42 protein-coding genes and 1 other annotated feature (1 of these 43 running past the window's edge) are annotated in these 57671 nt (G+C 47.9%); of the genes, 21 read left to right on the top strand and 21 right to left on the bottom strand.

The features are described 5' to 3' along the window. Window positions 1-1156 (bottom strand): chorismate-binding protein (locus tag ACK5NH_RS15770; protein ID WP_416921594.1); only part of this gene is annotated, 1156 nt, incomplete at its 3' end. Between the two features lie 51 nt (window positions 1157-1207). After that, window positions 1208-1312 (bottom strand) — a sequence feature (Trp leader region). A gap of 213 nt (window positions 1313-1525) precedes the next feature. Here ACK5NH_RS15770 and rnm point away from each other — a divergent pair. The 5 genes from rnm (at window position 1526) to rluB (ending at window position 5437) form a co-directional block, all read left to right on the top strand. Beyond that, the gene (gene rnm / locus ACK5NH_RS15775) at window positions 1526-2386 is read left to right on the top strand and encodes an RNase RNM (RefSeq protein ID WP_416921596.1); all 861 of its coding nucleotides are present in this window, start codon (window positions 1526-1528) and stop codon (window positions 2384-2386) included. Beyond that, a complete protein-coding gene (locus tag ACK5NH_RS15780; RefSeq protein ID WP_416921598.1) occupies window positions 2383-3003 on the top strand; it encodes an L-threonylcarbamoyladenylate synthase in 621 nt (206 codons plus the stop codon). The genes rnm and ACK5NH_RS15780 overlap by 4 nt, the downstream gene beginning before the upstream one ends. A gap of 177 nt (window positions 3004-3180) precedes the next feature. Continuing rightward, on the top strand, window positions 3181-3969 hold the full coding sequence (locus ACK5NH_RS15785; protein ID WP_416921600.1) for a segregation and condensation protein A: 789 nt from the start codon (window positions 3181-3183) through the stop codon (window positions 3967-3969). 3 nt (window positions 3970-3972) lie between these two features. Continuing rightward, on the top strand, window positions 3973-4569 hold the full coding sequence (gene scpB, locus ACK5NH_RS15790) for an SMC-Scp complex subunit ScpB (protein ID WP_011622248.1): 597 nt from the start codon (window positions 3973-3975) through the stop codon (window positions 4567-4569). Next, a complete protein-coding gene (gene rluB, locus ACK5NH_RS15795; protein ID WP_416921603.1) occupies window positions 4562-5437 on the top strand; it encodes a 23S rRNA pseudouridine(2605) synthase RluB in 876 nt (291 codons plus the stop codon). The genes scpB and rluB overlap by 8 nt, the downstream gene beginning before the upstream one ends. A gap of 132 nt (window positions 5438-5569) precedes the next feature. On the opposite strand, the gene ACK5NH_RS15800 is transcribed toward rluB, so the two are convergent. After that, window positions 5570-6307 carry a YciK family oxidoreductase gene (locus ACK5NH_RS15800; RefSeq protein WP_416921605.1) on the bottom strand — a complete coding sequence of 246 codons (738 nt, stop codon included), beginning with the start codon at window positions 6305-6307 and terminating at the stop codon, window positions 5570-5572. Between the two features lie 261 nt (window positions 6308-6568). Here ACK5NH_RS15800 and ACK5NH_RS15805 point away from each other — a divergent pair, with 261 nt between their 5' ends. The 3 genes from ACK5NH_RS15805 to ACK5NH_RS15815 all read left to right on the top strand — a co-directional run bounded on the left by ACK5NH_RS15805 (window position 6569) and on the right by ACK5NH_RS15815 (window position 11394). Further along, the gene (locus ACK5NH_RS15805) at window positions 6569-9052 is read left to right on the top strand and encodes a VolA/Pla-1 family phospholipase (RefSeq protein WP_416921607.1); all 2484 of its coding nucleotides are present in this window, start codon (window positions 6569-6571) and stop codon (window positions 9050-9052) included. A gap of 112 nt (window positions 9053-9164) precedes the next feature. Next, window positions 9165-10181, top strand: coding sequence for a protease SohB (gene sohB / locus ACK5NH_RS15810; protein WP_416921609.1), 1017 nt, complete (start codon window positions 9165-9167; stop codon window positions 10179-10181). 193 nt (window positions 10182-10374) lie between these two features. Continuing rightward, window positions 10375-11394 (top strand): helix-turn-helix domain-containing protein, encoded by a 1020-nt coding sequence (locus ACK5NH_RS15815; RefSeq protein WP_416921611.1) that lies wholly within the window; start codon window positions 10375-10377, stop codon window positions 11392-11394. Window positions 11395-11528: 134 nt separating this feature from the next. Here ACK5NH_RS15815 and ACK5NH_RS15820 read toward each other — a convergent pair whose 3' ends face one another. From ACK5NH_RS15820 to ACK5NH_RS15835, 4 genes are all read right to left on the bottom strand, one after another. Continuing rightward, window positions 11529-12710, bottom strand: a complete 1182-nt coding sequence (locus ACK5NH_RS15820; RefSeq protein ID WP_416921613.1) for an SO2930 family diheme c-type cytochrome — start codon at window positions 12708-12710, stop codon at window positions 11529-11531. 154 nt (window positions 12711-12864) lie between these two features. After that, window positions 12865-15600, bottom strand: a complete 2736-nt coding sequence (locus tag ACK5NH_RS15825; RefSeq protein WP_416921615.1) for an SO2930 family diheme c-type cytochrome — start codon at window positions 15598-15600, stop codon at window positions 12865-12867. A 293-nt stretch (window positions 15601-15893) separates the two neighbouring features. Beyond that, complete coding sequence (locus tag ACK5NH_RS15830) at window positions 15894-16961, bottom strand: DUF3083 family protein (RefSeq protein ID WP_416921617.1); 1068 nt, start codon at window positions 16959-16961, stop codon at window positions 15894-15896. Between the two features lie 144 nt (window positions 16962-17105). Continuing rightward, the gene (locus tag ACK5NH_RS15835; protein WP_416921619.1) at window positions 17106-17705 is read right to left on the bottom strand and encodes an arylesterase; all 600 of its coding nucleotides are present in this window, start codon (window positions 17703-17705) and stop codon (window positions 17106-17108) included. Between the two features lie 52 nt (window positions 17706-17757). On the opposite strand from ACK5NH_RS15835, the gene ACK5NH_RS15840 reads away from it, so the two are divergent. From ACK5NH_RS15840 to lepB, 3 genes are all read left to right on the top strand, one after another. Next, on the top strand, window positions 17758-18507 hold the full coding sequence (locus ACK5NH_RS15840) for an ABC transporter ATP-binding protein (protein ID WP_416921621.1): 750 nt from the start codon (window positions 17758-17760) through the stop codon (window positions 18505-18507). A gap of 3 nt (window positions 18508-18510) precedes the next feature. Next, the gene (locus tag ACK5NH_RS15845; protein WP_416921623.1) at window positions 18511-21012 is read left to right on the top strand and encodes an ABC transporter permease; all 2502 of its coding nucleotides are present in this window, start codon (window positions 18511-18513) and stop codon (window positions 21010-21012) included. A gap of 323 nt (window positions 21013-21335) precedes the next feature. After that, window positions 21336-21998 (top strand): signal peptidase I, encoded by a 663-nt coding sequence (lepB, locus tag ACK5NH_RS15850; RefSeq protein ID WP_416921625.1) that lies wholly within the window; start codon window positions 21336-21338, stop codon window positions 21996-21998. Window positions 21999-22085: 87 nt separating this feature from the next. Here the strand turns inward: lepB and gltS are convergent, their stop codons facing one another. From gltS to folX, 3 genes are all read right to left on the bottom strand, one after another. Then, a complete protein-coding gene (gene gltS, locus ACK5NH_RS15855; protein ID WP_416921627.1) occupies window positions 22086-23309 on the bottom strand; it encodes a sodium/glutamate symporter in 1224 nt (407 codons plus the stop codon). Between the two features lie 550 nt (window positions 23310-23859). Then, window positions 23860-24750: a TIGR01777 family oxidoreductase gene (locus ACK5NH_RS15860; protein WP_416921629.1), complete on the bottom strand. Its 891-nt coding sequence runs from the start codon at window positions 24748-24750 to the stop codon at window positions 23860-23862. A 70-nt stretch (window positions 24751-24820) separates the two neighbouring features. Then, window positions 24821-25189, bottom strand: a complete 369-nt coding sequence (folX, locus tag ACK5NH_RS15865) for a dihydroneopterin triphosphate 2'-epimerase (protein WP_218678721.1) — start codon at window positions 25187-25189, stop codon at window positions 24821-24823. 98 nt (window positions 25190-25287) lie between these two features. Here folX and ACK5NH_RS15870 point away from each other — a divergent pair, with 98 nt between their 5' ends. Next, window positions 25288-26394 (top strand): AI-2E family transporter, encoded by a 1107-nt coding sequence (locus ACK5NH_RS15870; RefSeq protein ID WP_416921631.1) that lies wholly within the window; start codon window positions 25288-25290, stop codon window positions 26392-26394. Window positions 26395-26400: 6 nt separating this feature from the next. Continuing rightward, entirely contained in the window at window positions 26401-27312 is a 912-nt protein-coding gene (locus tag ACK5NH_RS15875; protein WP_416921633.1) for a class I SAM-dependent methyltransferase, read from the top strand. 141 nt (window positions 27313-27453) lie between these two features. Here the strand turns inward: ACK5NH_RS15875 and ACK5NH_RS15880 are convergent, their stop codons facing one another. The 4 genes from ACK5NH_RS15880 to ackA form a co-directional block, all read right to left on the bottom strand. Further along, complete coding sequence (locus tag ACK5NH_RS15880; protein WP_416921635.1) at window positions 27454-27678, bottom strand: hypothetical protein; 225 nt, start codon at window positions 27676-27678, stop codon at window positions 27454-27456. Between the two features lie 546 nt (window positions 27679-28224). Further along, the gene (locus ACK5NH_RS15885) at window positions 28225-28656 is read right to left on the bottom strand and encodes a hypothetical protein (RefSeq protein ID WP_416921637.1); all 432 of its coding nucleotides are present in this window, start codon (window positions 28654-28656) and stop codon (window positions 28225-28227) included. A gap of 459 nt (window positions 28657-29115) precedes the next feature. Further along, the gene (gene pta / locus ACK5NH_RS15890; RefSeq protein WP_109287424.1) at window positions 29116-31269 is read right to left on the bottom strand and encodes a phosphate acetyltransferase; all 2154 of its coding nucleotides are present in this window, start codon (window positions 31267-31269) and stop codon (window positions 29116-29118) included. Between the two features lie 125 nt (window positions 31270-31394). Beyond that, a complete protein-coding gene (ackA, locus tag ACK5NH_RS15895; RefSeq protein WP_416921639.1) occupies window positions 31395-32594 on the bottom strand; it encodes an acetate kinase in 1200 nt (399 codons plus the stop codon). Between the two features lie 141 nt (window positions 32595-32735). Between ackA and yfbV the strand changes: the two genes are divergently transcribed. Continuing rightward, window positions 32736-33179 (top strand): terminus macrodomain insulation protein YfbV, encoded by a 444-nt coding sequence (yfbV, locus tag ACK5NH_RS15900; RefSeq protein ID WP_083757889.1) that lies wholly within the window; start codon window positions 32736-32738, stop codon window positions 33177-33179. A 15-nt stretch (window positions 33180-33194) separates the two neighbouring features. Here yfbV and pflA read toward each other — a convergent pair whose 3' ends face one another. Further along, window positions 33195-33935: a pyruvate formate lyase 1-activating protein gene (pflA, locus tag ACK5NH_RS15905; protein ID WP_023266326.1), complete on the bottom strand. Its 741-nt coding sequence runs from the start codon at window positions 33933-33935 to the stop codon at window positions 33195-33197. A gap of 63 nt (window positions 33936-33998) precedes the next feature. Next, window positions 33999-36281, bottom strand: coding sequence for a formate C-acetyltransferase (gene pflB, locus ACK5NH_RS15910; protein WP_416921641.1), 2283 nt, complete (start codon window positions 36279-36281; stop codon window positions 33999-34001). 1018 nt (window positions 36282-37299) lie between these two features. Between pflB and focA the strand changes: the two genes are divergently transcribed. Together focA and yfcC are read left to right on the top strand one after the other, a co-directional pair. Continuing rightward, window positions 37300-38274: a formate transporter FocA gene (gene focA / locus ACK5NH_RS15915; RefSeq protein WP_011716602.1), complete on the top strand. Its 975-nt coding sequence runs from the start codon at window positions 37300-37302 to the stop codon at window positions 38272-38274. Between the two features lie 270 nt (window positions 38275-38544). Then, window positions 38545-40113 (top strand): putative basic amino acid antiporter YfcC, encoded by a 1569-nt coding sequence (gene yfcC / locus ACK5NH_RS15920; protein ID WP_416921644.1) that lies wholly within the window; start codon window positions 38545-38547, stop codon window positions 40111-40113. Window positions 40114-40198: 85 nt separating this feature from the next. Here yfcC and ACK5NH_RS15925 read toward each other — a convergent pair whose 3' ends face one another. The 4 genes from ACK5NH_RS15925 to cysK all read right to left on the bottom strand — a co-directional run bounded on the left by ACK5NH_RS15925 (window position 40199) and on the right by cysK (window position 46825). After that, window positions 40199-42817 (bottom strand): TonB-dependent receptor plug domain-containing protein, encoded by a 2619-nt coding sequence (locus ACK5NH_RS15925; RefSeq protein WP_416921646.1) that lies wholly within the window; start codon window positions 42815-42817, stop codon window positions 40199-40201. 633 nt (window positions 42818-43450) lie between these two features. Continuing rightward, the gene (locus ACK5NH_RS15930) at window positions 43451-44449 is read right to left on the bottom strand and encodes a TDT family transporter (protein WP_416921648.1); all 999 of its coding nucleotides are present in this window, start codon (window positions 44447-44449) and stop codon (window positions 43451-43453) included. A 121-nt stretch (window positions 44450-44570) separates the two neighbouring features. Beyond that, a complete protein-coding gene (locus ACK5NH_RS15935; RefSeq protein ID WP_416921650.1) occupies window positions 44571-45644 on the bottom strand; it encodes a methyltransferase in 1074 nt (357 codons plus the stop codon). Window positions 45645-45856: 212 nt separating this feature from the next. Then, entirely contained in the window at window positions 45857-46825 is a 969-nt protein-coding gene (gene cysK / locus ACK5NH_RS15940) for a cysteine synthase A (protein WP_416921652.1), read from the bottom strand. 246 nt (window positions 46826-47071) lie between these two features. Between cysK and ACK5NH_RS15945 the strand changes: the two genes are divergently transcribed. The 3 genes from ACK5NH_RS15945 (at window position 47072) to ACK5NH_RS15955 (ending at window position 50092) form a co-directional block, all read left to right on the top strand. Further along, entirely contained in the window at window positions 47072-48352 is a 1281-nt protein-coding gene (locus ACK5NH_RS15945; protein WP_416921654.1) for an RDD family protein, read from the top strand. After that, entirely contained in the window at window positions 48349-49470 is a 1122-nt protein-coding gene (locus tag ACK5NH_RS15950; protein WP_416921656.1) for a beta-ketoacyl-ACP synthase III, read from the top strand. The genes ACK5NH_RS15945 and ACK5NH_RS15950 overlap by 4 nt, the downstream gene beginning before the upstream one ends. A gap of 172 nt (window positions 49471-49642) precedes the next feature. Beyond that, window positions 49643-50092, top strand: coding sequence for a hypothetical protein (locus ACK5NH_RS15955; RefSeq protein ID WP_416921658.1), 450 nt, complete (start codon window positions 49643-49645; stop codon window positions 50090-50092). Between the two features lie 95 nt (window positions 50093-50187). Here the strand turns inward: ACK5NH_RS15955 and ACK5NH_RS15960 are convergent, their stop codons facing one another. Together ACK5NH_RS15960 and cysZ are read right to left on the bottom strand one after the other, a co-directional pair. Beyond that, window positions 50188-52587, bottom strand: a complete 2400-nt coding sequence (locus ACK5NH_RS15960; RefSeq protein WP_416921660.1) for a DUF5916 domain-containing protein — start codon at window positions 52585-52587, stop codon at window positions 50188-50190. 128 nt (window positions 52588-52715) lie between these two features. Further along, on the bottom strand, window positions 52716-53495 hold the full coding sequence (gene cysZ / locus ACK5NH_RS15965; RefSeq protein WP_416921662.1) for a sulfate transporter CysZ: 780 nt from the start codon (window positions 53493-53495) through the stop codon (window positions 52716-52718). A 227-nt stretch (window positions 53496-53722) separates the two neighbouring features. On the opposite strand from cysZ, the gene smc reads away from it, so the two are divergent. Continuing rightward, on the top strand, window positions 53723-57157 hold the full coding sequence (gene smc / locus ACK5NH_RS15970) for a chromosome segregation protein SMC (protein WP_416921664.1): 3435 nt from the start codon (window positions 53723-53725) through the stop codon (window positions 57155-57157). Between the two features lie 26 nt (window positions 57158-57183). Continuing rightward, window positions 57184-57671, top strand: the start of a protein-coding gene (gene zipA, locus ACK5NH_RS15975; RefSeq protein ID WP_416921666.1) for a cell division protein ZipA. 553 nt of this gene lie beyond the right edge of the window; 488 of the gene's 1041 nt are visible here — the first part of the coding sequence; it begins with the start codon at window positions 57184-57186; its stop codon lies off the right edge, out of view.

Consider the following 57671-nt stretch of genomic DNA (forward strand, 5'->3'; position numbering starts at 1 on the left):
CCAAACGCAATTCGAGTTCGATACGGCTATCGAGGTCGAAATCAATCTCGCCGCTGGCTGTTTTGCCGCGCTTACGGGTGCCTGCAATCGGGTAGACTTCGACTTGATTATTGCTGGCTTCATATTTCAGCGCGCTCTCGGGCGAGGCACCAAACAGGGTGAAGTCATGGCCCCTGAAATAAAACATATAGGGGCTGGGGTTGGTTAATCGCAGCGCGCGGTAAGCGCCTAAGGTATTGGGGCAGGGCAGGCTAAAGCTGCGTGAAGGCACCACTTGGAATATGTCACCGGCAATAATGTGCTCTTTTAAATCGACAACGGTTTGCTTAAAGGCTTCATCACTGACATTCACTTGCTCTGTGGCCGTTATGCCAACGAGTGCGGGCGCAGGTGTTGCATTCTTGGCTAAGGCTTCACATTGGGCGCGGATGTTTTCTGCTCGTTTGGTTAAGGCTTGGGTCACCCCTGAATGTTTTTCTGTGCCTTCACTGAAGTTGTGGGTGATGATCTCGGCTTGCTTTTGCTTGTGATCGATAAGAATTAAGGTTTCGGCGAGATAAAATAAATAATCAGGACAATCGTTTGCACCATTTGGTGCTTCTGGCAGTGGCTCGACGGTATCAATCAAATCGTAGGAGAGCACGCCACCTAAAAATAAGTCTTCGAATGCCGGCGTCTGACCACAGTCGATATGCTTTACAAACAAGCGCAAACCATCGAGGGGCGAGGTGGATTTTAAGCGGGCATCTTCATCCTTAAGCTCAGTGTCCTTTTGCAGCGTGACCACTAAGTTGTGGCCATCGCGTTGGCATTGAGTTTGGTTTGAACGAGCACTAAAAAATTGCTCGATGGGGGCGAGTAAACTGACGCCATTGTCACTCAGTGCGCTAAAGCGTAAACGATAGCCATCGCAGCGGATCATCAGCGCCGCATGGGTCATCACCATGCTCTTAAGATTTTCCTTGCTGTCGATTTCTGCCGATTCCAACAACATGGTATGGGGCGCATCTTGAGTGATATGCTGGTACAGACGCAGTGGGTCGCTATGGTATGCCAGCGACGCCTTGAGCGTATGTGAACGTGCGAATGTCTGTTGAGACGAGGTAAAATGCGCGCCATCAACTTGGTTAACCTGATTAAATGTCTTTAGGGTCATGCTTATCTCGCTTTTTATCCGTTTACCGCGTTGCAGACATTTTTCGCACCAACAAAAAAGCCCGCATTTCTGCGGGCATATTTGATGATTCTGTTACTTTCAAATGAGCACAGAGCTTCACACCACCCGCTAAGTTGGGAAGTGCCACCAACAAATGATGTTGAAAGAAGCGTTAATCTTAGTCATTCAAAAGGGTCTCAATAATTCGTTAGTTGAGCTATAGAAAACATGAGCCTGAGGTGAAAGTCAATTGAATATTTTTCAAAATGATGGATTAACGCCGCTAAATCACTGTACCGAATACCGTTCCTGCCGGATAAAGTGTGAGATAAATGCACATTTCATCTTAAATTCACGTACAATAACGGCATGAATACTCAAAGCATATTGGCTGACTTGCACAGCCACACGACCGCATCCGACGGTCATCTCACGCCGTCCGAGCTGGTCGCCAGAGCCCTTGAAAAGGGTGTGCAGTTATTTGCGATTACGGATCACGATACGGTTGCAGGCTTAAGTGAAGCCCGCGCCTTTAATCAAGAGCAGGCCGAACCGTTAAAACTGATTTCTGGGGTTGAGATTTCAACCCGTTGGAATAGCTACGATATTCACATTGTGGCGCTCAACTTTGATGAGACCCATACCGAGTTATTAGGCTTTTTAGCACATCAGCGTGAGTTGCGTGAGCAGCGCGCCGAAGAAATCGGCCATCGCTTGGCTAAAGCCGGGATTGAAGGCGCCTATGAGGGCGCTAAAAAACTCGCTGCAGGAGCCGCCATAAGCCGTGGTCACTATGCACGTTGGCTTGCCGATAATGGCCACGCGGTGGATATGCCAAGTGTGTTCAAACGCTATTTAGCTCGCGGTAAAACCGGTTATGTGCCCAACAATTGGGGCGATATGGCCAGTGCGATTGAGGTGATCCACAACGCGGGCGGCCTCGCGGTATTGGCCCATCCAAGCGGTTATAAGCTGTCGGCCAAATGGTTAAAGCGTTTAGTGCGAGAATTTAAAGAAGCAGGCGGGGATGCCATGGAAGTGGTGCTCGGCCAACAAACGGTGGACGATAGGGCCAATTTAGTGGCGCTGAGTGTCCAAAATCAGTTGCTTGCATCGATAGGGAGTGATTTTCACTTTCCAAGCAATTGGATTGAACTAGGTAAAAATCTCTACCAGCCCCAAGGTATTGATTGGGTCTGGCAGTCGGGATCTTGGGTGGAACGACCATGAGTCAGTTTTTTTATGTACACGAAGTAAATCCACAGACACGTCTGATTAGTCAAGCCGTGGCTGTGCTGAAGTCCGGCGGCGTAATTGTGTATCCAACCGATTCGGGCTATGCCCTAGGTTGTATGATTGGCGAGAAAGACGCGATGACGCGCATTACCCGCATTCGCCAAATCGAGCACGATCATAATTTTTCCTTAATGTGCCGCGACTTATCTGAGCTTGCGACCTATGCCAAGGTGGATAATCAGGCCTATCGCATCTTAAAAAGCTGCACGCCAGGACCTTACACTTTCATCTTTAAGGCGAGTAAGGAAGTGCCACGTCGTCTGCAAAATGACAAGAAGAAAACCATTGGTATCCGCGTGCCAGACAATGTGATTGCCTTAGCGCTGCTCGAAGCGTTAGATGCGCCGCTGATGTCGACCAGTTTGGTGATGCCAAATAGTGATTTTGCTGAATCGGATCCTGAGCACATTCGCGACCTGTTAGAACATCAAGTGGATGTGATCCTGCATGGCGGTTACTTAGGTGAGAAACCGACCACGGTCATCGATATGTCGGAAGATGGTTTCGAAGTGCTGCGTGAAGGCGCTGGTGACGTTACCCCCTTTCTCTAACCGCTATTTATCCTAAGAGATTAAGGCGATAAAACCATCATTTGACAGTATTATCGCCGCTCAATTGCGGGTATAATCGCGCGTTTGGCGTGGGCACAGTTCAGACTGTGCTCAGTTCGGGTATGAGTCAGTCATCTACAACCGTTTAAAAACGATTGTTTTACATGGGGATAGCGGATGCAGGGCACGCAACAAAGTTTACCCTTAGCCGTTGTTCGCGGTCAGGCGATGACCGAAATGCCACAGGATTTGTTTATTCCACCTGAGGCGTTAGAAGTGTTCTTGGAGTCCTTCGAAGGGCCGCTCGACTTACTTTTATATCTGATCCGTAAGCAAAAATTAGATGTTGTCGATTTACCCATTTCGCAGATCACCGCGCAATATTTAGAATATATCGCGATGCTTACTCAGGCGCGTATCGAACTGGCCTCGGATTATTTGGTCATGGCGGCAACACTGGCTGAGATAAAATCCCGTCTGCTGCTGCCGCGTATGGTGGCGGAAGATGAAGTGGAGGAAGATCCACGGGCTCAGTTGATCCGTCAATTGAAGGCCTATGAGGTAATCAAAGAAGCCTCGCAAAAAATTGATGATTTACCTCGGCTTGAACGCGATGTGTTTCAAGCAACCGCGGCACCTTCACCGAATATTAAACCTTTGGTGATCCCGCCTGATGTATCGTTATTTGAAATCGCTCGCGCCTTTGGCGAAGTGCTTAAACGTATCGATGCCAACGAAGATCATCATGTTAAGCGTGAACAGTTATCGACCCGCGAGCGCATGAGCCAAATTTTAGCCATGCTTAATAGCGAGACGTTTATGCCCTTTGAGCGTTTATTCAGTGTCGAAGAAGGCCGAGCTGGTGTGGTGGTGACCTTTTTAGCGCTGATGGAATTGGTCAAAGAACTATTAGTGGAATTGTACCAAACAGAGCCGTTTTCAATTATTTACGTAAAGGCCTATTAATTGATGCAGATAAATCCAATTCAATTAAAACAGCTTATAGAAGCGAGTCTGTTTGTATTGGGGAAACCCTTGTCGGTGAAAATGTTGAAAGAAACCGTGTTGGCGGATTTCAGTGTTTCCAGAGACAAAATCAAAGCCGCATTGGAAGAGTTGCAGCAGGATTATCAGGAACGGGGTGTTCAACTTGTGAAAGTGGCTGGAGGTTATCGCTTCCAGACCTTGGAAGTCCTGAGTCCTTTTTTGCAGCCCCTGTGGCAGGAAAAAGCACCCAAGTATTCGCGGGCAACATTAGAAACCTTGGCGGTGATCGCCTATCGTCAACCCGTGACCCGTGGCGATATTGAGCAGGTGCGTGGTGTGGCCATTAGTAGCCATATCATTAAAAGTTTGTCAGATAGACATTGGATTAAAGTCGTTGGCCACAAAGAAGTCCCGGGGCGACCCGCACTCTACGCCACGACCTTAGAATTTTTAGCCTATTTTGGCTTAGATACCCTAGCGGATTTACCTGCGCTTACGGATACTGAGTCATTGCAGGCGGTATTTTCAGGTTTGAAAGTAACGCCTGAACAGTCAGAAGAGCAAGATACTAATGAGTGAAAAATTGCAGAAAGTCTTGGCCCGTGCAGGCCATGGCTCCCGTCGTGAGATGGAGGCATGGATTGCTGCAGGCCGAGTTAGTATTGATGGCGTGATTGCCAATCTTGGCGATCGTATCGAAGCCGATGCGAAGGTTCGCATCGATGGTAGAGCCGTCTCGCTTAAGTCCGCCGACGATGTGATTTGCCGCGTGCTGGCCTATCACAAACCCGAAGGTGAGATTTGTAGCCGTAAAGACCCTGAAGGTCGTCCAACCGTGTTTGACCGTTTGCCGAAAGTGCGTGACTCCCGTTGGGTTGCGGTAGGCCGTCTGGATATCAACACTTCAGGCCTATTGCTGTTTACCTCTGATGGTGAATTGGCAAACCGTTTGATGCACCCGTCTAACGAAGTTGAACGCGAATACGCAGTTCGTACCTTTGGTGAAGTACCAGAGGCTGCGGTACAACGTCTGCGTACCGGCGTGATGTTGGAAGATGGTATGGCGCAGTTTGATGCCATTAAAGCCGCGGGTGGTGAGGGCATGAACCAATGGTGGCACGTATGTTTACGCGAAGGTCGTAACCGTGAAGTGCGCCGTTTGTGGGAATCTCAAGAGGTACAAGTAAGCCGTCTTATCCGTGTGCGTTACGGTATGGTGGAATTGCCTAAATCTCTGCCTCGTGGTGGCTGGGTTGAATTGCCTATTGAGCAAGTTAACTACCTGCGCCAATTAGCGGGTCTTGAACCTGAAACTCGCACTATGCTGGCCGCCGATAAACACAGTGTGGCCCGTGCTCAGGTGAAGAGTGCTAAAATTCGCCGCGCCGTACGCAAGCATAAAGTGACAGCGACGCCTAAGGTTAAGCCAACACGTCAGCGCAGTTAATATCATTCGAGTGATGTTAAGTCTCTCTGTAAAAAGGCCGCTTGCGGCCTTTTTTGCTTTCTGCGGCCGATAAAAAATAAAGGGAGCGTAGGGCTCCCTTTATTTTTACTTAGTGCGTTAGATCTGCGTTGCTTATTGAGCGTTAAACTGCTGACCGTTAATGTCACTAGAGTCCTGTCCCATTAAATACAGGTACGTCGGCATGATTTCTTCGGCTGTTTTTAAATCTAATGGATTTTCGGCAGGGTATGCTTTAGCACGCATTTCGGTGCGAGTCGCGCCTGGATTAATGCTATTAACCCGCACTGAAGTGCCATCACATTCGTGGGCGAGCACTTGCATCATGCCTTCGGTAGCAAATTTAGAGAAGGCATAGGGGCCCCAGTAGGCGCGGCCCTGACGGCCAACACTGCTTGAGGTAAAGATAATCGAGGCACTGGGTGCTTGACGCATAATAGGCAACAGAGCCTTGGTCAGCATGACCTGTGAGGTGACGTTGACTTTAAGTACATCTTCTAGTGATGGAATATCGATATGTTCAAACGGGCCTAAGGCGCCGAGTAAACTGGCATTGTGCAGTAATCCATCTAAATGACCAAACTGCTCGCCAATGGTTTCTGCCATATCGCGGTAGTTTTGTTCGGTCGCGCCTTTTAAATCCAACGGTACAATGGCTGGCGTTGGGTAACCCGCCTGTTCGATAACATCGTATACGGCTTCAAGTTTTTTGACGGTTTTACCGAGTAAAATTACGGTTGCGCCGTGTTTGGCAAATTCGATAGCCGCTGCGCGACCAATGCCAGCACCTGCGCCTGTTACCAGAATGGTTTTATCTTTGAGTAAATCTTTTGCTGCTTGATATTCCAACATGAGCCTTTTATTCCTCTTGGCGAAAATGCCCGCCACTTCTAGAGTCGCCGAATTGCTAAACGCATGTTTCAAACAAATGAATGAAACTTTGTTATAAATAGCTAAAATGTTTGTGACAAACTTGTGGCTAACTCAATGTTTTTACGTTAACTTGAAACGAGTTAGGGGCTAACATAAGCCCTATTAGTCATAGCTTTTGCGCTATTGTGACTAATTTCTTGGGGAAAACAAAACTATTACAACAAGATTTGGGGAAAAAAAATGAAAAGACTCATTTTGTGTGTTGCGATTGCATCAGCACTGGGCCTCACAGGATGTGGCGAGGACAGTTATAATGAACTCAAGGATAAGACAGAGCCACTCATCCCTGAATCCCATATGGTGTTCGACCCCGCGAATGCTAAAGTGCCTTTGCCTAATGATTTGCTGTTCAGCGGCACCACCGATGGCACCTTATCAATCCCGGGTGAAAGTTCGGGGAACTATGTCGATCCGCAAATTGCCCTTGGTGCCTTAGATGGATGGTCAACCACATCACCCATTTCAATCGATATCGATTTAGCAAAAGACCATGATGGCACTCAACTCACTTTGATGGCAGCATCGGTTGCCCAACCTGGCGCTGTGAGAATGTTCGAGGCCACTGTGGGTGGTCCATTGTCATCGGATCCTGAATGTACAACTAAACCTTCAGTATCCGCTTGTAAAGTCGGCGCAGAATTACAATTTGGAGTGGATTTCGTCTCAACGGCATCGGGCAATAAAGTCGTTATCGTTCCACTCAAACCGCTTAAAGCGGGTAAGTCTTATATCTATGCAACAACCAAGTTAATCCAAGATTCAGAGGGACGAGGCATTGCTCCTTCAACTACCTATAGTACGTTGAAGATGGATATTGATACTTTACCCTTAGAAACCCCCGATCAATTGATGCTACAGACCTTAATTAATAGCTATGAGAAAGGGATTGCTGCGGCGCACAATGTTGATACTTCAACCATTACCTATTCAGGCCTGTTTACCACTCAGTCTGTTGCCAATGTTTATGAAACCACAAAACTCTTGATGGCACAGGGCGCTCCTTACGCCCCAAGTTTTGCGCAAATGCCAACCCCAGCGGGTTACACTGTGGCGCAAGCTGCTGGTTTAACTCCAGCAGATGGCACGGCCTATGTGGTGTCGAATCTAGCCGACGTCTTTACTGCTAAAATTAAGCTGCCTATTTACGGCGACTGTTCTTCGGTGAGCTGCTTATCATCCGCAGGTCAACCACTTATCAATGGCCGCTGGAAAGCCCAAGGCGATAGCCCTGTATCTGTATTATTAGCGCTGCAAGCGGGTACTTTAAGTCAAACCAATTTTGGTATGCAGGCGGTAGCTAATGGTATTGCTAACCCTGCTGATGCCTTAGCTAATCCTTCTTTGATGGCGGGTAAAACCTGGTTGTTAGACGATGGAACTGCAGCGGACAAAACCAAGCATTTAACCAAATTTAACCCAATCCCTGCGATTAAAGGCTATGAAATAGTTCCCGTACTGATTTCTATGCCAAATGCGACCAAACTCGCGGCCTTCTATCAGCAGCAGGGGTTAACCTTTACGCCACCGACTTCTGGCTGGCCAACGACGAGTGCGCTGCATGGTTTAGGTGGCGGTAAGGAAATGTCATTAGCCTATGCGGGTAGCTATGCGGCCATGGGGGTGGCAACTGTGGCTATCGATATGCCTTTGCACGGCGCCCGTTCATTTGATGCTAATGCTGATGGTATCTATGAAGTATCTGCAACCGATCCTTCCTTTGGGAATGTGATTGGTACGCCAGATGCCTTTAAAAATGGTAATCCGTTAGTCTTCGTTAATATCTCAAGTACGCTATCGGTGCGGGATAACTTCCGTCAGGCAACCATGGATCATCTTGGCGTACGTTTAGCTCTAACGGGCTTAGCGCAGGGGCTCGCGCAGGCTAATCAACCACAAGTATTTGATGTCTCTAAGATCAGCGCACAGGGCTTAAGTTTAGGTGCGATTGTCGGTACTGACTTTGCCACATACGCTAGCACGGGTATGAAACACCCAACTACGGGTGAAACACTGCCTAACCCTTATGCCATCAATGCGGTCTCTCTGGCGGCTCCTGCGGGTGGTTTAGCGGGCGCATTTGCCGGTTCTGCGACCTTTGGACCAGTGTTGTTTAGCAACGTCACAGCCTCATCGACGTTCCAAGCATTAGTGGATAAGGCCAATACTGCGGGATACGAGCCAGGCAGCCCTGAATATGCGGCATTAGTACAAGGGGTGTACGCGCAGTTTATTCCAACCTTTGCCTTTGCGGTGCAAACGGCGGTGGATTCGGCGGATCCGGTTAACCATGCAGGCATGTTGAAAGCAACAGGATTACCCGTACATTTAATCGAAATTGCGGGTGATGGTAACGGCAACTTACCTGACCAGGTGTTACCAAATCGTGTCGATAACTTCCCACTCTCAGGCACTGAGCCATTGATTTCGGCAATCGGTCTGCCTTGTGTGGATGCAACCACCAAAGGTTCTGGTGCGGTGCGTTTTGCTAAGGGTCACCATAGCTCAATTGTTGACCCAAGCGAGAAGAGTTCAACGGATGGTATGGCTGCTGCGGCAACGGTTGAGATGCAAACTCAAGTGGCGACCTATGCTTCTACCGCAGGTAAAGGTGAAGCGACAATTTTTGTCACCGATCCAAGCGTGATTGCGACCTGTTCTAACTAGTCGCGTGTAAAATCCTAAAAACCCAGCCTTTGCTGGGTTTTTTTATGGCGCTGTAGGCTGTTAGAATAGCGCGCACTAAACCGGATCACCTTAGGCCCCAACGGAGAGTACTTTGGAATTTCTATACGAATATGGCATGTTTTTAGCGAAAGCCGTGACAATTGTGGTTGCGCTTGTTGCTGTGATTATTGTGGTGCTCGCGTCCACGGTGAAGCACAAATCGGATAAAGGTGAACTGAGGATCACCAATCTTTCAGAAGAGCTCGAAGAACTCAAACACAGTTTGAAGGAAGAACTGCTGACGAAGAAGCAGTTTAAAGCCTACGAAAAACAGCTGAAAGCGGACGAAAAGGCGAAGGAAAAAGCGGCCGAAGAAGACAGCAAAGGCAAAGTTTTTGTTATTGATTTTAAAGGTAGTATTGATGCTGCCGAAGTAGCTTCTCTACGGGAAGAAATCAGTGCGATTTTAACCATAGCCGAAAAGGGCGACGAAGTGGTGGTGAATGTCGAAAGTGGCGGTGGCATGGTGCATGGCTACGGTCTGGCCTCTAGCCAGCTTGACCGTCTGCGTCAGGCCGAAATCCCATTAACGATTTGCGTGGATAAGGTCGCCGCCAGTGGTGGTTATATGATGGCCTGTGTGGCAAACAAAGTGTATGCCGCGCCATTCGCAATTGTGGGCTCAATCGGCGTGGTTGCCCAATTGCCTAACTTCAACCGTTTGCTCAAAAAGCATGAAATCGACTACGAGCAACACACCGCCGGTGATTTTAAGCGCACCTTAACCGTCTTTGGCGAAAACACTGACGAAGGTAGACAGAAGTTCCAACAGGAACTGGAAGAAACTCATGTGCTGTTCAAAGCCTTTGTGAGCAAGTATCGCCCTCAGCTTGATTTAGCCAAGGTGGCCACGGGCGAACATTGGTATGGTCAACAGGCGATTGAATTAGGCCTAATCGACGCGGTTTCAACCAGTGATGATGTGTTAATGCAGTTAGCTGGCGAACGTACTGTCTACAAGTTGCGCTATCAAGTCCGTAAGAAACTGGCAGATAAAATCGCCCATGGTGCGTCTTTATCGGTTAATGCGATTTTTAATCGATTAGTTGAGAAAAATCGTCCCATGTAAGCCGACGAGCTAACTCACTCCTGATGAAACGCCTGCGAATATGCAGGCGTTTTTGTTTTGTCCGGACGCGAAATAAAATAATACATTTTTTTAACATTAAGTTTGGTTTAAGACTATTCAAAATAAGCGAGATCTTATACAACTAATCACCTAGGGAATTAAAAGCTGAACAAATCATATTAAGGATTTTTCCATGTTACAGCGCGTCGACTACAAGACGAACCTGATGGTGGGCGATCAAACCTATCCCGCATTTGAGCTGCGTAATATTCTCGATTTTATTGCCTCGCAGTTAGGCGAAAAAGCCTTGCAGCAAGTTTGCGGCCATATTGGTGTTGGTCGGGCTGAGCTTAATCATTGCACGTTTGTCTTTGTCTGGCAGGTGGAATATGCGATGGAGTTTTTGCGTTTGCAGTGCGACGACCCGGATATTGGTACTAAGTTGGGTCTCAGTTATCGAGTGAGCAGTTTGGATGTGCTCTTACCACATCTTGCACCGCTGGCCTCTTTACAGGCCTGCCTGCAGTTTGTTGTTAATCATCCCCAATTAGTTGGCAGTTTTACCGATTCTTTAGTTCGCCTCGAAGAGAATTGTATCTGTATTCGCTGGCTCAATACCGGCCGTATCGATAAGGCACAATATGGATTTCAGTTTCTGCACAGCATTGGGTCGCTGCTGGGACTTGCCAGAGAGTTGACAGGGGCGACGATAAGGCTCAGCCAAGTCAATTTGGCCGAACCTGCCCGTGATGACCGTTTTTTAACTGAGGCTACGGGTGCAAAAGTGCAGTTTAATTGCGAATATTACGAATGGAGTATTTCTCTTAATTATCTAGCGCTTGCCATCAATTATCCTTTCCCTGCCTATACCGAGACTACATCCTCTGTTGCGACCATATCCTTTATTGAAACCGTGCTGAGTGTAATCCACGAACATTTTCCCCAAGTACTGCATTTAGATGAAATAGCAACGCAACTGCATATGAGCGATCGTAGTTTGCGGCGTAAGCTGGCACAGCTTGGCTCGAGTTATCAACGTTTAGTCGATCAGGTGCGTTGTCAAAGGGCGGTCGAGTTGATTTTAGCTAGCGAGCTGGATATCTCGGCGATTGCCGAGACCTTAGGCTACAGCGATGTTAGCCATTTCCGTCAATCCTTTAAGCATTGGATTGGCCATCCGCCTGGGTATTTTAGTAGGCTTAATGGTGGGTGAACGGGCTAACTAAATGAGGCTATTTACTGAACGTTGCTGTTAAAACCGCGGTTAAGTCATTTGGCGGTTGAGTGGAGATACAGCCATATTGCCTGTATCTCTTTCTGAAGTGTTGATAACCGCTAGTCATCCATCTATGTACAAGTCCCTAAACTCGGTGCCAGTGAATCTATCCATTGACGAATTAATTCCACGCCTTCTTGGTGCTCAAGGTTGCGGCCGATGGGCGGCATGCGGTCCTTAGGTTCTGACAGCGTTTGGCGATAGAGCAAAATCGAGTGGTCGGCATTGCCGGGGACGATATCGTAATCGAGTCCTTTAGCACCGCCATCCCAGCCGGGTGGTTGTTTGCAGATCCCATATTGATAATTTGTATGGTCGATATAAAACCCAAGCCGTAAGCCGGAGATGCTGGCATAGCCTTTGGCGCTGTGGCAATGGGCGCAGTTAACATCTAAATAGCCCTTAGCGCGGCTGGTTAAATCGGCTTGGAGGTTGTCTATGGCATAGGTTTTAGCCACTTGGCTTAACTCGGGTAACTGCTCAAGCGTGCCTTGTTTGGCCCAGAGACTGAGTTGATTGACGCTTTGCCCTTGGTCGATGATATCGCGATTCAAGAGGTGGGCTTTAAGGCCAATCGGAATGATTTGACTACTGTTATCTTGATTGATTTGGTGGCAAATTTTGCACTCGGCGCGGCTTGGTATGCTGTAATCGAAGCTTTGGCTTTGGCCCTGATTAATCAGGGTATGGTACACGCTTGCGCCCGCGGTTAGCAGCTTTGCTTCACCTTGTTGCCATTGATAAACTAGACTCGTCCAGCCTTGGGAGCGTTTTATCAATAGCCGTGTTTCGATAAGGGTTTCGTTGGCTATGCCTGTGATAGCTGTATCTTGGGGCAGAGCAAAGGTTTTGACCAGCACGGCGCCAGTTGGAAACTCGAATGCCTCCTGCGCTTGGTATTGCATGCTGCTGCCTGCGGGTAAATAGATAAAACGGTATTTACTGGCGTAATTAGAAAACAGCTGTGTAGCGAGTTGATAACTAAATCCCGGCGCTTGCGGCTGCTCGGTGGGGTTTGCGTGGTCGATAAAGATACCATATTGACTTAATTCCGGGCAGTCCTCTGTCATTAAGGCGGGCCAGTTAACTTGCCCAGTCGTATTCACGCACAAACCGGCGGGCGTTGTCGGTACAGTCGGTGTCGTCGGCGGAGTAGGCGTTTGGCCATTGTCGCTGCTTTGGCTGTCACCGCCACAGGCTGTTACTAGAATCGTTAAACTGAAGATCGCGATAAGTGTTAGGCGGTTTTTCATCGGATTATCCGCTCTTTAAGCTGTTGCTTGAAATAAGAAGGCCTAAGTCGGCCTTCTCTGTCAGGGTGTTGCTCTGTCAGGGTGTTGCTCTGCCTTGGAGTGGTAAGCAAGTGGGTGATTGCAAGCCTGCTTTCACCCATTGTTACCGTTAACGCTAGTGCGAGCAGCTTGCCGCGGGCAGGCGTTTTATCCATTCACTGATCAGCGCCACGCCTTCATCATGGGATAAGCTGCGACCAATTTCAGGCATACGATCGCCTGGGGTCGTGCTTTGCATTCTAAAGTGCATGATGGACTCTGCGGCATTGCCGGGCACTACGTCAAAACCTAAGTTTCCACCGCCATAGGCGACTGGCGATTTACAGGTACCGTGGGAGAAACCCGCATCATCGCTGTAGCCACGCCAGTACTCGAGTTTAAGGCCAGTGTTAGAGGCGTTGCCCTCGGGTCTATGGCAATGGGCGCAGTTGATGTCGAGATAACCCTTAGCCGTTTGCATTAATGCGCTATCGCTTAAACTTGCGACTGTTGCTTCGTCACCATCGTGGTAGGCGGGCACTTGTGGTACTTGGCTCAGATTTGGTAATCCCTGCAAAATACCTAGGCTTTCCCATTTCAGCAGTTGGTTCATGGTGCCATCTTGATAGCTATAATTGCGGTTTAAATGGCGCGCCTTAGGACCAATTGGCACAAACACGGCGTTGCTGTTGTCATCGGCTTTAAACTGGTGACACTGCTTACATTGGTTCATGCTCGGGACCATATAGTTAAAGGTGAGGCTTTCTCCTTTATGGCTTAAGGTTTGGCTGCTAATTGCACCGGCTTTGGCCAATGTGGCATCTGTCTTATCGGCATTCCACACATAGGGTAGGGCGCTCCAGCCGGTTGGGCGATGGATCAGCAAACGGGTCTCAATCAAACTCTCGTTATTGATACCGCGTTTACTGGTGTCGCTTGGCAAGGCAAAGGTTTTAACGATGACGCTACCCACAGGGAAATCAAAGGCTTCGTTTTCGGAGTAACTGGCTTTTTGTCCCGAAGGCAAATACACAAAGCGGTATTTACTGGCGTAGTCGGTAAAGAGTTGAGTGTTAAGATCGTAAGGGACACCGCCCGAATTGGGCCCTGCCGTGGGGTTTTTGGCATCGCTAAACAGATTGTAATCCGACAGTTTAGGACAGTTTGCTTTTAGCAGCGCATCCCAACTGACGTTTGACCCCGTCGCCTGACAAAGACTTTGGTCACCATCACCCACTAAACCACCTTCGCCTTCACCGATAGTGCCACCGCCGCCAACGAGCACGCCGCCATCACAGCCTGCGGTATTATCGTCAACCCCGCAACCAAACACTTGGCCCGCGAAGGTGACTGTGTGTACGGGTAGGCTCACTTGGGTACATTTCAGCAGATTGTTCTGGGTCTTCTCGTATTGCACATCGGCGATACTGATATCGGTGTTGCTGTTGGCATAGAGTCTGCCGTAGGACACATCACCGTTATCACTGGCGCAGACGTTATCACTGCCATCTGCGGCAAAGGGCGCCTCTTTTAAACCTAGGTAAGCGGCGGTGCCGTTATTGGCAAGCATTTCCCCTAAGCCGTCGTAGAGTACGCCGGGCAGGGTGCCGTGACTGATGACATACGCACGGATAATATCTTGAATTAAATAACCTTTAGGCTTACTTCCATAGTCGGTGATCAGGTTATCGTGCATGTAAATATTACGTGGTACTGGGCGCCAACCGTCTTCAATGGCTTGACCTGGTTGACCATAGTTGCCGACAAAGGAGGTCATGTCGGGTTCCGCAATAAAGAAACTACTGATAGTCACCCCTAAGGTATCGTGGTGGGTAATTTCGTTATTGAAGATTTCCACATCCGCGGTAGACAGTACAATCACCCCAGTCCCCGGCGGCACTATATGCACCCCAGCGGGGTTGGCCGAAGCATTGGCGAAGTTAGGCGTGTTGTTGTCATACACTTTGTTGTTGAAAATTCGCACACTAGAGCCGTATCTATGGTTGTTGATCGGCAAGTCGAACACTAAAATCCCGCCGGTGTTGCCCATGGCTTCGTTGTCATACACATCGGCATATTTAGAGTTTTCGACTTCAATCCCAGCAACGTTTTCCTTGGCGATATTGCGGCGCACCACAATATATTGAGACTGACCCACATAGATACCCGCATCGGCACTACCACGGACATAGCTGTCTTCAATCAGAATGTTTTCACATTCAACAGGATATAGACCATAGGCGCCATTATCTTTGTCGAGTTCGCCCTCCCACACCGCCCCCACGCGGCGCAGTATGATGCCATTGGTGTTTTTAAGCTTGATACCGTTGTTTTTGGCCTCATTGACCGACAGATCTTGGATGGTAATGTTCAGCGCATTCTGCACGAAAATCCCATCCCCAGAGTTGGCTTGGGCAAAATTGAGGATAGTGTCCTTCATCCCATAGCCCATGATAGTGACGTTTTTGGCATAACTGCCATCCCCATCCACGTCGCCATCGAACAGTAATGTCGAGTCGATATTAAAGGTGCCCTTTGGTAGTACAATCACAGCGCCACTTTGGGCGTTGATTAAGGCTTCTTGAATTCGGGTAGTGAGATTATCCCCCGGTAGGATTTTGATGGCGCCTTCGGGGAAGGTGGGGCCCGTTTCAGGGGGCTGAACCACGGGGGGCGTGACTACCTCTGGTGCTGGATCATCGTCAGAAAAACAACCCGTGAGATTAAACGCCATCAGTAGGGCGACCCCTGTTGGCATCAGCCAATTCGCCTTACCTTGGTTTTTATTCCTGTGTGAGTTGATCGGCAAAAGGTGGCGTGGTGTCGCCTTAACGCCCTTCTTCGCCAGTGGGTGTGTCGTTTTGTTGAACATAGGTGCTCCTGCTTTTTGTTATTATTTCGTTAACAGAATGCGCTAGGGGCAGCAAAAGGCAATGTGAAATGTGGCCAAAATGGTGCAACGTGCGAAGATGGATAGTGATCACTGCAATTGATTATTGATCATTGTTATTGGCGATTGGAGCAGGATATTGTGTAGAAGGAATGAGGTCTTGATTTGTTGGTGAGAATCTTAGGTGGCAGTTATTGTGATCACGTTACCCTATTCACCATAACAAAGGGCGCATTTTGCGCCCTTTGTTTTAGATGGCGTTACAGCGAATGAGCTTAGAGCTGGTAGCTAATGTGCTGGTGGAAGCGCACCACCAGATCTTCACGCTCTGGATCGAGCCCAATCTCGGCGGCAAAGGTTTTAAGTGCGGCTTCGACGTTATTCATAAAACGACCATAGCCTGAGTCATCACAGTCCTTGGCGCCCGCGACGATAGTAAAATGCGCGGCTTCGACTAAGTTGTCGGCATCCCAGCGGCGGATCACTTGCTGCTCAGTCGCATTCGGGTCAAAACCAATCATTTGTACTTCGGCCTTGCTGTCGAGTTTCTCAAACTTGCTGTTGCGCACTAAGGGCGTTAGGCCGTTGGCCACCATGGCTAAACGGGTCAGTTGCCTATTGGCAGCGGCCTTGAGGAAGTTATCTTCAAGATGTTGATATAACGGGCTAAAGTCCGTTGCCGACTCTGGTAGTAAACCTTGTTTGAGTTTGCGACTCAGCGGCAGGCTGACGGTGACATAGGTGAGTGAGCTGACATTTTCGGGCAGTTCACATTTTCTTGCCTTGTATCTTGGTGCTATGGCTCTGAGCTTATAGCCATAGGTTTCTTTATTGCCTTTTGATTTGGCGAATAAATCATAGGATAAGTGCTGGTGGTCGCGGATCTTTACCTTGAGATCTTTAATCGGCAGCTTAGGCATTAATTCGTTTAGGAGTCCCCGCACACGGTTGTGGAAATTGGCCGAGTTGCTGCGGATCTCATCGCCAGTCGCTAAGAACACAATACGCAGTTTGCGGGCGCGGTAGTTGTCCTCGGTGAACAGGTTTTGTGCCTCGTGGTAGGCGGGATTGTAAAAAAACAGAATTTGTTCAGCGGTTTGGAAACAATAGGCCTCGGTATGGTAACGCACGACTGGCAGTTTATCGTTAGTGATCACATGAACGTTACGGAGATCGTGTTGTTCTGCCAAGTTAAAAATGACGCGGCTTAAGGTTTGATAACAGCTGTGGTAATCGGGGTATTGCGCCAGCAATTCATCCGTGACTTTAATTTCGGCGGTGATGTACTGGTTGGTACGAGCTTCCTTGGGTATGTACACTTTTTGCTGATGGCTAAGGGACATATTGACTCCTTGTTGGGTTAACCATTTGCTAACACGAATTTTACTGTTTCTCTAAGGCGTTAATGTTGCGTTGGAGCATGTTTTTATCGCTTAAATGCAACTTTACATCAGCAAGCTGTTTATTAGCTTAAAATTGCAGCGATTTTATCGAGTTAATGCTTTTTCAATCCAAGGTTGCATCCAAGTCGCTATCTTTTCTTGGGCCTTTTCATTGGGATGAATTCCGTCCCTTTGCATCAACTCAGGATGGGGAGCAATGTCCTGCATAAAGAAGGGAATTAATGCAATCTCCTCGTCTTTAGCAATCTCTTGATACACTTGGGTGAACTTTTGGGTATAGCGAGGGCCATAGTTAGGCGGTACCATGATTTCGGTCAGTAGCACTTTAGCGCCGCTATTTTTAGCTAGGGTAATGATTTGGATTAGGTTATTTTTGAGTTGCGTCGGGGGGAATCCACGTAAACCATCGTTACCACCGAGTTCGACCACCACTAAATCGGGGGCTACGGAATCGAGCAGTGCAGGCAAACGACGCAATCCACCCGCCGTGGTTTCACCGCTCACCGAACCATTGGTAAATTCATGCTCGGGTAAATTTTTTTGCAGCAGCGCCACCCAGCCTACTTGTTCCGACATGCCATAGCTGGCACCTAAGCTATCGCCGAGGATCAACACTTTCGCCGCCTGAACTGGCGTGGTTATAAACAGACTTAACAGGATGCAGGCGCTCACGGCCTTTGCCATCGGCTTGCATCTTAGCGATTGACGCAAGAACGATTTGTATAAGAAGGATCCTATGTCAAACGTCGTTTCAAAAAACAGTGCCATCAATGTTGTTAACCTCGAAAAATCGGTGACTACTCAGGAAGGTTCGCTCACTATCCTCAAGGGCATTAACTTAGATGTCAAGCAGGGGGAAAGTGTTGCGATATTAGGGCCCTCGGGCTCGGGTAAATCGACGCTACTTGGCTTACTCGCCGCGCTCGATACCCCGACGGCAGGGGAGATTTGGCTCGATGGGCAGGCTCTATCACCGCTTAATGAAGAACAGAAAGCCGCGCTGCGTAAGCAAAAAGTGAGCTTTATTTTTCAATCTTTTATGTTAGTTGATACCTTAACTGCCCTCGAAAATGTGATGCTGCCGGCCGAGCTTGCTGGGGTTAAAAATGCCAAGGAGAAGGCCGAGACCATGCTGGGACGCGTGGGGTTATCCCACCGTTTGACCCATTTACCTAAACAGCTATCCGGCGGCGAGCAGCAAAGGGTAGCCATTGCTCGCGCCTTTATCTGTGAACCTAAAGTACTTTTTGCCGATGAGCCAACCGGCAATTTGGACAGTGTTAACGGCCATAAAATTGCCGATATGTTGTTTGAGCTGAACCAAGAGAGCCACACCACGCTCATCCTCGTCACCCACGACTTGCAACTGGCGAAACGCTGCCAGCGGCAACTGGTTATGGATAACGGGCACTTGCAGGAAGAGTTCGATTCGGCCTTATCGCACAATGTGAATAGCAACCTTGAATTAAGCGCCAAGGAGGCCTAACCCATGGAGCTTAATTTGGCATGGCGCCTGTTTAAGCGCGAGCTGCAACAGGGGCAGTTGTTATTGATTATCCTCGCCATTACCTTGGCGGTGCTGTCGGTTAGCGGTCTTGCGCGGGTCAGTGAGCGCTTGCAAGTCGCGATCAACGGGCAAGCGACCCAGTTTATCGCCGCCGATCGCATTATCGACTCTCCCGTTCAAATTGACGCCAGCATTCTGGCCAAGGCCGATGAGCTTGGTCTTAAGCATGTGACCAATATGCAATTTAACTCCATGGTGTATGCGGGGGATAAGTTTCAGTTAGTCACAGTACGGGCGGTTGAGTCTGGTTATCCACTTAAGGGAGATATCGAACTTAAAGCGGACAATGGCCAAGATGTCAAAGCTCAAGGCTTGCCCCTGGCCGATGAAGTGTGGTTCGAGAGTCGCTTAGGGGGACTCTTGGGATACCCGCAAACATTGGAATTAGGCAACAGTGAGTTTAGTTTAAGTCAAGAAATCAGTCGCTTACCCGATGCGGGTTTTAATCCGTTCGCTTCTTCCCCCGTGGTATTAATGCGGATTGAAGATGTCGCCAAGACAGGGGTAATCCAACCCGGCAGCCGAGTGACGTATCTGTATCAGTTTGCGGGTGACGAAAGCGCCTTAAGCGCCTTTGAAAATAGCGTTAAACCGCTGCTGAATAATTCCCAGCGCTGGGTCGATGTGCAGTCTGGCGACTCACCGATTGCGGGCGCGGTGAAGCGGGCGGAGCGTTTTTTACTGCTGGCAAGCTTGCTCGGTATTGCGCTGGCCTGCGCCGCGATTGGGATTGCTGCCCAGCGTTACTGCCAACGTCATTATGATGTGGTCGCCATGCTCAAAACCTTTGGCGCCTCATCAACTCAAATCCGTCGACTATTCGGTATCCATTTACTGCTGGTGACACTGTTTGGCATTGTGCTGGGGTTAATCGGCGGGGCACTGCTGGATTTAGGCATTAATCAACTGTTACCCCCTGAAATCGCTGCCTATTCGCCGCCGTTGACGCGGCCGCTATTGCTTGGGATCAGCACAGGGCTTATCAGCGCCTTTATGTTTTCGGCCTATCCTTTAATGCGTTTGCTGGCGATTCCGCCGCTGCGGGTATTACAAAGGCAACTCGAAGGTTTGCAGCTCGGCATGTGGCTGCATTTACTCTTAAGTTTAGGGGCGATGGCGCTGTTGGGATATTTGTATTCCCAAAGCTGGGCGTTGACACTGACGGTGGTCGCGGCTGTGATGCTACTCGGCGTATTGCTGAGTATTTTAGGCTTTGTGATGATCCGCCTTGGTCACAGTGTCGGTATGAAAACCACCAATCCCTTGCAACTGGCACTCGCGGGTTTACGCCGCCGCGCGCGGCAAAATGCGGTGCAATTAGTGGGCTTTAGTGCGGCCTTGGTATTGCTACTGACCATTTTGGCCCTGAGGCAGGATTTACTGAACGAGTGGCAAAAACAGCTGCCCGAGAATGCGCCCAACTATTTCTTGGTCAATATCGCTCCCGATGATGCTAAGCCATTAAATGACTTTATGGCGCAAAAGGGCATAGCTGCAACGGATATCTATCCCGTGATTCGCGGCCGCTTGACTCAAATCAATGGTGAAACCTTGATTTCCGACGAGCAGGCCGAAGCGGGAGAGAAGGGGCGAGTAGGAATTTCCCGCGAGCTTAATCTCACCTGGCGCAATACCTTGCCCGCCAACAACGAGTTGGTCGAAGGGCATTTTAATCAGGCGGCGGATGAGGTTTCTGTCGAGTCAGGTGTTGCCGAGCGTTTAGGGCTAAAGTTGGGCGATACGCTGACTTATACAATTGATAACCAAGAGCTTAAGGTCAAGGTCGCTAGTGTCCGTGCCGTGCACTGGGAAACCATGCAGCCAAACTTCTTTATGATCTTCACTCAAGAAGCGCTGGCGCCCTTTGCCTATACCTCGATGGCAAGCTTCTACCTCGACGACAAAAAACCGGATGTGCAAGGGAGTGATGCTCCGAAGAACACAGTGATCCTCGAACTTATCCAGCAGTTCCCAACTGTGTCGATTATCGATGTCGGCGCTATGGTAGGGCAATTGCGGCAGATTATTGAGCAGGTGTCCCTGTCGCTGACGTTGGTCTTGGTTCTCGTCTTACTGGCCAGTTCTTTAGTGCTTATCGCGCAAACCGAGGCGGGAATGGCGACACGCCAGCGTGAACTCGCAGTGCTGCGCACCTTTGGCGCTTCTGGCTGGTTACTGCGTAGCGCCACTGGGCTTGAATTTGCGTTACTGGGGGGCATAGCTGGGGTGCTTGCAGTGATAGTGGCCGAATTTGCGCTGTATCTGTTAAAGACCCAAGTATTTGAACTTAATGTGTATATGCACTGGCCCTGGTGGGGGATTGCCCCTGTCTGCGGCGCCTTGTTAGTCGCGCTGCTGGGTGTTTGGCGCTGCCGCCAATTACTCAATCAATCCTGCGCCGAATTATTAAAAGCGGGCGCTTAAGATGATGCGAGTTTGGGGTTAAGGCAAATGCCGTAACACCATTATTTGTAAAGTGAAAATGTAAAAAATAAGCACTGGCTTAAACCAGTGCTTATTTATTGGCGGTTATTTGGATTGTTTTAGCTTGAGGCTAAGTTTGAGCATTTGTCACATTGGCTTACAAATGGATAAAAGCAAAGTGTTATCCGCTACGAACTTAGCCAATATTTATGAGTCTATTAAACGAGAAAGAGTTGCTTGCGCAAGTCAGACAATTGATACCGAGAGCACTGGATAACCAGATAACTTGAGTGCAGGATTTTAGCCATTGGGAGACAAACAGAATGTTTAAAGGAATAAGAACATTACTTAAAGATAACCGCTCCATTTTATTGTTTATCAGCCTAATGCTGGTGTTCAGGAGCGCGGTGGCCGATTGGAATACAGTACCGACAGGTTCTATGTTGCCGACGATTGTTGAGGGCGACCGCATTCTAGTGAATAAGATTGCTTACGATATCAGAGTGCCATTTACCCATATCCCACTCGTTAAACTTGCAGACCCAACACGTGGGGATATTATCGTGTTCGACTCTAAAAAAGCCGATAAAAAGCTGATTAAGCGGGTGATTGCCGTACCCGGTGATACTGTGATGATGCGGGATAATCGCTTGTATTTAAATGGCAAACCACTCGCATATACACAGCAAACATTAAGTGCCTATGCGCCGGAGAATGTCACCGAATGGCAGGAGGATCTACTCGGCATAGCGCACAGTATTCGTCTCAATCCGCAGCCCTCGCAGCTGGCTAATTTTGGCCCAGTTACGGTTCCTGATAACCAGTATTTGGCGCTAGGGGACAATCGAGATAACAGTGCCGATTCAAGAGTTATAGGTTTTGTACCCAGGGGGGAGATTGTTGGCCGCTCAAGCTCAGTGGTCTTCTCATTGGATTACAACGATTATTACTTGCCGCGGCCAGAACGCATGATGCGCGCGTTCTAATTTGTTCTTAGATTTCACTCTTCACGTGATATAAAAAATGGCGCCCTTATCGGCGCCATTTTTGTTTGATGATAAAATGTTGTGTACTTACATCAAAAAGCTGAGGTAGCCCTGCAATACAATTAAATTGACTATATCGATAAAGAAGGCGCCGACAATCGGTACCACCATAAAGGCCTGCGGAGAAGGGCCTGTGCGTGATACTAGTGCGCCCATATTCATCACCGCAGTAGGAGTAGCGCCCATACCAAAGCCACAGTGACCGCCGGTGATCACCGCCGCATCATAGTTGCTGCCCATGATTTTAAAGGTCACAAAATAGGCGAATACCGCCAGCACTGCGGTTTGCACCAGCAGGATAATCAGCAATGGAATAGCCAGATCCAAAATTTCCCACAACTTGAGGTTCATTAAGGCCATAGAAAGAAATAACGACAGCGCCACAGTACCTATCACATCGATACTCTCGGTATGGGGGTTATAACCTCGGGTTACTTCGGTGATGTTGGCTATGATCACCCCAAGAAACAGGGCATAGACAAAGTCCGGCATCTTGAGCCAATTCAGCTGATATTCACTGACAAACACAGTAAACCATTTGGCTCCAGCAACGCAGATCAGCAGTACAAACAGGGTTTCGATGATTGTCTTAGCGGTGACTTGGTCTTCTTCGAGCTGATCGTAGGTTACCAGTTGAGGATGCGTGGCGTGGTGTTTACGGCCCATGCCGTAGCTTGAGACCAGATTGTGTTTGCCAATTAATCGCTGCGCGACGGGGCCGCCGATAATGCCGCCCATGACTAAGCCAAAGGTGGCCGCCGCCATGGCAAGCTCTAAGGTGTTGATGCCGTAGTTTTCGGCAAAGGTTTGTGACCAAGCAACACCTGTCCCATGGCCGCCTGACAACGTAATCGAGCCAGCGATAAGGCCTAAGATGGGGTCTAAACCGAGGAGGCTTGCAAGACTTACCCCGACAGCATTTTGAATGACGATATAGACCGAAGCGGCGCCGAGGAAGATAAACACTTTTTTGCCGCCACTGAGCAGCAGCTTGTAGTTTGCCGATAAACCTATCGTACTGAAAAACATCAGCATTAAGGTATTTTGCATGGGTAAACTAAAGGCGAGGGTGATGTCTTGGAAATGTAAAAAGGCCACGACGGCGGCGACGACCAGTCCGCCAACGATAGGTTCGGGAATATTGTATTGTCTAAAAACACGCACATGGCGATTGATGGAATGGCCAATAAACAGCACGAAGATAGCAATTAAGAACGACTCGAGTTCGCCAATTGTATAAGTGGTGTGCATGATAGTTCCTTACAAATGGTTTGTGTGGGAATACCGCTGTACTCAAGCTGAGTGAGGGCGACCCATCTCGTTATTTAGCATTATCTAATGCTAAGTGTTAAACGCGCGATCTAAGGACAGATTCTTATCAATCCCCAAGGCTGGAGAAGGAGTATTTAGCGCGAATATGAACCGTATTGGTGTAGTTGATCAGCATCGCGACAGAGGGTGCGGATACTGAAGATAATGAACTTGCTCGGAGTGTTAACTGTGCTTCAGTGCGGGTGCTAACACGTCAATAGCGATAAGCAAGAGGTGGGGAGTGTAACAGAAAAATGCGCCAGTGTCGTTAAATTGTCTTTAAAATCATTGTGTTGCATTTATGTTTTTCGGCTGTTGCCAGATGCGAGCGCTGCACTTCAAAAAATCACGTCGATAAATAAATCGCCACAGGGGATTTTTATCTCTGATTTTCAAGTCATTATTCAGCATGACGTTAACCCTCGACTCTGCGCTTGGTAACATTTTATTCTCAAGCCAGTTACCGATAATGGCGGAGTCGAAAAAACTGTTAACTCGCGAGTACGTCCCTTAGCGCAGGTTCGAGTCGCTCAAAACGGAAGCTAAACCCCGCATCTAGCGCATGTTTTGGGAGCACAAATTGCCCTTCGATAAGTAACTCCGCCATTTCGCCCATCGCGAGTCGCAGCATAGAGGCTGGGGTCGTGATAAAGGTCGGGCGATTTAATACTCGACCTAGGGTGGTGGCAAACTCGGCGTTACTGACAGGATTAGGCGCGGTGGCATTGAAAATGCCCTCGCATTCGTCATGGTTGAGTAAAAAGTCTATCAGCGTCACCATATCCTGAATGTGTATCCAACTCATGCCTTGGCAGCCGTGGCCTATTGGTCCACCTAGCCCCAATTTAAACGGTGGCAACATCTTCGCGAGTGCGCCGCCATGGCCAAGCACTATACCCGTGCGTAGGATGCAGACGCGGGTTTTGGTGGCGGCTTGCTGCGCGAGTCGCTCCCATTCCTGGCAAATATCATGGCTAAATTCGGGGTGTGGGGCTGCGGTTTCATCGATGGGGATGGCGCCTTGGCGGCCATAAAAACCGATGGCAGAACCACTTATCATTACCTTGGGCGGGGTGCAGTTGTGTAAAATCAGTTGGCTCAGTCGCGCTGTGGTATTCCAGCGACTATCGCAGATGCGCTGCTTTTGCTGCGCACTCCAACGTTTAGCAACAATCGGCTCGCCGGCAAGATTTATCACCGCATCGATATGATTTAAATCATCAATTTCGTCTAAGGTACTGAGATATTGGTGCTGCGGGCCTAATAGTTGCCGACTGCTGCCTGGGTGGCGGGTGAGCAAGACCAATTCATGCTGATTAGCTAAATGGGCGACTAACTGCCGACCAATAAACCCACTTGCGCCCGTTATCAGTATCTTCATCGTCGAGTCCTTGGTTGATGGTTTTCTATGATTATAAGCAATATACGATAACGGGAGTGCGGGGATCACTTTATTGATTTTTTTGGTAACACAACTCCATCGACACCGAATCGGCAAAGCGCAGGGCGTGGGGCTTGTCGATTTCGACACTGGCAAACTCGACCCAAGGATGCTCGCTGGCAATGGCTAAGGTCTGGCTGGTGAGGTTTTCGAGCAGCGAGAAGCGGTTGTTTTCAATCAACTCAATGATTTTTTTTGTGATAGTTCGATAGTTAAGTGCATCGTCGACATTATCACTGTTGCGCGCCTTATCGGCACAGTAGTGGATGACGACATTGACTATCACATCCTGCCGATTTTGGATTTCATCTTCTTTTATACCGATAAAAGTGCGCAGTCTTAAGTTTTTAATGCGTATAATCGCGGTTTCTGGTTTCATAATGACAATCTAGTTTTATGGCTTAGGTGATTGAGTTTGAGACTTTTCTCGGGCTAGCCTAACAAACTTTATCTAAGATCAAGAAGGATTTTTACGCCATGACACGTTCCAATACGCCGTCTGCCGCCTATAGAGGTTTTGCCGTCATGGCCTTTGTGGTGATTATTTTGGCAGGAATAAAGGCCGCCAGCCCGATTGTTGTTCCCTTTGTGTTATCCAGTTTTATTGCGGTTATCTGTAATCCAGCGATTGGCTTGATGACAAAATATCGTGTGCCTAAATGGCTCGCGGTTATCCTGCTTATGGGTTTTATCGTGTTGATGGGCTTGTGGCTCGCCTCCCTTGTGGGCAGTTCCATTAATGAGTTTTCGAAACAGTTGCCCCAATATCGTGATCAGTTAGTTGAGCAGTTTTCTTGGGTGCTGCATAAGTTACAGGCGCTCAATATTCAAATCTCCAAGGAGCAAGTGCTGGCCTATTTTGACCCAGGCATGGCGCTGTCGATGACCACCAATATGCTTTCGGGGGTTGGCAATGTGATGGCGAACTTGTTCCTGATCATCCTGACCATCGTCTTTATGTTGTTTGAAGCGCAGTCCTTACCGAAAAAATTGCATTTGGCATTGGATGATCCCGACATGCGTTTACAGCAGATTGACCGTTTTCTGCAATCGGTGAATCAATATATGGTGATCAAGACCTTAGTCAGTCTAGCTACGGGCTTGATTGTCGGTGTTGGGCTCGCCTTTATCGGCGTGGATTATGCGCTGCTTTGGGCTGTTATCGCCTTTTTATTCAACTATATTCCCAATATCGGCTCGATTATTGCGGCCATTCCAGCCGTGTTGTTGGCCTTTATCCAATTAGGCCCCGCGGCGGCAGGCGGAACTGCTCTGCTGTACGTTGGCGCAAACATGGTGATGGGCAATGTAGTAGAACCTAAGTTTATGGGCCGCGGTCTCGGGCTTTCCACCTTAGTAGTATTTTTATCGTTAATTTTTTGGGGGTGGTTGCTGGGCTCTGTCGGCATGTTGCTGTCGGTTCCCTTAACCATGGTGGTGAAAATTGCCCTCGAATCCAGTAAGAGTGGTGGCTGGCTAGCCATTTTATTATCCGACGATGTGGATGATAAACTGGTAAGCCAATCGACAAGCACCACTCAGGTCTCTGAACCTGTCGATACCCATTCAACAGATAATAAGTAGTAGATAATGCAACGTTTTATAGAAGCACTGGCGACGATTCAAGTCGGTGAAGATGCGGCGCGACTATTCCATGGTCGCGGTGGTTATTACCCTGGCTGCGAACATCTTTGTTTAGATTGGTTCGCGCCAGTGTTGTTATTGACCAGTTTTATTCCCCTCGATGCGGCCGAGTTGGCCGAGTGCCAACAAGCGATTACGGCGCGTTGGCAAGTGATACAGCCCAATCGGCCGTTAAACTTGGTGTGTCAATACCGCAGCGGTGGCGAAACCTTTAGCCAAGTATTGGCGGGTGAGGTGCCAGATCCTCATGTCGTAACCGAAAACGGCGCTCAGTTTCAGGTGCATTTATTGCGGGGACAAAACCACGGTTTGTTCCTCGATATGGCTAATGGCCGTGAATGGGTCAGAGCCCATGCTCGCCATAAGAAAGTGCTGAATTTGTTTGCTTATACCTGTGGTTTCTCGGTGGCAGCACTGCAGGGCGGCGCCGATGAAGTAGTGAATATGGACATGAGTAAAGGGGCGTTAGCCATAGGTAAGCAGAACCATCTGCTGAATGGCTTTAGCGCGGGCGCACGCTTCTTAGGGCACGATATTTTTAAGTCATGGGGTAAGTTACGCAAGTTAGGACCCTATGACATAGTGGTTGCCGATCCGCCGAGTAATCAAAAGGGCAGTTTCGTGGCGACTAAGGATTATGTGCGTTTGATCAGGCATTTACCCGAGTTGTTAGCCGAGAATGCTGAAGTACTACTCTGCTTAAATGCGCCGGAACTCGATACCCAGTTTTTACGCCAGCAAGTCGAAGAGGCTGCGCCAGCGCTTGAATACCTTGATCGTTTACCCAATCCCGCCGCCTTTGTTGATGTCTCTGAGGAGAAATCATTAAAGGTGCTGCGTTACCGCTTAAAGGCGTAAGCACTTTTGTCATAAAAGGCCGTCATAAAAAGTCGTCATAAAACGCTGCCATGAAGTGTCATCATAAGACCGAAAGAGGCCTATGATGGCACTTCATGATGTAGCTTCGTGCCTTATCCCATCTTCACTCATCTGAACCTGTTAATAAGTTAACCGCTCTGAGAGTTGCGATTGTCCATGATGTTCAATGGCGAGACTGACATTGTGTGGGTCTAAGTGCTTAAGCGCAGAAATTTCAGCATAGAGCTTATCCTGCACATCGAGCGGGATATTCATTTGATCCATAAACATATGGATCCCCAAGATATCGCCGTGGCTGAATAAGGTGGTGAGTTTTGCTGCTTCAAACTCAATGATGGCATTCATATCGGTCTCCTACTCGCATCATTATTTAATTGATAGCAGTTTGTAACCATCTCCCTAGATTCTTTGTTTGTAAGCCCGCACTCTTTAGCACATAAGGCTATATCAACTGAAAGTCTTTCATTTTTAGATACGTTTTTGCGGCTTTTTCAGTGTTTAAAACCTTTTTTATCTTTTACATTGAAACAAAACTGAAAGTTTTCTGTAATTGTTGATTGGGCTTTGGTATACTCTGCGCCACGGAAATTCCCTTTCCTCATGGGCAAAATGTCAGCATAGAACGGCATGCCTTTGCGACCTTACAAAATCGAGCAGGAGTTGTTATGGAAGTTCATGAATACGAAAACGCTTACTATCAAGTTAAAGATGACGTGATGACATCTTTACCTGCACAGAGCGAAGAAGAAGCGGTCTAAGTCCTGTAAGCCAACAATTACAGTGCGAATTCTGAGTCGGAAGTAACAAATACAAGCATATGAAAATCGCAACCCTAGGGTTGCGATTTTTTTATATGTAGTCGAACAGAGGTTGATTGAATAAGAAAAACAGCTAGCCATTGACCTTACGTTTTTCAGGCATGATCTCAACGATAATCCACTTGCCGCTAATCTTATGCAGTCGCAGCGTTCTGTCATCAATCCAGGGCTGCCCACCCTTTAAGCCCTTCATTTTGACCACCACCATGACGTCTTTGGTGAACTTACGGAAAAAATCGATATCGATATCATCAATTTCCATTTCGACATTGGTCATGGAAAGACCGAGCATATTGCGCTGCACTGCGGCGGCAATGTAGTAATGGGTTAAGACTTCTTTGAGCGGCGCATCGACATATAACTTGGCTTTCTCCACATCTCGGTCAACATAAATGGCGTTAAAAAAGCCGAGACTCACTTCTTCGGGAGTGAGTACGTGTTCTTTGTCTGTTGGTTCGCCACAACCAAACAAAAACAGTAATGAAAGGAAAAATAAGGTTCTCATAGCTTTTCGTTATAGGAATTTGTCATGAGTATCGCGATTTTAGCGGTCATGTTCAAGTTTTGTAATAATGGCTATTCCTACGGGAAATGACTTGACTCGGATCGGCCGCCTGTGGCATATCTGAAAGGATGACTTTATTAGGTTATCCACAGAATCTGTGGAAAACTATGTTGAAGACTATAGGGATAATTTTTAAGTAGCTGATTGTATATGTTTTTAATTGCTGGTTAAAAAGTGACGCTTTTCTATGATGCCGTTCTCCAGCCATTTCCTTGTGGATATTTTCTTAGATTTACCCAGTCTATTCACAGCGTGTGAATTTCCCAAAACAGCATTTTTATGACCTTTTGAGGATATTTTAAGCGTTTAATGCTGTCCGTTTTTTGTGAGCCTTTCCCTTCTGAAATAAAAAAGCACTGAACAGTTCAGTGCTTTTTTGTGATGCTTTAGCTGAGCAAATTACGCTTTGCTGGCATCGTTTTGTGACGCTTGGATAGCCGTCAGTGCGATAGTGTAGACAATATCGTCCACTAAGGCGCCGCGGGATAAGTCGTTCACAGGCTTACGCATGCCTTGCAGCATTGGGCCAATACTGATGAGGTCTGCACTACGCTGTACCGCTTTGTAGGTGGTGTTACCTGTGTTGAGATCAGGGAACACAAATACAGTCGCTTGACCTGCAACAGGGCTGTTAGGCGCCTTAGAGCGAGCCACGTTTGGCATTACGGCTGCGTCGTATTGCAGTGGACCGTCGATAACCAGATCAGGACGTTTTTCTTTCGCGATACGGGTCGCTTCACGCACTTTATCCACATCCGAACCAGTACCTGAGTTACCCGTTGAGTAGCTGATCATCGCCACTCTTGGTTCTATACCGAAGGCCTTGGCAGATTCTGCCGATTGAATGGCGATATCGGCCAGTTGTTCGGCGTTTGGATCCGGGTTAATCGCACAGTCACCGTAAACCAGCACTTGGTCTGGCATCAACATAAAGAAGATGGAAGAAACCAGGCTAGAACCCGGTGCGGTTTTGATCAGTTGCAGCGGCGGACGAATCGTATTGGCCGTGGTGTTTACCGCGCCAGAGACGATACCATCGACTTCGTTTTGCGCCAGCATCATAGTGCCTAGCACCATGTTGTCTTCCAACTGCTCTTTGGCAACGACTTCAGTCAAACCTTTGTTGCGACGCAGATCGAGCATCGGCTCAACATAGCGATCGCGTACTTCATCGGGGTCGACAATCACAACGCCTTCGCCCAGAACAACGTCTTGCTGTGCTGCAATACGTTGAATTTCATCTTTTTTACCTAACAGCACGCAACGCGCGATACCCCGTTCGGCACAAATCGCGGCGGCCTTGATGGTACGTGGCTCATCACCCTCTGGCAGCACCACGGTTTTGTGGGCGGCGCGCGCAAGTTCGGTGAGCTTATAGCGGAACGCAGGTGGTGATAAGCGATGTTCCCTAGGGGAGTTTTTAGTCACGCTTTCAATCCAGCTCTGATCGATATGACTGGCAACGTATTCTTGGACTAAATCGATACGTACCGCATCATCCACTGGCACTTCGTGGTCGAAGCGTTGGATGTTTAATGAAGTCTGCCAAGTGTTGGTATCGATGAGGAATACCGGTAAACCTGTCTCGAAGGCCTGTTCACACAGTTTCAGAATTTCAGGCTCTGGCTCGTAGCTACCAGTCAGCAGCAGGGCGCCGATCTTCACGCCATTCATGGCGGCAAGGCACGCTGACACAATCACATCGGAGCGATCACCAGAGGTCACCAGCAATGAATCTGTCTTAATATGGTTGACCATATTTGGCAAGCTGCGGGCGCAGAAGGTGACTTTACGTAGGCGGCGAGTGTTCATCTCGCCGGCATTGAGAATGCGGGCACGTAAATGTTTGGCCAGATCCGACGCACGAGGTGCGACTAAATCGAGGTTGTAAGGCACGCTACCTAAGATGCGCAGTGGGCTTTTACCTGGTAGTTGGAACATGATGGACGCATCTGAGCGTTGTACGCCTTGATGATCGAACACTTCCGATAAGTCTGGGCGAGCGCGACCTTCATCATCTACTGGCGCGCCAATCTTGTTGATTACAGCACCAATCAGACGTTTGTTGTTTTTGCCGCCCCACGAGTTGTAGGCAATTTCGAGGCGGTTCATCAGGCCAGTTGGCGTGTCACTGCCGGGGGTGGCAATGAAAATCACGTCCGCATCCATTGCCTTGGCGATAGCGTAGTTCACATCATCGGCAAAGGGATGGTTGCGAGTTGGCACTAAGCCTTCAACAATCAGGGTTTCGGTATTGCTGGCGCATTCTGCGGCGCGGGCAATGATTTGCTCCATCAGCACGTCGGTTTGATCGGCGCGGATCAGTGCTTCGGCATGGGCCATATCGAAGGGCTCTAACGGATTGACCGTGGGCGATTTGCTTAAAATCGTGGTAGAGCGCTCTGGGCCATTATCATTTGGACGCAGCTGGGAAATGGGTTTAAAGAATTGGACTTTTACCCCGTGGCGCTCTAATGCGCGCACCATACCTAGGCTTAAGGAGGTCAGGCCAACTCCTGTGCCTATGGGGATTAACATGATATTTCGAGACATAAAAACCTCTAAGTTCGATGGTTTTTGGCAGAGTGAGTCGTCTCTGCTGCTTTGCTTGTGTTTATTTAGCCGTAGGTCGCTAATAATAAAGCCGTTTGGCTGAGCAAACGGCTTGAATCATCTTATTATTTTGTAATGAGTTTAATCGAATCTTCGGCGATAACCCACTCTTCGTTGGTCGGGATGACCATGGCAACGGTACTGTTATTTGTGGTGATGATGCCTTTCTTGCCGAAGCGGGCGGCTTTGTTACGCTCGCTATCCACATGGAAATTGAAGATTTGCAGCATGTTGAGCACTTTCTCGCGGATGATGTCGGAGTTTTCGCCGATACCACCGGTAAAGACTACGGCATCTAAACGACCGAGCGGCACAGTGTAAGAGGCGATATATTTCGCCAGACGGTAGCAGAAGATTTCCAGTGCTAAGGTCGCGCCTTTGTGACCATCGGCATAACCTTCTTCGATGCCACGGCAATCGTTAGTCAGTTCAGAAATCCCGAGCAAACCACTTTGCTTGTTCATCAGGTTGTTGACTTCTTCCAGTGTGTAACCCAGTTGGTGAACTAAGTGGTAGATGATAGAGGGGTCGAGATCGCCACAGCGAGTGCCCATGACTAAACCTTCAAGCGGCGTCAGTCCCATTGAGGTATCAACGCTCTTACCGCCTTTAACCGCTGTCACAGAGGCACCGTTGCCTAAGTGTGCGCAGATCACATTGGTTTCTTCTAAAGGTTTGTTCAACACTTTAGCGGCTTCACGGCTGACAAACAGGTGGCTAGTACCGTGCATACCATAGCGACGGATACCGTGCTCACGGTACAGCTTGTATGGCAGGGCGTAGATGTACGCGCGCTCAGGCATGCTTTGGTGGAATGCAGTATCGAACACCGCCACTTGTGGCAGTTTAGGGAAAGAGGCAATGGCCGCGCGAATACCGATAAGGTGGGCAGGGTTATGCAGTGGCGCCAGTGAAGAACATTCTTCAATACCTTTGATCACATGCTCATCAATAATTACAGAGCGAGTGAACTTCTCACCGCCGTGTACGATACGGTGGCCCACAGCTTGAATTTGCGCGGCTAATTCAGGTTGACCAGCAAGGATTTTATTGACGATAAATTCAACGGCTTCGCGGTGAGCGGTAAATGCACCTAAAGAGGACTCATGCTTTTTACCGTTGATTTTCCATTTAATGCGCGAGTCTTCTAAGCCAAAACACTCGGCTAGGCCAGAGATCTGATCGTCACCTGTTTGCGCGTCAATGACGGCAAATTTGAGTGAAGAGCTACCGCAATTGAGTACTAAAACCAGTTTATTAGACATGTGTAAACCTTTTGCCATTGTGTTTAAGTTAACGATTCAAAATCTTGGGAACGCTTGCGTAATTTGCCATCACAGTCTTGGGGCGCAGTGCCAGATTGTGCTATGGTAAAAGCAGTGTTCCTCTGTTGTAGGTGTCTAAAATTGAGTATCAATATTCTCAAAACCTTAGGTGACGGTCGTCGCTATATGAAGACGTGGCCTATGGTTAGACAACTGGGTTTGTATTTTCCTGAGTATCGGGTGGTACGCGCCACTCAGCTTGCCATTCTGGTGATGCCAGTGCTGGCGATTTTGGCGAGTGTGAGTCAGATTTATACCTATGGTTGGGCGTTTTTACCCCAAGCTCTCACTATCGCGTTGTTCTTTATTAGCCTGCCGTTGCAGGGCTTATTGTGGTTAGGCTGGCGTGCGCGCCATCCATTACCTTTATCGCTGTTCGACTGGAGTAATCAGTTGAGTGCGAAATTGTCTGCCATGGGCATTCATTGCCAATCCTTGGGCGCTAAGGCGTGTTACCTTGATATGGCGCTCATTTTAAAAATAGCCTTTGAGCGCTTAGATGCCAGTTATTGGGAGGAGCTTTAAGCCTCCCTTGGCGTTTTAATACACCGCATTAATCCCCTGTGAGCTAAACACGGCTTTAATTTTTTCCATGGTGTCGCGGCTCGGTGGTGCGACGCCATCGAGTTGATAACTTTCTCCCATCGCTTCCCACTTGTGTTTACCCAGCTCGTGGTAGGGCAGGAGTTCAACTTTTTCAATATTCTTCATGGGCTTGATAAATTCGGCCAGCTGTAATGCCGAAGCTTCATCGTCGGTAAATCCACCCACGACCACATAACGTATCCAGGTAGGCTGATTGCGTTTGGCGAGATACTCGGCAAATTGCAGCGTTCTGTGGTTACTGACCTTAGTCAGTTCAATGTGTTTATCGTCATTCATTTGTTTGATATCGAGCAACACCAGATCGGTATGATCGAGTAGCTCATCAATCACTGGCGTGTACTTACGCACAAAGCCGTTGGTATCTAAACAGGTATGAATGCCTTCTTTTTTACAGGCTTTAAAGAGTTCGGCGACAAACTCCGCCTGTAATATGGCTTCGCCACCGCTGGCGGTCACACCGCCGTTGCTGGCATCGAGGAAGGGGCGGTAGCTAATGATTTGGCTCATTAACTCGTCGACCTGTACTTCCTTGCCACCATCAAGATCCCAAGTATCACGGTTATGACAATACTGACAGCGCATTAAACAGCCCTGCATAAAGGTGATAAACCGTATGCCTGGACCATCCACTGTGCCAAAGGATTCCACTGAGTGGATCCGACCGGTAACTGCCATTGTGACTCCTGTTGAAATAAGTGAGGCTGTAGCACATTGTACTACAGCCTTACCTAATTTAGCTTACAGACCTTTTGTGAAAGTACGTGTGATCACGTCTTGCTGCTGCTCTGGGGTCAAAGAGTTAAAGCGCACTGCGTAACCCGATACCCGGATGGTCAGTTGCGGATACTTGTCAGGGTTAACGACCGCATCCTCAAGCATTTCACGGTTCATCACGTTAACGTTCAAGTGTTGACCGCCTTCGTGTCCTTCGTTGTGGGCGAAATATCCGTCCATCAACGCCGCGAGGTTAGTACGGCGACCGTCTTCATCTTTACCTAAGGCATTAGGCACGATAGAGAAGGTGTAAGAGATACCGTCCTGTGCGTGGGCAAAAGGCAGTTTTGCCACTGAGGTTAACGAGGCGATAGCGCCTTTCTCATCACGGCCGTGCATTGGGTTTGCACCCGGTGCAAATGGCGCACCTGAACGGCGACCGTCTGGCGTGTTACCGGTTTTCTTACCATAAACCACGTTAGAGGTAATGGTCAGAATTGACTGAGTTGGGATAGCGTTGCGGTACATTTTACGGTCGCGGATCTTCGACATAAAACGTTCAACTAAGTCACAGGCGATATCGTCGACGCGTGGGTCGTTGTTACCAAATTTTGGATAATCACCGCTGATCTCAAAGTCGACGGCAATGCCGTTTTCATCGCGTACAGGTTTTACTTGAGCGTACTTGATAGCAGACAGCGAGTCGGCTGCGATAGAAAGCCCTGCGATACCACAAGCCATGGTACGACGTACGTCTCTGTCGTGCAGCGCCATTAGCGCAGCTTCGTAGGAGTACTTGTCATGCATGTAGTGAATAGAGTTCAGTGCAGTGACATATTGCGTCGCTAACCAATCCATCAGGCCGTCTAAGCGGTTCATCACGTCATCGAAGTTCAACACTTCGTCGGTGATGGGGGCGGCTTTAGGGGCGATTTGGATTTTCAGTTTTTCGTCAACGCCGCCGTTAATCGCATACAACATGGTTTTTGCCAAGTTTGCACGGGCGCCGAAGAACTGCATGTGTTTACCCACAACCATTGGGCTCACGCAGCAAGCGATAGCGTAATCGTCAGATTGGAAATCTGGGCGCATTAAGTCATCGTTTTCGTATTGGATAGAGCTAGTGTCGATAGACACTTTCGCGCAGTACTTTTTAAAGCCTACAGGCAGTTTGTCAGACCAGAGCACAGTGATGTTTGGCTCTGGGCTTGGGCCCATAGTGTATAAGGTGTTTAAGAAACGGAAGCTGGATTTGGTCACCAGTGTACGGCCATCTAAGCCCATACCGCCGATTGATTCAGTTGCCCAAATAGGGTCGCCTGAGAATAACTCATCGTATTCTGGAGTACGAAGGAAACGCACCATACGCAGTTTCATCACGAAATGGTCAATCATTTCTTGTGCTTGTTGCTCAGTGATGATGCCGTTTTTCAGATCGCGCTCGATGTAGATGTCGAGGAATGATGAGGTGCGGCCTAAAGACATTGCCGCGCCGTTTTGGCTCTTCACAGCGGCTAAGTAGCCAAAATATGTCCATTGTATCGCTTCTTTGGCGTTAGCGGCTGGGCGAGAAATATCGAAACCGTATTTAGCGGCCATGGTCTTCATTTGACCTAGAGCGCGGTACTGCTCGGCAATTTCTTCACGCAGTTGGATAACGTTAGATAAATCTTCGCCGGCTTCGAACTGCGCTTGCAGTGAGCTGAACTGGGCAAATTTATCCTTCATTAAGAAGTCGATACCGTACAGTGCTACGCGGCGATAGTCAACGATAATACGGCCACGACCATAGGCATCGGGTAAACCGGTTAATACGCCGGATTTACGGCACGCCATGATTTCGGGAGTGTAGACGTCGAATACGCCTTGATTGTGGGTTTTACGCAGTTCTGAGTAGATGTATTTTACATCGGCGTCGAGTTCGCGGTCGTAAGCGGCACATGAGCCTTCAACCATACGAATACCACCGTTAGGTAACATAGCGCGCTTGAGCGGCGCATCAGTTTGTAAACCAACGATAGTTTCTAAATCTTTATTGATATAACCCGCGTCATGGGAAGTGATGGTAGAGACCATCTTAGTATCGAAATCAACTGGCGCGTGGGTGCGGTTTTCTTGCTTGATGCCTTCCATCACTTTGTCCCACAACTGGGTTGTGGCTTCGGTGGCACCGGCTAGGAATGACTCGTCACCTTCATAGGGAGCATAGTTTTGTTGAATAAAGTCACGTACATTGACTTCAGATTTCCAATCGCCAGGGGTAAAACCTTCCCATGCGTTGGCAAACAGTTCAGTTTTGTCGGTCATCGTACTAATACCTTTTGGTTGAGATAAAGGTCATTGGCGCTCATGGGTAAACCATGTTGAGTATAGGCCAATCGCTATTTCCTGATTAAAGCTCCCTTCAAGATGACGCCCTATGATGGGAACTGGAACTTGGGGATGTTTATCGCGCCAAGTGTCTGTCTATTGATACCCGATAAGATGACAAATATTCGTTTAACTTGGATTATCGGTTATCGATAACTCTTCTATAAATTGGTAAGACCAATTATCCATGAGCATATTAGCATAGCTCTTATACTCTCGCATCTTAAACGGGCGAGTTTGTGCCCGGTTAATCGCAAATTTGCTAGCAAGGTAGCATTTTTTTAGCACAATAAGGTTTAAAGCACGCTTTTACTGGACCATTAGCAACCAATGTCATCGCTTATTTGATTGACTGTCGCGCTTTTAACCGACGAAAGCTATCACCGTATCGATTGATTTTAATTGTTTACGATTTAGGCGGTCTTTGGCCTGATAATACAGTCGTCGCAAAAGGCTCGTTTATACGGGACGCTAGGCGGTGGTAGGGCATTTGACGGAAAATAAGTCAGTATGAAATCGTTTGGTTTGAGGGGATAGGAAACAGGATTGTTTCTCCTCAAATGAATGTGGTGCGAACAGGGGCGTCGTCAACAAGCCGTCATCTAGATTATGGAAACTTGACCTCTATAAGGTTAAATCTGCTTCATCTTAGCTAAAAATGATATTTAAAAGTGACATGGTAAATTGGCTAAAGGTGATATAAATTGGTATGACCAATTAACCTTTTGTGTTTATGGCTTCAAAATTTTCACATTTTACCTGTGAATAACATCACGCTTTGGCAAACTCTGCTTCACGGCTAATGCGATTTGTATGTTACAAAGCGTGACTTTAGTGAGTCATCATTTAAGCAAGTCTTAATGTAAATGTTGATTGGTTTGATCTGCGCTTGGGCGCTGTAGGAGAGACCTATGTTGCAAGTTCGCGTTTGTTTATCGGCTTTGGGAGTACAGTTATGAAAGACTCACACGCTAATGCTCCACAAACATCCTCGACTGGCCATGAGCCAATACAGGTTTCTTCACACTTTAGCTGTTATCACCAAGCCGAAATTTACGGCAAAAGCAAAGTGGTTAAGGCGCCTTGGCAATCCTTTGGTTTAGCGGTATTTGCTGGCGCTTTTATTGCCTTAGCCTTTGTGTTTTATCTGACAGTAACCACGGGTGCGGGTGATAGCGCTTGGGGCTTAGTGCGCCTCGTGGGCGGGATTGCCTTCAGCTTAGGCTTAATTTTGGTGGTAATTTGCGGCGGTGAGCTGTTTACCAGTTCGGTGCTGAGCAGCGTAGCATGGGCGCAAAAGCAGGTGACCACCAGTGAATTGCTCAAATGCTGGAGCCGCGTGTATATCGGCAACTTTGTCGGTGCCATGTTAATGGTTGGCTTGATCATGGCGGCGGGCTTATATGAGCTCGATGGCGGTAACTGGGGCTTAAACGCGCTAAAAGTGTCGCAACATAAGCTGCATCATACTTGGGTGCAGGCATTCAGCTTAGGTATTTTATGTAACATGTTGGTGTGTTTGGGTATTTGGATGACCTTCGCCAGCCGCGAATCCCTAACCAAAGCGATTTTACTGATCCTCCCAGTAGCCATGTTTGTCAGCAGTGGCTTTGAGCACAGTATCGCAAACCTGTTTATGGTGCCGCTTGGGATCACCATTCAGTCGGTCGCTAGCCCTGAGTTTTTTGCATCCCTAGGCGTGACCCAAGAGCAATTTGCCGATTTAACCGTGGCAAACTTTGTATTCAATAACTTAATTCCTGTGACCCTGGGGAACATTGTCGGCGGCGGTGTGATCGTTGGCCTCGGTTATTGGTGGATTGAGCAGGGCCAAATAGCCTTACCCGATCCGCAAAAATCCCATCAACCGCACTTTTTTGCATCGCCCTTGCATACCGAAAAGGCGAAAAATAGCCAAGAAAGTAAGTAAGAGAGTTAGTAACTAAGCGAGTCAGTCACTTAGATTTGGGATAACAGCTCCTTGAGTGACTGTTTGTCTTAGGCTTATAAAAAATGCCCAGTGTTACTGGGCTTTTTTGTGCTGCATTCGCAGTAAAATGCTTTTTTATACAGATTAGTTGTTTGTGATAGATGTAGGCATTTTGCGTATTCATGTTAGCGAATGAAGATTTTATGTACTGATTTACAGCGCTTTAGTTTATAGTGCGGCCTTTTCCGTTTGACATAAAATGGCGCATCTATGACGACTCCACCCTCGACGACTCAGCCAACAGAAGCAGCTCAGACTGCTATGGCACCATCCGCTTCACATACTCCCTCAGCCTTTCAAATGCCCGATACCTTAGTGATCATCTTTTTTGTGGCATTACTTGCGGGATTAATGACTTACTTTATTCCGATTGGGTCGTTTCAAACCCAAGAGGTGCATTATCTGGCCGATGGCGTCGATAAAGCGCGGACGGTAGTCGACCCTAATTCTTTTGCCTATCAATTGGATGATGCGGGCGAGCCTAAGTTGCAGCCCGTGGCACTCTTTAAAGGCGAGGGCGGGGTTGGCTTTTTTAACTTCGCCTTTGAGGGTTTAACCTCGGGTTCTAAATGGGGCAGCGCGATTGGCGTGATCATGTTTATGCTAGTGATTGGCGGCTCCTTCGGGGTGGTGATGGCGACTGGCACCATAGATAACGGTATCTTAAAGTTAATCGATAAAACCCGTGGCAATGAAAATTTATTCATTCCGGTGATATTTACCCTGTTTTCCCTCGGCGGCGCCGTGTTTGGCATGGGAGAAGAGGCCATTGCCTTCGCGATTATCTTCTGCCCACTCATGATCCGTTTAGGGTATGACGGCATCACCACAGTGATGGTGACCTATGTGGCGACCCAAATTGGTTTTGCCAGTTCTTGGATGAATCCCTTCAGTGTGGCAATTGCCCAAGGCATTGCGGGGATTCCGGTTCTTTCTGGCAGTGAGTTTCGCTTCCCTATGTGGCTCGGATTCACATTGCTTGGCATCGTTTTTACCATGCGTTACGCCCATCGCATTCAGCAGCAACCAAGTCTCTCCCATAGCTATCAGTCCGATGCTTATTTCCGTGAGCACCATGCTAATACAAAGCTCGAGAGCCGCTTTAATCTTGGGGATGTGTTGGTGCTGTTGTTGTTAGTGTTAACTATGGTGTGGGTGATTTGGGGCGTTGTGGCAAAGGCGTGGTTTATCCCCGAGATCGCCAGTCAGTTTTTTACCATGGGTATGGTGGCCGGCGTTATTGGCTGCGTGTTTAAGCTCAATGGCTTAACGCTTAACAAGGTCGCGCAGAGTTTTAAGGATGGCGCTAAAACCATGCTAGAGCCAGCACTTTTAGTGGGATGCGCCTCGGGGATATTACTGCTCCTTGGTGGCGGCGCTCCGACTGAACCGAGTGTGCTTAATTCGATACTGAACAGCGCAGGCGGGGTGATTGGCCATCTGCCGGATGCACTCTCGGCGTGGTTTATGTTGTTGTTTCAATCCGTATTCAACTTTTTTGTGACCTCAGGATCAGGGCAGGCCGCATTGACTATGCCACTGATGGCACCTCTCTCTGACATTGTTGGTGTGACGCGCCAAGTGGCGGTATTGGCCTTTCAGCTCGGCGATGGTCTCACCAATATCATAGTACCCACCTCAGCGTCTTTGATGGCGACCCTTGGCGTATGCCGCGTCGATTGGGGCAACTGGTTGAAATTTGTCTGGCGTTTTATGTTGCTGCTGATGTTGGTCTCAAGTGTGCTGGTGATTGGCGCGCACTATCTAGGATTTAACTAGGCGCAGAGTTTAACTAAGTGAATGGTTAAACAGGATATAAAAAAACGGCATCCGAGGATGCCGTTTTTATTGATGCTAATTTAGATTAGAACTTTTGAGTATAAGTCATTGTGTATGTACGACCGTATAGGCTGTACAGAGATGAATCATATTCTAAGTCAGAGTTTAGCACTGGGTCTTCGTTAGTTAAGTTACGGATACCCAAGCCAATCTTACCATTCCAAGGTGTGTTATAAGCGTAGCTTACATCAAACGTTGTTTGGGACGTTAAGTGACCGATTTGTTGATATGTCTTAGGATCGGTACGCTCTGCTTGACTGTCGATATATTGAGAAATAATCGATGCTGAATGCTCATCATAAGTCCAGTCAATTGCCCAAGTAAAACGAATCTGTGGCATGCCATTGCGACCAATCTTATCGTTTACTGGACCGTCAAAGTACTCTTCTTCGTCATAGTTCAATACGTAAGTTAAGTCGTAGCTGGTGCCAAACTCACCGATTGTTGTTTCAAAACCAGAGTAAGTGATGTTGAAATCAATACCTGAGGTTTCAAAACCATTACCGTTTGCTTTTGGTGTAGTAGCGGCCAGTAATTTACCATCTGCAGAGTTACCTGCACGGACAATTTCACCACGGCTTAAGTTGCCATAACCTACTTTTTGTTCTTCTTTTAACAGCGAGTCTAAAGACACAAAGGTGATTACGTCATCAATCTTCAGATTGTAGTACTCAACTTTAGTGCTCAGATTATCTGTGATATCCCACACTAAGCCTAAGTTGTAGAAGTCTGATGTTTCAGGATCAAGCTCTTTGTTTGCTTTACGTGTCACGTCATACTGTTTTGCTTTACATTCTGCAACAGGCGTACCTTGTACATCACAGTAGTGATAGTCAGTTGCGGTATCAGCACTGAATGCATCAGCAGCGAGCAAGTCAGATAATGACGGTGCACGGAAACCTTGTCCCCAAGATGCGCGGAAAACAACATCATCAATAACTTGGTATCTTAATGCAACTTTAGGTGTGGTCGCTGAACCAAAGTCAGAGTATTTGTCATAGCGGTAAGCTAAGTTTAACTCTAAGTCTTCAGTGACAGGGATGATAGATTCCGCAAAAACAGCGTAAACATCACGGTCGCCTGATGAACCATTACCAGATGAACCAATGACATCACCGGCAGCAGTTTGTGCGTCTACGTTAGCTTCGTATTTGTATTGCAGTGCTTCAGCACCCACATACCAACCAATGTTACCCGCAGGTAGTTCAATGGCCTCAAAGTTAACACCAGCATTCAGACTTTGGAATTCCATGATGTCTTGCTTGAGTGTTTGATGCGCCATATCGGCAATAACTGAGGCTGAGTTACCTTCAGGACCAAAATTGAAGATACCGTCTTTTACATACTTTTCTACGGTCGGTCTGTGCACATAACCAGTACCGTAGTTGCTGTTTTCAGCGAGGTTATAATGGTAAGTCACATCCCAGCCAAAGCTATCGTGGCTACCTACTAATCCTAATTGGATATCAGTGCTGTAATCGATGGTGTTGGCATCACGGGTACCGACATCGGTAAAGCGATAGTAAACACGGCCCGCATTTTGGTTTTTGCTTACACCAGTCATGTTGCCAGCGGCATCATAGTTTTGAACGTCTACTTGACCTGGAGCAACATTGAACCAACCTGCTGCCGGTGCATATCGACCGAAGGTTTCGTTACGAGCGAAAAGGCCTTGTCCTTTGAAGGTAATTTCATCAGACAGTTCATATTCACCATTCACATAACCTGCAGTGTATGAACGTGCAGCATGGTCAGCAGCTTCTGAGGTATAGTCATAACCACAAACATAGTCACCACTACCAGCATCATAAATGTGGCCGCCGCCAACCATTTTCGGGTTATTACAAGCGGTCAGTGGTTGGAAACCACCAGTCGTCATATCCAAAAAGTTACGGGCATAGATAGACACACCAGTAGTATCATCAAACTTCGGTGCTAACACATTGGTTGAACTAGAGAACCAACGATCACGTTGATAAATGATTTCACGATTTAAGTGTTCGAATGAGAAGGTCACGTTGCCTTTCTCACCGACAGTACCACCCACAATGTGGGCTTTCCATTCTTCACCACCGTCCTGTGTTGGTTGTGTTGCTGTCGCTGAAACTTCTAGGCCTTCATAGCCCTGTTTCAAAATAATGTTTACTACGCCTGCTACCGCATCTGAACCATAAACCGCTGAGGCACCATCCGTTAACACTTCAACACGCTCAATCGCTGCAGTAGGGATAGTGTTTAAGTTGACTGCAGTACCACCTAAAGTAGGTGAACCTGGCATACGTTTGCCATTTAATAATACTAATGTACGGTCTGAACCGGCACCACGTAAGTTAATCGTGGCTTGAGACTGGGCGCTACTACCAGAACGTTCAGAAAAAGAACCAAATGAGTTTAAGTTACTTCTTCTTAGAACATCAGTAATACTTAATTCACCGGTCTTTTCAATTTGTGAAGCATCGATTGTGGTTACTGGTGAAGAACCTTCCAAATCGGTGCGCTTAATACGTGAGCCTGTTACTTCAATTCGTTCAACCTTGGCACCATCTTCAGCTGCAATAGCTACAGAAGTTGATAATGCTGCAGTGGTAGCACCACCTATTAATGCAAAGCGAATTGCTTTAGCTAATACTGAATTAGCGCGCATCTTATTCTCCCTAACTCTTATTTGTTATTTCGTTTTTGTTTTTATTAAAAGGATACTTTTGTGACAAAAGTGTATTCCATTTAATTAGGCTCAGGATATAACCATAAGAATATAACAAGTGCAACAGTGAGGTTTTTTAATAAAATGTTAATGCATGTTATTAAAGAAGCATAAATATGCGGTTAGTCTCATTTTTTACGTCTCTATATGTGTTTTCTATTGGTTTTATGTTTGTTTTTGGTTAAATGTGTTATGGTTATGACTCCATTTTGATCTTTATTGATTTATTTTGTTTGCATTATTTGTTTTGGGGTGGTTCTAAATTTATTTATAAATAAATATATTAATTTATAGTCCTTTGTACTGTTTAATTTTTTGTGTTTTTTATTTAAGTTTTATTTAATGGTTGGCGTATTGTTTATTTTGTCACTGAGCATATTTTTAATTAAAAAGGTAATTATTTATTTTTTGATTGAATTTTAATCAGGTTTTTTGTGTTTTTTTGATTTTATGAAATGCTAAATAAATAGCAGGAGTGAATATAAATTCACTCCTGCTCTACTGTATGCTGTGTTATTTACCATTTTTATGAGTATTGATTGGATAGCTTAATTATACAGTTTTTCATACTGATTATTTTAACTCAATTCTGTGGCTGGTAAAAATATAATCAATTGGGTTGAATAAGTAATGAGTTAAATACCGGACCGTGACATAACTAACGACTAAGGAGGCGATGCCGAGCTCAAAGTCGGCGAGTAATCTTACCCAGTGAGTGAGGTCGCTCATTTGGCTAAATTGCGCGAGCCAGTGGGCGGTTTTAAACAGTGCCGTCGCGCCGATCACCATGCGAAAAGTAAACGCGGCATAGCCTGGGCTAAAGGGCAATTTGAGTAGATGGAAAAAGGCGAAGTAAATCACCGCTGTCATCAAGACGGCAATACTCGCTAAGACGGCGACCACGGCAATAGATGGTTGCTCGCACACAGTTAAGTAGCCCGCTAAGGATAAACTGGCTGGTGCGGCGAGGATGGCAATGGTGGGTTTAGCCGCATCGGGCACTGCTTGGCAAAAAATTAAGCGATAGAGCATCAATGGCTGCATGACTAAATATGCGAGCATGCCGAAGGTTAAAATCAGGTTCACTAACCAAGGTGAGCCATTGCTAGGGAAGGATACCGCTGCCACTATGATGCCAATAGGGGGCACAAACCAACTAGACACCATATGTTCAAGTTTGAAGTCGATAGCCCGGTAGTAAATAAAGGCGCCTAAAAAGATAACATGGATAACAATGGCGGCTAACCAAAGGATTAAGCCAGCATGGGGAAAATAATGGCCGAGTAGGTTTGATACCACCATTAACGCCATGGCGAATGTTGGGATCACGCTGCCGACAACGGGGTGGCTGAGTTCGCTTTTCAGCACTGAGGGATGAAGTAAAAATTTTGCTGTAAGCATTACGAGTAAGACAGAGGCAATGACAGCCCCTGTGAGTTGCCCCCAGCCATTGAGTGAGGGCATCATGCTTTCCCAAGTCCACCCTAAGCTCGCAATCGCGAGTGCGAGTCCGCCCATAGGGCTAGGTAATTTAGCTGCCTGTGCCGTCCAACGTTTACGCTTTGAAGTCATATTATTTACCTCTCAACACTGACATTAATTCGATGTGTCTGTCTGTTAATGTCAGTGTATGGTCGAGGGTTTAATAAATAAAATTGATTAATTTTATTCAGAGATTCAGTTTTTATAACGGCTAAGGTTTGCGCTTACAACGCAGCAAAGTATGCCCCAGCCCGAGGTTGTCAGTGTCTTCATCGACGTATAAACCCGCTTGATGTAGCAATTTAATCAAGTCCTTAGAGTGGTACATACGGCTATTACCATTGGCCATCGCAGTAAAGTACAAGCTAGTCGCATTGACGCAATAGGCCGAGGCGGCAGAGGGTTGCCTGTCCCAGAAGGTTTCGACAATGAACAACTGGCTGTTTGGCGTCATCGCCTGAGCGGTGCGTTGCAAAATGCTGAGGATTTGCTCCAAAGAGAAGCAATCGAGGAACTGGCTCATCCAATAGGTATCGGCGCTTTCGACAAAGGGGCGTGATTCATCGAGCAAATCGGTGGCAAAGGTGTGGATCCGCTCGGCAAAGCCATGCTTGGCGGCATTGTCTTTGGCAACGGCTAATTGGCCAGGGAAGTCCATTAGGGTGACTTCAACCTCTGGATTAAACTCGCAGCAGCTTAGCGCCCATTTTCCCGTATTTCCGCCAATATCGACTAAGTGTTTGGGAGAATGGGCAAACACTAAGGGTAAAATCTGCGGAAAGGCGTGGTCAGAATAATAGTGATCGAAGGCAAACCAGCTGGCCTTTGCCTGAGCAGGTAAATCCTTAAGGGCGGGGTAAATCGTTTGCCAATCACCAAATACCGCTAAACCAGAGGGTTTACCCGCGACTAGCGCCTTATCGAGTTGAAACAGTCCCTGATAACACACGTCCTGCACAAAGTTGAGGTTAATGGCCGCCATATCATCGTGCAGTAAAAAATAGCCTGTTTTATCGAGCACATAGGCATCACCATTGAGCCATACCAGCCCCATACTCAATCCCATATCGAGTAACACGCCAAGGGCATACTCGTTTAACACACTGGTTTGCGCGAGTTGGGCAATGCTTACCCCTTGTACGCCTGCTTGGTCAATGGTGGCTAATACTTCAAATTTCAGCAGGCAATGGGCAACCTGAAAACTGATGGGGCCAAAGGCGATTTTTTGCGCCTCAAATTTGGCATCAAAGGCACTTAAGGCTTTCGGGGTGTGATAGAAGGACATAAATTGGCTGAGTTTACAAAGAAATACAACCTTTATAGCGAAGTTAACGGCAAAAGTCAGAGCGGTGATGGAAAACTATGAACTAGCTCCAACTTAGTGGATAAATGCGGATCTGAGGGGGGGTAAGCGGTGTTCATCGTGATTACCGATAAATTTCGGCCATAAAAATACCCAGACAATGCTGGGTATTTTTAGCTAGTAGGCTTACCAGATTACTGGATGTTCTCTTCGTCGCCAAATTGGCCTTGGAACAGAACAGAAGATAAGTAACGCTCGGCAGCCGAAGGCAGGATAACCACGATGTTTTTATCCGCAAACTCTGGCAGGGCCGCGATGCGGTTCGCCGCAACCACAGCAGCACCAGAAGAAATACCCACTAAAATGCCTTCTTCTTGCATTAAGCGGCGTGCCATGTCGATGGCTTCATCATTTGTCACAGTTTCAACGCGGTCGATTAACTCAAGATCTAAGTTTCCAGGGATAAAACCTGCGCCAATACCCTGAATTTTATGTGGACCAGGTTGTACTGGTAATCCCGCTAAGGTTTGAGTAATAACTGGTGAATCAGCAGGTTCTACCGCAACAGAAGTAATGGCTTTGCCAGCAACTTTTTTCAGGTAACGGCTCACGCCAGTGATAGTACCGCCGGTACCTACACCCGCAACAAACACATCCACAGCACCATCGGTATCGTTCCAAATCTCTGGACCTGTGGTTTTTTCGTGGATTTCAGGGTTTGCAGGGTTATTAAACTGCTGCAGCATAATGTATTTTTCAGGTGCTGATTGACGGATTTCTTCCGCTTTGTCTATAGCACCTTTCATGCCTTTTGCGCCTTCGGTCAGCACTAGGTTTGCACCTAAGGCTTTAAGCAACTTACGACGCTCTAAGCTCATGGTATTTGGCATAGTTAACGTCAGTTTGTAACCACGGGCCGCCGCCACATAGGCTAAGGCAATCCCTGTATTACCTGAGGTTGGCTCAATCAGTTCGTGATCTTTTGTGAGCAGGCCATTTTTCTCGGCATCCCAAATCATATTGGCACCGATACGGCATTTGACACTGAAACTTGGATTACGTGCTTCGACTTTTGCCAGCACTTTACCTTGGCTTACGCGGTTTAAACGCACTAACGGGGTATTGCCAATAGTATATGAATTGTCTTCGAAAATTTTGCTCATGGATTGCTTGCTCCTATGTTTGCACTATTGAATCATAATCGCCTGTGGCGCATTTAGAAGTGATTGTTTGTTCTTCTTTATTCGATTTAGTTATTAAAGATAATGCTGTTATTCGCAAAGCCCAATTGGCTGTGGGTTTAACTGTGTTAACCTCTTGCTAACATCAATAAAAAATAACGTATAAATAAGAATAACCACTTGATGTTTCACTTATAAAACGTCTATCGGAATTGGATTGCCACCACTATGAAGCAACAACAAACGGACTTGGGCAAAGATCCTAGAACTATGGTCACCCCTAAGGCATTCACTATTGCCGAATCGGTACTTTATACCCCGTTAGCCACACCATTGAAGCGGGCGCTGGCGATGTTAATCGATGGTTTATTTATCACTATTTTAGCCGAACAAATGGATTGGCTGTTTGTTCTGCTGGTGGTGGGGATTATTTATATCGAGAAACGCAGTATTCAGTTTGGTCGATTACTCAAATGGGGACTCTATGCCGCCATGCTAGGTCTAATGCTCTTTAGCTCTGCGGGGAATTTATGGGATTTCCATCAATCGAGTAAAACTTCCCGCGAAAAAAACTCTGCGCCCCAGGATATCAATCATGTTGTTAAGGCGATTCCAAGCCTTGTCTCCCTCGGACTCTGTGACAACGCAGATTGTGCCCGAGAACAGATCCGTACCCTACAGCAGACGCTCGAAAATGTGCCCATTGAAGGAATGTCCGCACTTGAGCGACGCGATATGGTTCTAGATACTTTGGAGAGTACGGATTTATCCCAGGCCGATAAAGCGCAGTTACGCAGTGAAATCGTGGCGGGCAGCCTCTGGCCCGAGGTGAAAGTGTTTGAAGTCACCCTAGACTCAACCAAGGGGTCAGCTAAGGGCTCAGCCAAGAATTCAAGTACGGCATCACAGACGCCTATACCAAGCAATTCGCCTGATGGCAAGCTTGAGGATGTTCCAGCTCCCTCGACCGAACCACAAACCGATAATCCAGCGACGACAATGAATAACCTTGCGTCAGCTAATCCTGTGCATGAAACCGAAGGCAGCAACGCCGATGAGGAAGAGAGTGACACTCGCAGTGTGCTGGCGTGGATCAAAGGCTTTATGAGCGATATGGGCTTAGGCTTTGGCTGGGCCGCATTTTACTTCACTGTGTTTACCGCCAAATTTGATGGTCAGACCTTAGGGAAGAAACTCTTAGGCATCCGCGTTATCCAACTCGATGGCGCTAAAATCAACCTTTGGGGGGCATTTGGCCGTTATGGTGGTTATGCGGCGGGCTTCACGACGGGCTTACTGGGCTTTATGCAGATATTTTGGGATGCCAATCGGCAGGGGATCCAAGATAAAATATCTTCCACAGTCGTGATAGACTTAGCGCAAATGCATAAAAAGCAACAATTAGAGCAGCAACAGGCGCAGGCTGAACACGCATTGGCCGCCGTGCCAACACAGAATAATGCGACGTCTGCTCACCTTACAACAAGCACCCGTTCGGAGCACCTATGAAACAGGTCGTTATTTCTGGCAGCGGTTTATTTACGCCGCCACACAGTATTTCTAATGAAGCTTTGGTGGAGAGCTTCAACGCTTATGTAGATATGTTTAACCTTGAAAATGCAGGATTAATTGAGCAGGGCCATGTTGCGCCGCTGTCTTATTCCTCCAGTGAGTTTATCGAGAAGGCCTCGGGTATCAAGCACAGATATGTGATGGTCAAAGACGGTATTCTTGATCCTGAAATCATGATGCCGCTTATTCCTGAGCGCAGCAGTGACGAGTTATCTATGCAGGCCGAAATTGGGGTTGAGGCGGCATTGATGGCACTTAAGCAAGCGGACGTGAAGGCCGAGCAAATCGATTTAGTGATCGTTGCCTGTGCTTATACTCAGCGCGCTTATCCTGCGATGGCGATTGAAATCCAACGTGCACTCGGTACCCGTGGTTATGGCTACGATATGCAGGTTGCCTGTTCTTCGGCTACCTTTGCCATTGTCGCCGCAACCAATGCGATAGCGACTGGCTCGGCTTCACGCGTGTTAGTGATTAACCCCGAAATTTGTTCGGCGCAGGTGAATTACCGTGACCGTGACAGTCACTTTATCTTCGGCGATGTGGCGACCGCTATGGTGCTCGAAGAGCAAAGCCTAGTGGCCGCCAATAAGGGCTTTAATATTGTTTCAAGTCGTTGTTTTACTGACTACTCGAACAATATTCGCAGTAATTTCGGTTTTTTGAATCGCTGCGATCCAAGCTCGGCGCATCAAGCGGATAAGTTATTCCACCAACAGGGACGCAAAGTCTTTAAAGAACTGTTGCCTATGATTTATCAGCATTTAGACGAACATTTGGCCGAGCAATCCTTGACGCCACAGTCTTTTAAACGCTTATGGTTGCATCAAGCCAACATCAATATGAACCAATTTGTGGTGAAAAAACTGCTAGGGGATGAAGTGTCGTCCGAGCAAGCGCCCGTGGTGCTCGATGAGTATGCCAATACTGCATCCGCTGGCTCTGTGATTGCCTTCCATAAATATTCCGCAGACTTTAATGCGGGCGATTTAGGGCTGTTAAGCTCCTTTGGTGCGGGTTACTCCATCGGTAGCGTGATCCTGCAGAAACGCTAAATCGACTAAAGCCCCATTATCAGTAATGGGGCTTTAGCTTTTAAATCAGCATATTGATAAAACGGCTTGATGCGGTACCTTAGCCGAAAATGCCTTTACTCAGGCAAGGCAGTTAGCTGCCTAAAAACGCTTTTTCTTTAAAGCCTCAGTTGCGATACGAGAACTTGTCACCATGACGCTTCTTTACCCTGATTCGGATATTCCGTTTCATCCCAACCCTGGCTGGTTTCTTGGCGCCTTTAATTGTTATGACCGTGAGGAAACGCTCGGGGAAATACTCAATCGCTACAATCCTTTAGCCCCCGCGCAGCTGCAAGCGCTGTACGATGCTTATGTGTTTAATGAGTTTGGTGAACAGTTGGGATTTACCTCTGTCCACAGGGCTGCAATGGCGACAAATCTAATCGCTGCGCTGAGTGAGACAAAGCATGATTTCGCCGTCTATTTAGCGATTGATGAAAGTGAGGAGGAATGGTGTTTCCCTTCAGTATGGACATTCTCGCGGCCACGCTATCCCTTTGAGCAGGCATATCTTGCGCTGCTGCGGCATTGGGGGGTAGAGCTTGCCGCAATAGGGGTTGCGCTTCCTAGTCCACGCCAATTGGGTATTGGAGAGTCTTAAGCTGTACTCTGATTTAAGCCCGCAATGGATATTGCGGGCTTAAAGGTAAAAGATTTGCTGCGAGCTTAAGAGCGTTTTAGCCTAAAATCTAGGGCCTAAAGCAACCAGGCGTAGCTTAGCTTCATAAAATAGGTCTTCTCATCTCGCGTCAGCCGGGTGAGTTCATCATCCGAGGTCAGACTGTCGGAATAGCCCAAATAGAACACACTCTGGGGATTGAGTTTGTAGCCGTAGAGGATTTCATTGCCTAAGTGTGCCTCTTCGCTGTCGGGCGTCGAATACAGATACTGCGTAAGATTACGTTCGATTTGAGTGTAAATGCTAGATAGACGAATAAAGCTGTGCAGACTCAGTTGCCAGTGCAAGCGCACATCCGAGAGGTTTGCGGTAAAGAGTTTATCCTGCTCGACTTCCATATGCTGATATTGATGGGAAACATCCACCGACAGGCCGTTGGTAATTTTCCATTTGAACATTGGATTGATTAAGGTTTTTGTGCCTAATCTGTCGTTGAGGAAGTCAATCTCATCGCCGTAATGGATCTCAAGCTCCAAGCTTAGGGCTGAGGTGGGCGTAATTGCGCCATAGAGCCAGCCTTGGGTTTCCTGGTATTGATTGCTGTTGCCTAACACCGCCAGTTGCGCACTGTCATGGCGTGGGCCAACACGTTCACGGGTTTCTATCCCAAAGGACAATTCGCTCTGCAGCGCGCCATACATTTCCCAAAAGATCTCAAATTCTTGCTCGAGCTGCTCCCCGGCTTGATTGTGGGTGATATCCCAGTCGCCACCGAATTTTATCTTGTTAAACACCGCATCCGGATACCAAATTAAGCCACCACCGGCCATAAAGGTGCGATAGTCAATTTTCTCCACAAAGCCTAAATCGGCGCGAAAATCGGGAGAGACGTCATGGTACTCGCCGTAGGCGAACCAATCGCGGGCGTTGTGTTCATAGGTCAGTTGATACAGGGCGCCACTGAAATCCTGATCAGATTGGCTACGTAATACTTGCTCATTTACTTCACATTGGCCGAGTTCACAGTCTAACGGCGTTTGACCGCAGAGTAGCCCTTCTGTCAGTTCTCCCTCCACATTGCCACAAAATTGTTGGTATAGGGCTGTGGGGTAACGTGTCTGGGAATGGGCGACCTGAGCGGTAAAGATATCCTGGGCTGTCGGTTGGTATTTCGCATCTAAGCTCATGACATAATTGTGATAATCATTTTGCTCGGCAACGTCGGTAAGTTGATTGTCGGCGCTGCTCTTTGCCGTGATAAGGCCGCCAAAGGAGAAGGTTTTATCCATATCGAAGCGGTAACGCGCCGCCAGATTAAGGCTTTCCTCCGCTAAGGAGGTGACCTCAGAACTTAAGTTCCCCGGCATTAAAAAGGTGGTTTGGCTATCATTGGCGGCCAGCAACGCCAAAGTGTGTTGTTCGGTTTGGCTAGTGAGTTTTAGCCCATAATCCGGTGAGACAATATTACGGGTGTGCAGCAGATTCACTTGGGTATCGAAGTAATCTTTATTGTCGAGGAAGAAGGGGCGTTTCTCCTCAAAAAACAGTGCGAAAGTGCTGTTGATATCGAGCTGGCCTTCATCAGACTCCACTTGCGAGAAATCGGGGTTAATGGTTGCGTTTAACAGCGTGCGCGAGGTGATGCCCCAACGTAAATCGAGCCCAGGTTCATAGTTACTCTCGGCTTGCCAGCCATTTTCGCTTTTTTGCTCATTGCGATTGGCGACAAAGGAGGGAGTCATTTGCAGATCTTGTCCTTGCTTGGCGGAGGCTAAGCCCGTGGCCACGCCGAGCTGACAGAGCTGGCAACTGATATTGCGATCGATTTTATGGGTAGATATGCGATGATTTTCATTGCGCGGATAGTAGCGGATCAACTCAAATCCCCACGCTTGAATAGGCTTTTTATCGTCGAAGTTAAATAGCCGTAATGGCAGCTCGACTTCCACTTGATAACCCTCGGCGGTGATTTTTCCGGCGGTTTTCCAAATGCCATCCCAAGCTTCACTCTCTTCGCCAGTGAGCTCGTTCTCCATCGAGTCTAATTGCACGCCCAGTGGATTCACAAAAAACTGATAGGCCAAACGCGCATTATTAAAGGTATCGAGTTTGATCCCCACCAGATCGTCGCCCCAGAGATTATCCCTGTCCTTGAGTGTGGCGCGGATTTGTTGCGGCTGACTGTCTTTGGCGGTAAAGGCCACAAATAGGCTGGTTTGGGTCGCGTAAATTCTGGCTTGGGTATAAACAGGGGCGGCGGTGTTTTCACCGGGCTGCGTCTCATAACGTAGTTCGGTCAGCGCCGCGTGCTGCCAAACCTCCTCATCAAACTCGCCATCAATATTGGCGGCATTTTCTAAGGTGGGAATCGTTAATTGAAATTGGCTGGCAGAGCCCGCCAGGCTTGGCGAACTGATAAATACCGCGCTCGATAACACTAAGGGGAGAAACGTCTTCAACAACTGGGCCCAAATCATTCTAAAATGGCGCGCAGTGTGCCAGATATTGTGCGTTAACAAGAGTGGGCAATTGTTACAAGAATTGTATTAAAAATAGCTGAAAACTAAGGAAGCACTGGATGGCGGGCATCCAGTGCTTTGGGGCATTATTCGGGAGAAACCACAGGATTACGGTAGGCTTCGCGGTACTTATCGACCCACATGGCGGTAGCACCACAAATCGCAACTGGCATCACGATAAAGTTCACCACAGGGATCATTGAAAACAGGGTGACAGTTGCACCAAAGCTAAAGCTGGTGCCGCGGGTTTGATTAAGGGCAAAGCGCATATCCTTGAAGCTAACCTTATGGTTATCGAAGGGATAATCGCAGTATTGAATCGCCATCATCCAAGCGCTGAATAAAAACCACAGGATCGGGGCTAAAGTTTGCCCAACCATTGGCACTAGAAACAGCAATAAAAACACCAGTGCGCGGGGCAAATAATATTTGAGTTTGATCCATTCACGGCCAAGAATGCGCGGTAAGTCTTTGACTACGTCAATGCCTGAGCCCGTATTCATCGGTTTACCGGTTAACAACTGCTCGACCTTCTCGGCCAGCAAGCCATTAAAGGGCGCAGCCAGCCAGTTCATCACCGAACTAAAGACAAACGCCAGCATCACCAGCATAGTGGTTACCGCTAACGGCCAGAGCAAAAAGTTAAGCCAACTTAAGTATTCGGGTAGCTGGGCATTCATCCAAGTGAAGAGCACATCGAGCTGCCCAATCGCCACATAGATGACACCAGCAAACAGTACCAAGTTGATCATTAAGGGAATAAATACAAAGGTGCGCAGGCCTTTACGTTTAATTAAACCAAAGCCATCGAGAAAATAATTCACACCACTTTTACCCTGCGAAGGGGAGGAGGATTTCTGTGTCATATCGTCATTCCAAAAAAGTTGAGATACAGCCTGAGATACAGATAAGTGCGATTGTGATCAACTCATCGCGAGATGACAAGCTAAAAGCCACATGAATTCAATAAAAAGCGTTACAAAATACTGCCTGCTTTGCTAAAGTTGGCCTCAGAATTCTGTATACAATTAGCTGCCCCCATATTCGCCATCGTCCCGATGGCTTTTTATACTGAGACGCGCAAACTGGCACCATGAGATTAAAACAAATAAAACTTGCCGGCTTTAAGTCGTTTGTCGATCCCACCAAAATTCCGTTTTTACAGGCATTGAGCGCCATTATTGGTCCAAATGGCTGCGGTAAGTCGAACGTGATTGATGCCGTGCGCTGGGTGTTAGGCGAAAGCTCTGCAAAACATTTGCGCGGCGACTCCATGAGTGACGTGATATTTAACGGCTCCAGCGCCCGTAAACCCGTATCTGTGGCGGGTGTAGAACTGGTATTTGAAAATAAAGAGGGTCGACTTGCGGGCCAATATGCCAGTTATGAAGAAATCTCGGTAAAACGCCAGGTGAGCCGTGATGGCGAGTCTTGGTATTTTCTCAATGGTCAAAAGTGTCGCCGCAAAGATATCACCGACCTGTTTATGGGCACCGGGCTTGGTCCGCGCAGTTACGCCATTATCGAACAGGGCACGATTTCACGTTTAATCGAATCTAAACCTCAAGATTTACGCACTTTTATCGAAGAGGCTGCGGGGATTTCTCGCTACAAGGAGCGTCGACGTGAAACGGAAAACCGTATCCGTCACACCCGCGAAAACTTGGAGCGTTTAGGGGATATCCGCAGTGAGTTAGCCAAACAACTCGAAAAACTCAGTCAGCAGGCCAAGGCGGCAAAGCAATATCGTGAGCTGAAACACGCTGAGCGTAAAACCCATGCCGAGCTTTTGGTGATGCGCTATCAAGAGCTGCAAAGTCAAATGGCAAGTTTATCTGAGCAGATAAGCTCGCTCGAGCTGCAACAAGCGGCGACCCAATCCCTGGCTCAAACCGGTGAGTTAGAAAGCACAGAGCTGCAAGTCAAACTTTCGCAGTTAGCAGAGCAGGAGCAGCAGGCGGTCGAAGCCTATTATCTGACGGGTACCGAAATCGCTAAGCTAGAGCAGCAGTTACAGAGCCAAAAGCAGCGCGACGCCCAGCTACATACTCAGCTAGAGCAATTGAGCGAGCAGATCACTCAAAACAAAGCCAAATTAGCCGCTTATCAGGCCAGTTTTCATGCGCTAGAGGCGGAGCTTGGCCAACTTGCACCGCAACATGAGTTGCAGCAAGAAATGCTCGATGAGCTGCAAGCACAGTGGGAGATGAGTGTTTCGCGCACTGAGGCTCAAAGTGAAAACGCCAGAGTGCTGGCGGCGGCCGTCGCTCAGCACAAACTGCAATTAGAATTACATCGCAGCAAGTTGGTACACCAGCAGCAGTTGAGTGCCCATAAAACCCAGTTACACCAAGAGCAGCAACAAGAGTTGGCCTCGCTTAATGCCCATGCCCTCGAAGATAACAGCGCATCGCTTAATGACGAGGTTGCCCAATTGGAGCAGGCATTAGCTGAACAAGTTGAAATTAATCAAGAGGTTGAGTTAACTCTTGCCGCCGATACTCATGCGTTAGATTTGGCGCGCGGTGAATTTGAGCAGTTGTCGCAACGTTTAACTTCGATGCGGGCGCGCTTCGAACTGGTTGAACAGTGGCTCGCGAAACAAGAAGAGTTAAGTGATAAGCCGCAGCTGTGGCAAAGCATTCAAGTCGAAAACGGCTGGGAAGCCGCTGCCGAACTGGCGCTGCAGGGATTGATGACGCTGCCCTTGGGCGTTAGCGCCAATGAGATAGGGTTTTATGCCGATGCGGCCTTGGCTACGGGTGATACACATTTCGACGGCTCTCCTATCACACTGCCAGCAGATCTGAACCTTGCCCCTTGGCTTAAGGGACTCAAATGGATCGATGATCTGGCCAGCGCGCAAGCACAACTTGCGAGCTTGGCGGCCGATGAGCGGATTGTCACCGCCGATGGTTATCTGCTCGGCAAAGGTTTTTTGATTGCCAAACAAGATAATAGCCAATCTTTAGTGCAACTCAGTAAAGAGCAAACCCAGCTGAGCGAGACAATCGCTGACTGTGAGCAGGCGCAGGCAATACAGCAGGTAAAGCTCGATGAATTAGCGCAGCAATTAACCCAAGTGCGCGACAGCTTAAGCCAAGGCACTAAACGCTTACACCTGTTACAGCTCGATAAAGCCACCAAATCTACCCAGCTTAATAACGCAGAGGCGCAGGCCAAACAGCGTGAAGCGAAACGCGGGCAACTAGCAGAAATCGTTGCACGAACACATGCAGAGTTAGCCGAGCTTGCCGAACAGTTAATGCTGCTTTCTGAGCAAGAGGATGAACTGGCAGAGGCCCTGGAGTTAGGCCTTGAGAAGCAGCAGCAACAAAGCCAAGATGCGCAAGGGGATTTAGTCCGTCATCAAGCTTTAAAGGCGCAGATTGGTGATGCCGAGCGCCGCTTGTCGACTCTTAATGCCAGTCTGCAATCGGTCACCACTCGGATGGCGGTGAGCGCAGAACAAATTGAATTACAGCGTGTGCGTGTCAATGAATTAGTCCATTCGAAGGAAACACTGTCAGCCCAGCTTGCCAGCGTCGCTGCACAAGAGGGCGATCAGCAAACGGCGCAGCTCAGCGAACAACTGGCCCAGTTGCTCAATCAGCAGCAGAGTCAGCAACAGGCACTACAAAGCCTCAGGTCACAACAAAGTTCGCTCACTGAAACGCTAAACAGTATAGGATTAAAGCAAAAACAAGAGCTTGGTAAGCTTGAGGGCTTGACTCAAAGCCTCAGCACGTTAAAGTTACGTCGTGAGGGATTAAAAGGGCAGGCCGATAGCCAATTGGCGGCGCTGTCAGAGCAACAAATTGTGCTCGCCCAGATTGTCGATTCCCTGCCTGCGGATGGGCATCCCGACAAGTGGCAGCGTGATTTGGATCAGATCCGCCAAAAAATTATTCGCTTAGGGGCGATAAACCTCGCGGCGATCGAAGAATTCGAGCAACAAAGTGAGCGAAAATCCTATTTGGATCATCAAGATGAAGATCTAAATAACGGTCTGGCAACCCTAGAGGAAGCCATTCGGAAAATCGATAAGGAGACCCGCACTCGCTTTAAGACCACATTTGATGCAGTAAACGAAGATCTAGGGCGCTTATTCCCTAAGGTATTCGGTGGTGGGCGCGCGTATTTAGCGCTGACTGATGACGATTTATTAGAAACGGGCGTGACCATCATGGCCCAACCCCCGGGTAAGAAGAACAGCACAATCCATCTTCTTTCCGGTGGTGAAAAAGCCCTAACGGCTTTATCATTGGTATTCGCGATTTTCAGGTTGAATCCAGCTCCCTTCTGTATGTTAGACGAAGTGGATGCGCCCTTAGACGATGCCAACGTAGAACGTTTCTGTCGATTATTGAAGGAAATGTCACAGAGCGTACAGTTTATCTATATCAGCCATAACAAGATTACGATGGAGATGGCTGATCAACTTATCGGTGTGACTATGCATGAGCCGGGTGTCTCCCGTATAGTCGCAGTAGATTTAGAGCAAGCGGTGGCGATGGCCGACGCTTGATAACTAGAAGAAAGACAGGGTAACCAATGGAAGATTTGCAACTAGTATTGTTCGTTTTAGGCGCCATAGCCATAGTTGCTGTGCTGGTGCATGGATTTTGGTCTATCAGAAGACAACAACCTAAGTCATTGAAAGATAGTCCAATGGGCAATTTCTATAAAAAGCAGGCCGAACGAGGCGAGGGTGCACCTAAGCGTGTCGATGCCGATGGTTTCGACGCCGACGGTATTGGTGCCGTCAGAGTCCGTAAAGCGAATGAACCCCACACCCCAGAGGCACCTGCGTTTAATCCTTATTTAAAGCAAGAAGCAAAAACAGAAGCGCAACAAGTTGAACCGCTGGCAGTAGAACCTAAGCCTCCATTTAAGCAAGAGCCAAGCATGGCGCAGCCGGATTTTAGTCTGCAATCCCCCACGGCCAAAGAGCAACACCGCGGTCCTAAAGCATCACGCCAAGAGCCCGTATTACAAGGACATTCTGCCAATCTAGCCCAAGCCCATGTAGGGCAATCCCA

The organism is Shewanella sp., assembly GCF_047975355.1.
GTDB lineage: Bacteria > Pseudomonadota > Gammaproteobacteria > Enterobacterales > Shewanellaceae > Shewanella.

Excerpts from the sequence above, each read along its gene's own strand:
- ACK5NH_RS15800 (WP_416921605.1), bottom strand. The coding sequence starts at position 6,307 with ATGTTGGAATATCAAGCAGCAAAAGATTTACTCAAAGATAAAACCATT.
- ACK5NH_RS15870 (WP_416921631.1), top strand. The coding sequence starts at position 25,288 with ATGACACGTTCCAATACGCCGTCTGCCGCCTATAGAGGTTTTGCCGTC.
- ACK5NH_RS15840 (WP_416921621.1), top strand. The coding sequence starts at position 17,758 with ATGTCAAACGTCGTTTCAAAAAACAGTGCCATCAATGTTGTTAACCTC.
- ackA (WP_416921639.1), bottom strand. The coding sequence starts at position 32,594 with ATGTCTAATAAACTGGTTTTAGTACTCAATTGCGGTAGCTCTTCACTC.
- ACK5NH_RS15950 (WP_416921656.1), top strand. The coding sequence starts at position 48,349 with ATGAAACAGGTCGTTATTTCTGGCAGCGGTTTATTTACGCCGCCACAC.
- rnm (WP_416921596.1), top strand. The coding sequence starts at position 1,526 with ATGAATACTCAAAGCATATTGGCTGACTTGCACAGCCACACGACCGCA.
- ACK5NH_RS15925 (WP_416921646.1), bottom strand. The coding sequence starts at position 42,817 with ATGCGCGCTAATTCAGTATTAGCTAAAGCAATTCGCTTTGCATTAATA.
- folX (WP_218678721.1), bottom strand. The coding sequence starts at position 25,189 with ATGAAACCAGAAACCGCGATTATACGCATTAAAAACTTAAGACTGCGC.
- ACK5NH_RS15930 (WP_416921648.1), bottom strand. The coding sequence starts at position 44,449 with ATGACTTCAAAGCGTAAACGTTGGACGGCACAGGCAGCTAAATTACCT.
- pflA (WP_023266326.1), bottom strand. The coding sequence starts at position 33,935 with ATGGCAGTTACCGGTCGGATCCACTCAGTGGAATCCTTTGGCACAGTG.
- ACK5NH_RS15785 (WP_416921600.1), top strand. The coding sequence starts at position 3,181 with ATGCAGGGCACGCAACAAAGTTTACCCTTAGCCGTTGTTCGCGGTCAG.
- gltS (WP_416921627.1), bottom strand. The coding sequence starts at position 23,309 with ATGCACACCACTTATACAATTGGCGAACTCGAGTCGTTCTTAATTGCT.
- yfcC (WP_416921644.1), top strand. The coding sequence starts at position 38,545 with ATGACGACTCCACCCTCGACGACTCAGCCAACAGAAGCAGCTCAGACT.
- ACK5NH_RS15845 (WP_416921623.1), top strand. The coding sequence starts at position 18,511 with ATGGAGCTTAATTTGGCATGGCGCCTGTTTAAGCGCGAGCTGCAACAG.
- ACK5NH_RS15835 (WP_416921619.1), bottom strand. The coding sequence starts at position 17,705 with ATGGCAAAGGCCGTGAGCGCCTGCATCCTGTTAAGTCTGTTTATAACC.
- ACK5NH_RS15820 (WP_416921613.1), bottom strand. The coding sequence starts at position 12,710 with ATGAAAAACCGCCTAACACTTATCGCGATCTTCAGTTTAACGATTCTA.
- ACK5NH_RS15825 (WP_416921615.1), bottom strand. The coding sequence starts at position 15,600 with ATGTTCAACAAAACGACACACCCACTGGCGAAGAAGGGCGTTAAGGCG.
- ACK5NH_RS15830 (WP_416921617.1), bottom strand. The coding sequence starts at position 16,961 with ATGTCCCTTAGCCATCAGCAAAAAGTGTACATACCCAAGGAAGCTCGT.
- ACK5NH_RS15875 (WP_416921633.1), top strand. The coding sequence starts at position 26,401 with ATGCAACGTTTTATAGAAGCACTGGCGACGATTCAAGTCGGTGAAGAT.
- ACK5NH_RS15815 (WP_416921611.1), top strand. The coding sequence starts at position 10,375 with ATGTTACAGCGCGTCGACTACAAGACGAACCTGATGGTGGGCGATCAA.
- ACK5NH_RS15880 (WP_416921635.1), bottom strand. The coding sequence starts at position 27,678 with ATGAATGCCATCATTGAGTTTGAAGCAGCAAAACTCACCACCTTATTC.
- cysK (WP_416921652.1), bottom strand. The coding sequence starts at position 46,825 with ATGAGCAAAATTTTCGAAGACAATTCATATACTATTGGCAATACCCCG.
- ACK5NH_RS15960 (WP_416921660.1), bottom strand. The coding sequence starts at position 52,587 with ATGATTTGGGCCCAGTTGTTGAAGACGTTTCTCCCCTTAGTGTTATCG.
- ACK5NH_RS15780 (WP_416921598.1), top strand. The coding sequence starts at position 2,383 with ATGAGTCAGTTTTTTTATGTACACGAAGTAAATCCACAGACACGTCTG.
- ACK5NH_RS15945 (WP_416921654.1), top strand. The coding sequence starts at position 47,072 with ATGAAGCAACAACAAACGGACTTGGGCAAAGATCCTAGAACTATGGTC.
- ACK5NH_RS15805 (WP_416921607.1), top strand. The coding sequence starts at position 6,569 with ATGAAAAGACTCATTTTGTGTGTTGCGATTGCATCAGCACTGGGCCTC.
- pta (WP_109287424.1), bottom strand. The coding sequence starts at position 31,269 with ATGTCTCGAAATATCATGTTAATCCCCATAGGCACAGGAGTTGGCCTG.
- ACK5NH_RS15935 (WP_416921650.1), bottom strand. The coding sequence starts at position 45,644 with ATGTCCTTCTATCACACCCCGAAAGCCTTAAGTGCCTTTGATGCCAAA.
- rluB (WP_416921603.1), top strand. The coding sequence starts at position 4,562 with ATGAGTGAAAAATTGCAGAAAGTCTTGGCCCGTGCAGGCCATGGCTCC.
- smc (WP_416921664.1), top strand. The coding sequence starts at position 53,723 with ATGAGATTAAAACAAATAAAACTTGCCGGCTTTAAGTCGTTTGTCGAT.
- lepB (WP_416921625.1), top strand. The coding sequence starts at position 21,336 with ATGTTTAAAGGAATAAGAACATTACTTAAAGATAACCGCTCCATTTTA.
- focA (WP_011716602.1), top strand. The coding sequence starts at position 37,300 with ATGAAAGACTCACACGCTAATGCTCCACAAACATCCTCGACTGGCCAT.
- cysZ (WP_416921662.1), bottom strand. The coding sequence starts at position 53,495 with ATGACACAGAAATCCTCCTCCCCTTCGCAGGGTAAAAGTGGTGTGAAT.
- pflB (WP_416921641.1), bottom strand. The coding sequence starts at position 36,281 with ATGACCGACAAAACTGAACTGTTTGCCAACGCATGGGAAGGTTTTACC.
- ACK5NH_RS15860 (WP_416921629.1), bottom strand. The coding sequence starts at position 24,750 with ATGAAGATACTGATAACGGGCGCAAGTGGGTTTATTGGTCGGCAGTTA.
- scpB (WP_011622248.1), top strand. The coding sequence starts at position 3,973 with ATGCAGATAAATCCAATTCAATTAAAACAGCTTATAGAAGCGAGTCTG.
- ACK5NH_RS15955 (WP_416921658.1), top strand. The coding sequence starts at position 49,643 with ATGACGCTTCTTTACCCTGATTCGGATATTCCGTTTCATCCCAACCCT.
- ACK5NH_RS15885 (WP_416921637.1), bottom strand. The coding sequence starts at position 28,656 with ATGAGAACCTTATTTTTCCTTTCATTACTGTTTTTGTTTGGTTGTGGC.